Annotated in this window: 39 protein-coding genes and 1 pseudogene (1 of these 40 running past the window's edge); 27 read left to right on the plus strand and 13 right to left on the minus strand. The window is 66.1% G+C overall.

The window, feature by feature from the left end; genetic code table 11:
• Positions 1-44: 44 nt before the first annotated feature.
• The 5 genes from AB0J36_RS06570 to AB0J36_RS06590 form a co-directional block, all read right to left on the minus strand.
• The gene (locus AB0J36_RS06570; RefSeq protein ID WP_363660158.1) at positions 45-3,221 is read right to left on the minus strand and encodes a type I restriction endonuclease; all 3,177 of its coding nucleotides are present in this window, start codon (positions 3,219-3,221) and stop codon (positions 45-47) included.
• Entirely contained in the window at positions 3,218-5,110 is a 1,893-nt protein-coding gene (locus tag AB0J36_RS06575) for an AIPR family protein (RefSeq protein ID WP_363660159.1), read from the minus strand. The genes AB0J36_RS06570 and AB0J36_RS06575 overlap by 4 nt, the downstream gene beginning before the upstream one ends.
• Before the next feature lie 682 nt (positions 5,111-5,792).
• Positions 5,793-7,106 (minus strand): restriction endonuclease subunit S, encoded by a 1,314-nt coding sequence (locus tag AB0J36_RS06580; protein WP_363660160.1) that lies wholly within the window; start codon positions 7,104-7,106, stop codon positions 5,793-5,795.
• A complete protein-coding gene (locus tag AB0J36_RS06585; protein WP_363660161.1) occupies positions 7,103-9,151 on the minus strand; it encodes a class I SAM-dependent DNA methyltransferase in 2,049 nt (682 codons plus the stop codon). Before AB0J36_RS06585 ends, AB0J36_RS06580 begins: the two co-directional genes overlap by 4 nt.
• Before the next feature lie 70 nt (positions 9,152-9,221).
• Positions 9,222-11,348, minus strand: a complete 2,127-nt coding sequence (locus AB0J36_RS06590; RefSeq protein ID WP_363660162.1) for an N-6 DNA methylase — start codon at positions 11,346-11,348, stop codon at positions 9,222-9,224.
• A gap of 182 nt (positions 11,349-11,530) precedes the next feature.
• On the opposite strand from AB0J36_RS06590, the gene AB0J36_RS06595 reads away from it, so the two are divergent.
• From AB0J36_RS06595 to AB0J36_RS06640, 10 genes and pseudogenes are all read left to right on the plus strand, one after another.
• Entirely contained in the window at positions 11,531-12,757 is a 1,227-nt protein-coding gene (locus AB0J36_RS06595; RefSeq protein ID WP_363660163.1) for a DNA sulfur modification protein DndB, read from the plus strand.
• A 209-nt stretch (positions 12,758-12,966) separates the two neighbouring features.
• Positions 12,967-16,320, plus strand: coding sequence for a hypothetical protein (locus tag AB0J36_RS06600; protein ID WP_363660164.1), 3,354 nt, complete (start codon positions 12,967-12,969; stop codon positions 16,318-16,320).
• Entirely contained in the window at positions 16,317-21,242 is a 4,926-nt protein-coding gene (locus AB0J36_RS06605) for a DEAD/DEAH box helicase (protein ID WP_363660165.1), read from the plus strand. Before AB0J36_RS06600 ends, AB0J36_RS06605 begins: the two co-directional genes overlap by 4 nt.
• Positions 21,243-21,488: 246 nt before the next feature.
• A complete protein-coding gene (locus AB0J36_RS06610) occupies positions 21,489-22,463 on the plus strand; it encodes a hypothetical protein (RefSeq protein ID WP_363660166.1) in 975 nt (324 codons plus the stop codon).
• A gap of 758 nt (positions 22,464-23,221) precedes the next feature.
• Positions 23,222-24,040 (plus strand): 5'/3'-nucleotidase SurE, encoded by an 819-nt coding sequence (locus tag AB0J36_RS06615; RefSeq protein ID WP_363660167.1) that lies wholly within the window; start codon positions 23,222-23,224, stop codon positions 24,038-24,040.
• Complete coding sequence (locus AB0J36_RS06620; protein ID WP_363660168.1) at positions 24,013-27,549, plus strand: PQQ-binding-like beta-propeller repeat protein; 3,537 nt, start codon at positions 24,013-24,015, stop codon at positions 27,547-27,549. The genes AB0J36_RS06615 and AB0J36_RS06620 overlap by 28 nt, the downstream gene beginning before the upstream one ends.
• Before the next feature lie 368 nt (positions 27,550-27,917).
• Complete coding sequence (locus tag AB0J36_RS06625) at positions 27,918-28,145, plus strand: pentapeptide repeat-containing protein (protein WP_363660275.1); 228 nt, start codon at positions 27,918-27,920, stop codon at positions 28,143-28,145.
• Between the two features lie 1,141 nt (positions 28,146-29,286).
• The gene (locus AB0J36_RS06630) at positions 29,287-30,684 is read left to right on the plus strand and encodes an FGGY family carbohydrate kinase (protein ID WP_363660169.1); all 1,398 of its coding nucleotides are present in this window, start codon (positions 29,287-29,289) and stop codon (positions 30,682-30,684) included.
• 284 nt (positions 30,685-30,968) lie between these two features.
• Positions 30,969-32,386: pseudogene (locus AB0J36_RS06635) on the plus strand (IS1380 family transposase).
• A 238-nt stretch (positions 32,387-32,624) separates the two neighbouring features.
• Positions 32,625-33,245: a tetratricopeptide repeat protein gene (locus AB0J36_RS06640; RefSeq protein ID WP_363660170.1), complete on the plus strand. Its 621-nt coding sequence runs from the start codon at positions 32,625-32,627 to the stop codon at positions 33,243-33,245.
• A 35-nt stretch (positions 33,246-33,280) separates the two neighbouring features.
• Here AB0J36_RS06640 and AB0J36_RS06645 read toward each other — a convergent pair whose 3' ends face one another.
• Entirely contained in the window at positions 33,281-33,919 is a 639-nt protein-coding gene (locus AB0J36_RS06645) for a HEPN domain-containing protein (protein ID WP_363660171.1), read from the minus strand.
• A gap of 212 nt (positions 33,920-34,131) precedes the next feature.
• On the opposite strand from AB0J36_RS06645, the gene AB0J36_RS06650 reads away from it, so the two are divergent.
• Positions 34,132-34,269, plus strand: a complete 138-nt coding sequence (locus AB0J36_RS06650) for a PEP-utilizing enzyme (RefSeq protein ID WP_363660172.1) — start codon at positions 34,132-34,134, stop codon at positions 34,267-34,269.
• 16 nt (positions 34,270-34,285) lie between these two features.
• On the opposite strand, the gene AB0J36_RS06655 is transcribed toward AB0J36_RS06650, so the two are convergent.
• Positions 34,286-35,068, minus strand: coding sequence for an EcsC family protein (locus tag AB0J36_RS06655; RefSeq protein ID WP_363660173.1), 783 nt, complete (start codon positions 35,066-35,068; stop codon positions 34,286-34,288).
• A gap of 744 nt (positions 35,069-35,812) precedes the next feature.
• On the opposite strand from AB0J36_RS06655, the gene AB0J36_RS06660 reads away from it, so the two are divergent.
• On the plus strand, positions 35,813-37,378 hold the full coding sequence (locus AB0J36_RS06660; protein WP_363660174.1) for a hypothetical protein: 1,566 nt from the start codon (positions 35,813-35,815) through the stop codon (positions 37,376-37,378).
• A gap of 257 nt (positions 37,379-37,635) precedes the next feature.
• Positions 37,636-37,872 carry a hypothetical protein gene (locus AB0J36_RS06665; RefSeq protein WP_363660175.1) on the plus strand — a complete coding sequence of 79 codons (237 nt, stop codon included), beginning with the start codon at positions 37,636-37,638 and terminating at the stop codon, positions 37,870-37,872.
• Here AB0J36_RS06665 and AB0J36_RS06670 read toward each other — a convergent pair whose 3' ends face one another.
• From AB0J36_RS06670 to AB0J36_RS06690, 5 genes are all read right to left on the minus strand, one after another.
• Positions 37,873-39,003 (minus strand): M23 family metallopeptidase, encoded by a 1,131-nt coding sequence (locus AB0J36_RS06670; protein ID WP_363660176.1) that lies wholly within the window; start codon positions 39,001-39,003, stop codon positions 37,873-37,875.
• A gap of 63 nt (positions 39,004-39,066) precedes the next feature.
• Positions 39,067-39,660 (minus strand): phosphoesterase PA-phosphatase, encoded by a 594-nt coding sequence (locus tag AB0J36_RS06675; RefSeq protein WP_363660177.1) that lies wholly within the window; start codon positions 39,658-39,660, stop codon positions 39,067-39,069.
• Positions 39,657-40,808, minus strand: a complete 1,152-nt coding sequence (locus AB0J36_RS06680; RefSeq protein WP_363660178.1) for an MAB_1171c family putative transporter — start codon at positions 40,806-40,808, stop codon at positions 39,657-39,659. Before AB0J36_RS06680 ends, AB0J36_RS06675 begins: the two co-directional genes overlap by 4 nt.
• The gene (locus AB0J36_RS06685) at positions 40,801-41,337 is read right to left on the minus strand and encodes a hypothetical protein (protein ID WP_363660179.1); all 537 of its coding nucleotides are present in this window, start codon (positions 41,335-41,337) and stop codon (positions 40,801-40,803) included. Before AB0J36_RS06685 ends, AB0J36_RS06680 begins: the two co-directional genes overlap by 8 nt.
• A gap of 116 nt (positions 41,338-41,453) precedes the next feature.
• Complete coding sequence (locus AB0J36_RS06690; protein ID WP_363660180.1) at positions 41,454-41,912, minus strand: helix-turn-helix domain-containing protein; 459 nt, start codon at positions 41,910-41,912, stop codon at positions 41,454-41,456.
• Between the two features lie 218 nt (positions 41,913-42,130).
• Here AB0J36_RS06690 and AB0J36_RS06695 point away from each other — a divergent pair, with 218 nt between their 5' ends.
• The 10 genes from AB0J36_RS06695 to AB0J36_RS06740 all read left to right on the plus strand — a co-directional run bounded on the left by AB0J36_RS06695 (position 42,131) and on the right by AB0J36_RS06740 (position 52,777).
• The gene (locus AB0J36_RS06695; protein WP_363660181.1) at positions 42,131-42,430 is read left to right on the plus strand and encodes a hypothetical protein; all 300 of its coding nucleotides are present in this window, start codon (positions 42,131-42,133) and stop codon (positions 42,428-42,430) included.
• A gap of 8 nt (positions 42,431-42,438) precedes the next feature.
• Positions 42,439-43,164 carry a hypothetical protein gene (locus AB0J36_RS06700; RefSeq protein WP_363660182.1) on the plus strand — a complete coding sequence of 242 codons (726 nt, stop codon included), beginning with the start codon at positions 42,439-42,441 and terminating at the stop codon, positions 43,162-43,164.
• Positions 43,161-44,729, plus strand: coding sequence for a hypothetical protein (locus AB0J36_RS06705; RefSeq protein ID WP_363660183.1), 1,569 nt, complete (start codon positions 43,161-43,163; stop codon positions 44,727-44,729). Before AB0J36_RS06700 ends, AB0J36_RS06705 begins: the two co-directional genes overlap by 4 nt.
• Positions 44,726-46,261 carry an SCO6880 family protein gene (locus tag AB0J36_RS06710; protein ID WP_363660184.1) on the plus strand — a complete coding sequence of 512 codons (1,536 nt, stop codon included), beginning with the start codon at positions 44,726-44,728 and terminating at the stop codon, positions 46,259-46,261. Before AB0J36_RS06705 ends, AB0J36_RS06710 begins: the two co-directional genes overlap by 4 nt.
• A 5-nt stretch (positions 46,262-46,266) precedes the next feature.
• Positions 46,267-47,766, plus strand: coding sequence for a type VI secretion protein (locus tag AB0J36_RS06715; RefSeq protein WP_363660185.1), 1,500 nt, complete (start codon positions 46,267-46,269; stop codon positions 47,764-47,766).
• On the plus strand, positions 47,767-49,548 hold the full coding sequence (locus AB0J36_RS06720) for a type IV secretory system conjugative DNA transfer family protein (RefSeq protein ID WP_363660186.1): 1,782 nt from the start codon (positions 47,767-47,769) through the stop codon (positions 49,546-49,548).
• The gene (locus AB0J36_RS06725) at positions 49,545-50,240 is read left to right on the plus strand and encodes a hypothetical protein (RefSeq protein ID WP_363660187.1); all 696 of its coding nucleotides are present in this window, start codon (positions 49,545-49,547) and stop codon (positions 50,238-50,240) included. Before AB0J36_RS06720 ends, AB0J36_RS06725 begins: the two co-directional genes overlap by 4 nt.
• 9 nt (positions 50,241-50,249) lie before the next feature.
• Entirely contained in the window at positions 50,250-51,227 is a 978-nt protein-coding gene (locus AB0J36_RS06730) for a DnaB-like helicase N-terminal domain-containing protein (protein ID WP_363660188.1), read from the plus strand.
• Positions 51,228-51,241: 14 nt separating this feature from the next.
• Positions 51,242-51,514: a hypothetical protein gene (locus AB0J36_RS06735; protein WP_363660189.1), complete on the plus strand. Its 273-nt coding sequence runs from the start codon at positions 51,242-51,244 to the stop codon at positions 51,512-51,514.
• Between the two features lie 348 nt (positions 51,515-51,862).
• Entirely contained in the window at positions 51,863-52,777 is a 915-nt protein-coding gene (locus AB0J36_RS06740; protein ID WP_363660190.1) for a cyclase family protein, read from the plus strand.
• 215 nt (positions 52,778-52,992) lie between these two features.
• Here the strand turns inward: AB0J36_RS06740 and AB0J36_RS06745 are convergent, their stop codons facing one another.
• A complete protein-coding gene (locus tag AB0J36_RS06745; RefSeq protein WP_363660191.1) occupies positions 52,993-53,514 on the minus strand; it encodes a hypothetical protein in 522 nt (173 codons plus the stop codon).
• A gap of 373 nt (positions 53,515-53,887) precedes the next feature.
• On the opposite strand from AB0J36_RS06745, the gene AB0J36_RS06750 reads away from it, so the two are divergent.
• The 4 genes from AB0J36_RS06750 to AB0J36_RS06765 form a co-directional block, all read left to right on the plus strand.
• The gene (locus AB0J36_RS06750) at positions 53,888-55,144 is read left to right on the plus strand and encodes a hypothetical protein (RefSeq protein ID WP_363660192.1); all 1,257 of its coding nucleotides are present in this window, start codon (positions 53,888-53,890) and stop codon (positions 55,142-55,144) included.
• Between the two features lie 63 nt (positions 55,145-55,207).
• Positions 55,208-56,101, plus strand: coding sequence for an LLM class flavin-dependent oxidoreductase (locus AB0J36_RS06755; RefSeq protein ID WP_363660193.1), 894 nt, complete (start codon positions 55,208-55,210; stop codon positions 56,099-56,101).
• Positions 56,102-56,114: 13 nt separating this feature from the next.
• A complete protein-coding gene (locus AB0J36_RS06760) occupies positions 56,115-56,807 on the plus strand; it encodes an SDR family oxidoreductase (RefSeq protein ID WP_363660194.1) in 693 nt (230 codons plus the stop codon).
• A 45-nt stretch (positions 56,808-56,852) separates the two neighbouring features.
• Positions 56,853-57,671: the 5' portion of a 2OG-Fe(II) oxygenase family protein gene (locus AB0J36_RS06765; protein ID WP_363660195.1), read on the plus strand. 111 nt of this gene lie beyond the right edge of the window; only the first 819 of its 930 coding nucleotides appear in the window; its start codon is at positions 56,853-56,855; the stop codon falls past the right edge of the window.

Below are 57,671 nucleotides of genomic sequence, written 5' to 3' on the forward strand. Positions count from 1 at the left end.
GCGTCACCGAAGGTGACGCGGCGCCCCTGGACGATGGCGACTCGTCAAGCCGCGTCGTCCACCACGCCCTCCTGCCGGCGGATCATCTGCCAGGCGGCGCTGCGCGCGCTGCGGTTGAGCGAGCTGCGGAAATTCTGCTGCGGATCGAAGTACTTGCGCCCCAGGTCGGCAGTTGTGTCGAAATGGTCCATCATCTTGTCCTCGAAGACCGGGTCGAAGACGTGGCCGAAATTTTCCTCGTCGTTGGCGACGGCGGCCAGCCGCACCTTCGGGTCTGCGAGCGCCTCGTGGAAGGGCTTGATGACATCCTGCTCGGTGAATTCCGTGGCGTGCTTCGCATTGAACCGGTCGATGAGTTCTGACAGCAGTGACTTCTCCGACTCCTTGGCGCCGCCCGATCCGTCGCCGAAGCCCTTCATGTCGGTCGGCCCTTCCGGCACCAGGCTGACGTCGTGCTCGCCAGTCTTCTCCACCCGCAGGTGACTGAGGTCGATCTCACCGACGTCCACCCCGCCGTCCTCACCGCGGGGCAGCCGGTTGAGCAGGTGTCGTCCATAGAGGTACAGGCGCTCCAGTTCGGCGTCGATGTAGGTGACGATGCCGGAGAGGAAGCTGTATTTGCGGACATAGTCGTTCAGGTCGGCCCGGAAGGTCTCGGCCGTCTCCTGCTCGTCCTCGTCGTCGCCGTTGAGCAGGTCCGCGAAGCGGGTCACCCCAGGATCGAGGTGCCGGTACAACTCGGCGTGGAGCTTCTCCCACTTCGTCGTGTTGCCGGCGGTCTGTCGCTGGGCGGTCAGGTAAGCCGTCGCGAACGCCTGCATTTCCTCATCGACGAGGACCGGCGCGGACATCACCTTGCTCTGGGCCGTGTAGAGCAGGTTGGGGTCCGAGGGCAGAGTGGCGGCTTCCTCAAAGTACGGGCGGAAGGCGTCCTTGATCTTCTCCGCGTCGTTGACGAAGTCCAGCACCGCCAGGTCGGACTGGCTCTTGCGCTCCGCGGTGCGGTTCAGGCGGGAGAGGGTCTGCACGGCGGCGATGCCGTCCAGCGTCTTGTTGACGTACATCGTGGTGAGCAGCGGCTGGTCGAACCCGGTCTGGTACTTCTCCGCGACCACCAGGATCCGATACTCGGGCTGTCCGGCTCGGCCGGCTTGGGCAGCCTTGTCGTCGGCGCGCGTGTAGGCGAACGCCTTCGGCAGGGCGCTCTCGGGCAGCCCGCCGTTCTCCTTCGCCTCGGTGATTTCCTCACCGTCGTAGGTGAGGGTGCCCGAGAAGGCCACCAGGACGCCCGGGTCGGGGTAGCCGAGGTCGCCGAGGTACCTCTTGATCGACCGGGCCATCTGTACGGCCTGCGGCCGGCCTGAGGTGACCACCATCGCCTTCGCCCGTCCGCCAAGTCTTCCGGCGGTGTGCGTACGGAAGTGCTCGACGATTACCTGCGCGTGCTGGGCGACGGTCGAGTCGTGGGTGAGCGCGTAGCGGGCCAGCAGCGGGTTCGCCTTGGTCGGATCGACCTTTCGTTCGTCGGGGTTGCCGTTGACGAGCTTCCAGTAGGTGTTGTAGGTGACGTAGTTGCGCAGCGGATCGAGAATGAATTTCTCCTCGATGGCCTGCCGCATCGAGTAGGTGTGGAACGGGTGGTACTTCCCGTCTTCGCCGAGCGTGCCGAAACCTTCGAGGGTCTTGTGCTTCGGTGTGGCGGTGAACGCGAAGTAGGAAAGGTTTGCGGCCCGCTGCCGCTTGCGCGCGTTGGCCTTGAGTTGCGCCTCGACGTCCGGTGCGGCCGGCGCGCTGGTCGCGCCCGGGTCGTCGGAGTCGGCATCCAGGCCCAGGTCGCGCAGCACCGCGCGGACCGAGGCAGCGGCATCGCCGGACTGGGACGAGTGCGCCTCGTCGATGACGATCGCGAATCGTCGGCCCTGGATCTCGGTCGGATTCTGCTTGAGGTACTCCTCAAGCGCCGGGAACGTGTGGAGCGTGACGGTGACGATCTTCCCCGTTTCGCGCCCAAGGGCCTTTGCGAGCTGCTCGGACTTCGATCCGTGGTTTTCGTCGATCTTCACCACCAGGCCGGCAGTCTGCTCGAAGCTGCCGACCGTCGCGCGGAGCTGGGCGTCGAGGTTACGCCGGTCGGTGATGATGATGACCTTGTCGAAGACGGGCGAGCCCGGCTTGAGGCCGGCCTCGACCGCGCCCGGGTCCAGCTCGGCCACATCACCGTTCGCGTGCAGGGACGACAGGCGGTGGCTGAGCCAGGCAATGGTGTTCGACTTACCCGATCCCGCCGAGGCCATGATCAGATAGTTGTGCCCGGCCCCGTGCCGCGCCGCGTGCGCCGTCAGCTTCTTCACGGCATGCCACTGGTGGTAGCGGGGGAAGATCAAGGACTTTCGGGTACGCCCGTCCGCACTCTTCTCCTTGTGCAGGTGGACGAAGCGCTCCAGCAGGTCGAGCCAGTTGTCCCGTTGCCAGATCTCCTCCCACAGGTAGGAGGTGGGGTACTTCCCGTACTCCGTGGCCGGGGGGTTGCCCTCGCCGCCCGGTCGTCCCGGGCCCTCCGAGCCGGTGTTGAACGGCAGGAACCGCGTCGGCTTGCCGCGTAGCTGGGTCGAGACGAAGACCAGGTCCGGGTCCACGGCGAAGTTGGCGATTACCCGACGGGAGAAGATCAGCTCGGTCGGATCGCGCTCGGTCCGGTATTGCTCCATGGCGTGCTCGACACCCGAGCCGGTCAGCGGGTTCTTCAGCTCCGCCGTGGCCAGCGGGATGCCGTTGAGGAACAGGGCCAGGTCCAGCCGGTTGCCCCGGTCGGCCTGCTTGGTGGCATACGCCAACTCCCGAACGACGGTGAGCCGGTTACGTCGGTAGTCGGCGAGGATCTCGTCCGACTCCACGAACGACGGCTTGAAGTAGGCGACCCGGATGCGCACGCCGCGGTCCTTCACCCCCTTCCGGAGCACGTCGAGCAGCCCGTCGGTGGCGATCGCCTGGTCGAGGCGCTTGACGAACCCGCGCTGCGTGGCGTCCCGGTCGCCGCCGTAGGAGGTGACCAGGTCCTCCCACTCTGCGGCCTGAGTGGCGCCGATGAAGGTGAAGAGCTGGTGGGTGTCGAGGCCGAGGTCAGCCCGGTAATCGGAGGCGCTGCCGTCCTCCCACCCACAGACGAGCAGAGAAGCGACGATCGCATCACCGAAGGCGACCTCATGATGGATGGCGCTCATGCGTCCTCGCCGAGGTCGTCGTCGTTTCGGGTGTCCTGTGCCAGCCTCCAAAGGGACGTCCCCTCCGCGTCGCACCACCGGGCAGGTCCCTGGGCGGCGACGGGTGCCTTGCTCCACTCTGCCAATTGCCACATCTTTTGCACCAGCCCGGAGGGGGAGTAGCGCTTCCCGTCGGCCGCCCAGAGCAGTGGTCGCACCCGTTGGTTGACCCAAGTCGCGGTAGACCGAGCCGGATCTGCGGCGAGCCAGGCGGCCATCGCCTCCCGCTCGGGCTGGCCGATAGCCCGGAAGGTCAGTGGCGTGCCCTCCGCGAGCCGGTTGGCGTCGACCAGGGTGGGGACGGCATTGCGTCGGCGCTGCCTCGGGACGTTCCGCACCGGTCGGTACTCCTGTGGCAGGTCGGGGACCGGGGCACCGCTTCGCAGATCTTGCAGCACCAGCCCGGCGAGGATGCGACAGGGCTCGGGCTCGGAAAGCGTGCTGGACACCAACTGCTTTTTGAACTCGGCGTCGACGTGGTGAACGAGCCAGTCCGTAGCACGTTCGACGATATTGGGCACCTGGGTGAGGGTCGCATCCCAGTCGGTGTCGGGCTCGTCGATGTCGTCGAGGTCCAGGTGTTGGAAGACGATGTGCGCGATCAGCCGGTTGCCGCGTTCCACGATCGCCTCGGCCCGGGCCTGACGGTCCTTCGCGGTGCGTTGGAGTGTGGCGTCGACCTCCCGCAGGATGAGGACGCTGCGCCAGATCTGGTAGGCGGAGGGTTGGTCCTGCTCGTTGAACAACAGGTGGTAGGCACCCTGGGTGCCTTCCTCCCACAGCCGGTCCGCACCGAGTTTGGCGCGGACAGCGAGGTCAGAGTTGCGGTGGGCGCAGGCCAGCGCGACGGCTGCGACCTCCACCGAGCAACCGCTGTCGGCCGAGGGCTCCGGCTCACCGCGCTTTACCATGTAGGTCTTCTGCAGCGAGAGAAGGAAGTCCTGTTTGATGCGCTGCTGCACGGGGTCGAGAGCGACGAAGTCGCGCCGCTCCACCCGGTTCTGGGTATTCGTGGCCGTGGTCACTGCGTCGGCGAAGCCCGGCGGGCAGTTCTTGAGTGAGATGACCCTGACGGTGACGTAGCCGTCGGCGACCGACTCGGGATCCTTGCGGAACGCCCGGTGGATCGCGTGGACGGTCTGGGCGCCGTTCACCACGCTGGCCCCGTCCAGATGAAGCGTGACCGGCGACCGCCGCGCGCCACGCTGGAAGTATTCGGGATCCACCGTGTCGCAGAGCACCGTGATTCCGTTGTTGAAGAACCAGAAGTTGTGCGGGTCGGCGGTCAGCGTGTCTATCAGGCCTTGGTTGACCTGTGTGATGCCCAATGGCTTGCGGATGTTGCGGTCGAAGAGACGGTCCTCGTGGGTGTCGTACCACTCAGCGATGTCGGCGACCGAGACGATCCCCTGGAAAGCCTCGTAGGGCTCGGTGACCCTGATCCAGTCCTGCATCCTGGCGGTCAGCGGGATGGGCGGCTCGGCGAAGTCGTTGCGGACCACCTCCCAGATGTCGCGGGCCAGGTAGGTGCGCTGGCCGAGCATGTTGCCGAACTGGTTGAACTCGTCCTGCGCGTCGGTGAGCCGCTGCACGACGTCGGCCGCAAGTGGCTCGGTCCGCATCACGGTCGGCACCAGGGTGATCTTCGACCCCCGGTTGCTGAGCACTGCGGTCACCTGGTCCGCGAGATTCTGGAACCGGACGTTGAACCGGTCGAACATTCGCGCGTCTATACAGCGGAGACCTTCGATGAACTTGAGCGCGTCAGCAACGACGAACTTCCCCTTGCCGCTGTCACTCCACTTGGACTGGACCAACCAGAGATGCGACGCGTTCTTGTCGATGGCCACCGCATCGATGCCGATGTCGTCCCGGCCATCGATGACCGCCTCGGCGGCGGCTGCCGAGTCGCAGCCGGTCAGGTCACGGACCGTCAGGGCGGCCAGCGCTCTCGACAGGAAGGCCTGCTCGCGATCGACGGCTGACTTGTTGGCGAGATCCTCGACGTCGATCAGCCCGTCGAACTCCCGCAGGAGTGCGTCCCGAACCTGTCGGACCTGCGTCTTCGGGGCCGTCTCATGGGGCAGCGCGTCAGACGCCGCGGGCTTCCCGCTCACTCGATTTCCTCACTGCCGACCGTCACTGTCATTTGCCGCACGTCGCGTTGGACGGACCCGAGCGCGCCGGGACGCGGCAGGGCGGATGCGTCTTGGCCGGGCTGGCATGCGCCGCGCAGCGTCTTGCGCGTCGATCACCGAGTCAACTGATCTTGGTGCGCGTGCGCCACCTATGGTAGCGGCCGTCGTGGATTTCCGAGCCCGCCGAGAAAGCCCTGTCGGGAATTGAACGCTTGGCTTGCGCAGTGATCCACTGACGCTGCGCGGCCATCGTGGCCCGGGGGAGCAGGGTTCCGTGTGCCCCATCGTCGGCGGCGGTGCCCATGAGGGCGAGGCGGCTGCGGCACGCAATACCCGCGCGACGGCGATGGTGGTGGACGGGGCCGCAGCCCCTGTGGGCCGGGTGGCAGGTGGGTCAGTCCTCGATTCCTCGACCGCTGGCGGTGGATACATCGACTTGGCCAGAAACGGCGGCAGTGATCAGAGCGGTTCGACGTTCGCTAAGCAACCGCTCTCTAGCTCGAAGAAGTGTCGATTCATATCGAACTTCATCTTCGAGCTTTCTTAGCGCTGTGACGATCTGATTCTGGGCTGGGCGGTCGGGTGCAGGGATTCGAAGTTGTCTGATGAGCTCTTGGCTAAGGTTTGGTTGTCCGGCTCCAAGTGCGAGTCCTACGATCCCCTGCTTGTGAGCACGGAACCAGTATGCGGCGTAGTCCTCGCTAATGGGCCCAGTCGGAATCAGGGCGCAGCATGCTTGATTCAAGCATGCATCAATCCGGAGAATTCCAACCTTTCCCTTGGTTGCACCTTGTCCGTACAGGGCTACTACAAGGGATCCCGCCGGTTGAATCTTCAATGCCGGGAAGTCTGTTAGCGCTGCGGCGGTCACCGACTTGTCACATTCTTCTATCTGGCCATCGTTGATGTCCGCACTGTTTACCCACGGGTAGGAGCCGCCGTAGTATTCGGGGCGATCCGAGGTAGGAGTGGTGCCGCTCCCTGACCTGAAGGCATGGCTCACCTTATGGAGTTGCCATTGCTGATTCATCTCCGGCATCCACGCGATGCCGGTTTCTCGACGCGGGCCGTTGCCGGTTGTCGTTGCCAGCCGAATCGACTCGTTCAGGCGTTCGCCTAGGAGGATGACCTGGCTTCTTGTCCTCAGCTGCATGCCATCGACGCGATCCGTCTCGGCGTCAAGAAAGTCAGCAATGCGGCGCTGCTCTTCGAGTGGCGGCAAGGGGATTGGTGCTCGCGCGAGCCTTTCGCTGTTCAGCTCGATCTGATTGGTGGCTCCGACGACGAGTGCCGAGTAGATATGCCGTTGGAAAGGCTCTGACCGCAACCAGTAGTATCCGAATCGTGGATAGACGATTTCTGGGGAGAAGCGAGCGATTGTTATATGGCTGTCGGCGACGCATGGGGTGTTGTTCGGCGAGCCGCGGAAGTGTCCGACTCGCCCGAGCGTGCCTGTGCCGGTCGAGTTGATGATAACGTCTTCTGATTTGAGGTAACCCTTCAACTTGCTGGGGTCACCGCAGTAACTATGAAACTTTGTACGCGACCAATCGATCCCGGCATCTTGATTTGCCGCCTGGCTGAGAGCGACAACCGGACCGACCTCAACGTAATCCGGTGCCGATCCGCGGTTCAGCAACGGAGTTGCTCGCTTGAGCGGTGAGACCGTCCAGTGCGCCGGCAGGGGTAGCCCGAAAACTTCAGTCACTCGGTCACCTCACTGAGGAGAGCTTGAATCTCGGCTTCCAGAGCCTTCAATTCGGCGTCGATCTCGGCGAGTGGCCTCGGGGGTTTGTAGACGTAGAAGTGGCGGGTGAAGGGGATCTCGTACCCGATCTTCGTCTTCTCGTGGTCGATCCAGGCGTCCGGGACGTGTGGAAGCACCTCGCGACGCAGGTATTCCTCGACGTCCTCGTCGAGCGGCACGTTCTCGTAGTCGCGTAGCTCCGGGTCGGGCTCGGGGCTGCCCTTGACGAGCTGCACCTCGCCCTCGGGGTCGCGTACCCCGACGATGTCCCGCATCGCCTTCTGGAAGGCGGTGCCGGAAGGCCAGAGCACGCCGGCCTCGGCCATCGCCTTCCGCAGCGCGTCCCACGCCGCCCGCTTCGTCGTCCAGACCTGCCCGATCAGCGGCTTCAGCGCGGCGGCCAGTGCGTCGGCGTCCGACACCTTGTGGATTGGCTTCGAGGCGGCCAGCGCGGTGAGCGTCTCGTCGGTGACCTCGAAGCGGAGCTTCAGCGGGCGTTCGACGGTGATCCGGCGGTAGCCGAAGTCTTCGTTGGCGAAGACCTTCACCTTGCTGTGCTGTGGGTGGTCGGGGTCGTTGGCGGCGTCGAGCGCCTCCGCGTACAGCCGGGTGATCTGCTTGATCTGGTCGGGGGTGACGAGCTTGCGCTTGTCGCCTAGGGACTTGCGCATCTTGGCGAACTGGTCGCGGGCGTCGAGCAGGACGACCTTGCCGCGGTGGCCCTTGGCCTTGCGGTTGGTCAGGATCCAGAAGTACGTGGAGATGCCGGTGTTGTAGTAGAGCTGATCCGGCAGGGCGACGATGCCCTCCAGCCAGTCGTTCTCCAGGATCCACTGCCGAATCCGGGACTCGCCGGACTCGGCTGCCCCGCTGAAGAGTGGGGAGCCGTTGAAGACGATGGCGACGCGGCTGCCGCCCTTGCCGTCGGCGGTGACCGGTTTCATTTTTGAAATCATGTGCTGGAGGAAGAGCAGCGAGCCGTCGTTGATTCGGGGTAGCCCGGCGCCGAACCGGCCGCTCTCCCCGAGAGTCTCGTACTCGGTCTCGATCTCGTCCTTGACCTTCTTCCAATCCACCCCGAAGGGTGGATTGACCAGCAGGTAGTCGAAATGGGCGCCGCGGTGGCCGTCGTCGCTGAACGAGTTGCCGAACTTGATGTTCTCTGGGTCCTGCCCCTTGATCATCATGTCGGATCGGCAGATCGCCCACGACTCCGGGTTGAGCTCCTGGCCGAAGACGGTGACGGTCGCGGACGGGTTGTGCTTGGTGATGTGCTCCTCGGCTGCCGAGAGCATGCCGCCGGTGCCGCAGGCCGGGTCCATCACCGTACGGGAGGTGCCCGGGATGCTCAGTGCGTCGTCGTCGGGAGCGATGAGCAGGTTGACCATCAGCTCGACGACTTCACGCGGAGTGAAGTGGTCACCGGCGGGTCCGTTGGACTGCTCGGCGAAGCGCCGGATCAGCTCCTCGAAGACGTACCCCATCTGATGGTTGGAAACGTTGACCAAGGGCTGGCCGTCGTCGTCGGCGAGGATCTCGCCGGTCTTCTTGTCGCGCTGGTAGGGGTGCAGGTCGAGGTCGGCGAAGCGTCCGACCACTCGGTAGAGCAGGCCTGCGCTGTCCAGTCGCCGGACCTGTTGGGGGAACTCGTAGCGCTCCATCACCTCCTGCGCGTTCTCGGAGAAGGCACCGACGTACGCGATCAGGTGCTTCGCGGCCTGAGCGGAGTCGTTGGCGATCGACTTCAACGTGTAGCCGCTCACGTTGTAGAAGCTGCGCCCCGAGGCTCGGCGCAGGAACCGGCCGACGTCGACATTTTGATCCTTGAGCCGGTCGTACTCGGTCCGGACCTTGTCGCGGTTGGAATCGAGGACGCACTCCAGGCGGCGCAGCACGATGAACGGCAGGATGACCTTGCCGTAGTCGGACGGCCTGTAGTCGCCGCGGAGGAGGTCGGCTACCGACCAGGCGTGGTTCGCCAGTTCGGTGTGCTTGCTGCTGTTCAACGGGTTCCTTCCGCTGTGCCCCGCTCGGAGCGGGTGGGGACTGATGTTCTCGTTTGTGATTCGACCGGTGTCAGGTCGAGGGTGGGGCTGTGTCTGGTGGGAGCAGCGCGCCGCCGGTGAGGCCGGCGGCCAGGGTGCGGGCTGCCTCGTCGGCGAGGCGATTGGCGATGTCCGCCGCGGTTCGGAGCGCCTGGAGTTGGCGGAACGCCCTGCCGTACCGCTGTTGCTCGGCAAGGGGAAGCAGGGGAATCCGCAGCCGTCGCGGGTCGACGCGGACCACGGTGGTACCGGACGATGCGACGCTGAGATTGTCCTCGGCGGCGAGGAACCCGGCGAGAAACCACGGGTCGAGGCGGGCAGGATCGGGACGCAGGAGATGGAGGTGTCGGCCGAGGAAATGTCCGGCGTCGCGGGCGTCGGCCACGCGGGCGGTGCCCACGCCTTCGTGCAGCATCTCGGGGACGATGACATCCCCTGCTTGGATGGTGACGTCCTCGTCCGAGGGCTCCTCCTCGGCGGCACCCGAGGCAGGCCGACGGGACACCACGTCCCGGGCGGTGAGTGTTCGGGGTAGCTCGGATTCAGCCACGGCAGGGGTTGCGCTACGAATCGCCGCGGGCGCGCGAAGCAGCGTGAGGGCGTCACCCCGTAGCAGGTCAGCGACGCTGGCGGATCGCCAGGACCGTGGATCAGCTCCGGCGGGAGGCCAGGTGTGACCGCCGGTGAGAGCTACCAGCCCGGTGGCTGCCCGCCGCAGCCGGCTCCTCAGCTCGTACGCCATCTCGGCGAGTTCGTCGGGCTTGGCGGGCACGGGGGCGGCACGGACGTGGCGGGCGGGGGTGAGGTCGACCGCCTCGTCGAGAAGGTCAACAACCGGGACGGCGCGCGCGACCCCGGGGATGGGGTCGAAGTTGTCCGGATGCCGGTCGAAGTCCTTCCAGACGTCGAGCGCAGAGTTGCGGACCGCGGACCAGTCCGGCATGGAGCGCCTGCCCGGTGCGTCATCGGCGCTGGTGGTCGCGGCGCCGGCGGTGTCCACAAAGAGAACGGTCGACGGCAGGGTCGCCTGCGGTTGAGGTCGTTCCAGCAGCCACAGCTGAAGGCCGATGTGCAACGGTTGAGCAATCCCGACGGGCAGAGCGAGGACCGCTCTTAATGCTCCGTGACGGACCATCTCGGCCCGGATCCGCCGCCCCGCCGGCCGAAAGGCGGAACCAGGCGGCATGAGCAGGACAGCACGGCCGCCAGGGGCCAGGTGCCCGAGGCAATGCTGCAGCCACGCCAGTTCCGGCTCACCCTTCGGTGGCAGGCCGAACACCCACCGCTGGTCGTACGCCAGATCCTCGTGACCCCACTCGCGGTGGCCGTAGGGTGGCGCGCAAAGCACGGCGTCGGCGGTCAACGCCGGGAACGCGTCATCGCGCATGGTGTCCCCGACTTCGACCTGTGCTTTCGTCTCGTCGGCTTGAACGGCGAGGCGAGCGGCGGCCTGCGCGGCCACCGCCGGCACCAGGTCTTGGCCGTACAGCTCGCGTGCCCCGCGCGAGGCGGCCGCCAGAAGCAGGCCACCGACCCCGCACGCGGGGTCGAGGACCCTGTCCGGGTACGGCTCGCTAGGGCCGGCGAGGAGTTCCGCCATGAGATCGGCGATGGGTGCTGGTGTCCGGTAGGCGCCGCTGGCCTTGCTGTCGGTGGCATCGCCCTCGGCCAACACCTCCAGCGTCTGCGTCGTGCCCTCCTCAGCGCAGCAGCGTAGGAGCGCGCGAAGCAGCTCGGCTTCCTCGGGTTGATAGAGGAGGTCGCCGGTGCCGGGGATGTCGTCGGCGTACGACCGGCTTGCCTTCTGGGCCCATGTGGACAGTTGGTCATCGGGAAGCCCGGCGGCTTTCTCCGCCTCGGTGTCGGCAATGCGACTCGCGGCGACAACGAGCGGCAGCAGTCTGCTTCGGTGGGTGAGGTCGGTTGCGCTGGTCCGGAGGGCTGTGCGCAGGTCATCGGCGGGAGAACTGGCAGGTAGTTGGCCGCGCCCGGCGAGCCAGGACCGGACGGCGTCCAGGTCGTACGCCGGGCTTGTCTCAGTCCCGCCGGACGGGGTGGGGAAGTCGGAATGACGTCGACGCCAGTTGCTCACCGTGGCACGCGTGACGCCGGCCAGCCGGGAGATCTCGGCGGCGGTGACCTGGGTGGGCTGCGGCATGTGCGTCCTGTCAGTTGCGCTGCTGTTCGCCGCTCACCCTACACGAGGCCGGCAGCGTTTAAACGGTTTGACAGTGCTTTCGGTGTTGGCTGTGCTAGAGTTGTTTTCACCCAGGCCGGTCGATCTGCTCGACCGGCCAGCGATTCCCCCTTCCCCAGGCACCCCCTTCAGGAGGACTCTCCGTGTCCATCACCATGCCGTCCGCCGCTGTCGAGGGCATCCAGCTGACCGTCACCCCCTTTCGTGCCGACGCGGTGATCGGCACGATCGGGCTGCCCGCGCTCCTGCAGCTCGTCCCCTCCCCGAAGCTGGAGGAGGACAAGCGGGCGATGAAGTTCTCGCCTGGGGCGATGCGCCGCCACGCCGAGATTCGGTCCCTGGTCCAGCGCACTCTCAAGTCGACCCAGAAGGGCCGCAACGTCGCCGGCTACGCCCGCTACATCGCCTCCGGCATCAACGGTGACTTCGGCTCCGGCTGGTCGACCCCGCCGATCACCCTGTGGCTCGCTGGCGAGCCCGGCGCGGTCAGCGAGGAACTCGTCCCCGGCAGCGGCATCCGGAAGATCACCCTTCTCGCCGGTTCCCCGGTCGTCGCGATCGATGGCGAGACCCAGGTGACCGCCTTGCACGAGCTCTACGACGACCCCGAGCAGTACGGCACCACCCACGAGGCCCTCGGGGCGGTCCGACTGCCGTTCGAGCTCTACTGGGGACTCGGCGTCGAGGACGCGCGGCAGATCTTCTACGACCGCAACGTCGAAGGCGTACCGGTGGCCAAGAACCTCGCCATGTCCATGGACCAGCGCGACTTCGGCACTCAGCTCGCGCACCGCATCGCCGAAGCCGTCAAGGTCGAGAACGACGGCAAGATGATCCCCTTCAGCAAGCTCGTCCAGTCCCGCAAGCGGCAGCTCACCAAGGCCGACCCCGAGCTGCTCACCCTCTCCGCGCTGCGGGTCCTCGTCGTCACCACGATCTACGGTCGGGCCGGGCTCGGCCAGTCCTCGTCCACCATCCGCTCGACGGACCTCCCCACCGGAGTGACCGCCGAGCAGATCGAGCGCCGCGTCGTGCCGCTGCTGTCGGCCCTGCTCAGCCACCTCTACCCGCAGCTCGCTGCCCGGTCTGCGGCCTCCGCGCCGGCCGTTCTGGCCGGCATCGGCATCGCCGCCCACCAGGCCACCGACTGGGCCACCGCCGGGATCCCGCTCACCGAAACCGACCTGCTGAACCTGCTCTCCGGCATCCGCTGGGAGCGGGAGGCCCGCTACTGGGACGGCATCGCCGCCAGCGCCAACGCCGCCGGCGTCCTGAACTTCGGCGGCGGCGCCAAGGACTCCGGCGGCCGGGTCGCCGACGCCGTTCTCTACCCCGACACCGAGAGCGGCCGCAAGATCCGCGGCCAGTAACGCTGCCACGCCGGCATCGCCAGCCGGAACTCCGAGACGCAGCGTGTCATCCCGGACCAAAGTCCCTGGGTGCGGCGCTGGCACGGCGACGACAACTTGTCGTTCCCCCAAGCGGGTGACGGCATCAACGATCTTGGCGGCAGTGGTCGGCCTATCGGGCAGGGCAGAGCGTCTGACGTGCTCCTTGTCTTGTGCCGCCCACTGCCCACTTGCATAGTCGCCATACGGCTGAGGCCGCGTTCTCAAGGGGGAAGAACGTGTTACAAGGATCTGAGTTCCTCCGCGACCGGGAATTCGCCTGGGCACCGGTTCTGAACGCTGTGTCGCTCGTCTCCGAACTCGGTGCCTCAGAAACCGAGGTGAAAGAGGTCATTCGGGCGCTCGGCAGGGTTTGCGGAGACGCCGACCTGTACGACCGCCGGCGGCTGCTCGCCCACCGGTACCCCGCATGCCTGGTCACCGGCCTCGCTGGCATCGGCGCTGTCGGCTACGAACACGGCAACTACTGGAGCGCCGTACACCAGCTGGCGCCGGGCAAGATCGACCAGAGCCTGTGGGGCGAGCTGTTTCGCGCCAACCTCGACCGCTTCAAGCTGGCCCGATTCCCGGGGCTTCCGCAGGTCAACGTCGGCGAGATCCTCATGCACGCCGGCGTCCCCGCGTACTGCATCGGCGACCTGCTGAACCTCCTGCTACAAAGGATGGCCCGCGATCCGGGCATGTCCGCGGAGCACTTCCTGGCCTGGGCACTGACCCCGGGCCGCGAATCCCGCCTGTTCGAGCTCGACAAGCCCGTGCAGCGCTTCATGCAGAACGGCGGCGACTACGCCGAGGACCTCATCGATCGCTGCATCGACTTGCTGGAGCGGCTCCGCCAGCCGGTGTTCCACGCCGACGGCCTCGGGCTACCTCCACATCTGATCGCTAAGGCGCAGCACCTTGCCGAGTCGGGCCAGCTCGACTGGACCGGTGCGACCGACCGTGTCCAGTCGGGGACGCGGATCACGCAGGCGCGTCCCCATCTCGAACTTGAGCCCTTCGGACGCGGTCTCCTGCTGTGGCTGCCCTCGGTGCCCGACGCGCCGGACGGCCATGTGGTGTGGCAGGTGCGCATCGACGGTGAGGCACAGACCGTGGTCAGCCGGTCGATGTGGCCGGGCGTGCGGGAGACCGTACCCGCGACGGCACTGACCATTGCACGTCCCGCGCGACAACTCACCGTCGAACTTGCCGCTTACGACCAAGAACACGAGATCGAGGTGGTCGACCCGCGGGACCCGCTGCTGGTGTTCACCGACGACGGCCGACGCGTACCGGCCACTGCCAGCGTGCCGCCGGAACCCGCCTGGCTGCTCTATCCCCACGAGACCGACGGTGGCGCGCCGCTCGAGCTTCGCGTCACCGGCGACCTGCACGACCTCGGCGACGTTCCCGCCCCCTACGGCTGGCTCGGCTGGACCCTTCGCCGTGTCGACCTTCGCCAGGTGGCCGAGCTGCGTCTCGGCGATGGCACGCCCCGACGGGTCAAGGGTGCACGACGCGCTCAGCTGCACCTCGACCCGCCACTGCCCGGCGTGTGCAGCCTCGCCGGCGCGCCGGTCGTCACGGCCGCGCCGAAGCTGACCCTGCCCACCGAGCCAGGTGTCACGACCGAGTGGTCCATCCGCATCCGCAGACCCGGGTCCGATCAACTGATCACGGAGGTTGTCACCGTCATCCGGGACACCACCGTCGACCCATGGCGACAGCTGCCCCGACCCCTCGTCGGCACGTACGAGGTGACCGTCCGCGGACCCCTCGGCCGTGGCCTGTCCCGCACCCTCGAACTGGTCGAGGGCCTAAATGCCCGATCTAACCCCTCCTGGCGGGAGATCCGCGCCGACGGTCTGGAACCGGCGACCGTACGGGCCAGCGCCAGCCTGCACGGCCTAACCGTCACACCGACGGTGGCGCAATTGGGTCCGAAAGACACCGCCGCTGAGGTGCAGATCGACGGCCCTGCCGGAACAGCCGCCGTGCGAGTGACACCAACTCACATGGCAGTGCAGCGGCTCGGCGGCAACGGCCGCGGTGACTGGTCCTTGCAGCCGCTGCGCCTGGATACCGAGACGGTCGGCGAGGGAGAGCTGCTGGTCCGGCTTCCCGAGGTGGCAGACGCCCAACTCGTCGTCAAGGCGGCCGGTCGTGAGTTGCAAACCGTCGTCTCCGGTTTCACGTACGGGCGGCCCTTGGCGCGGTTCTCCCTCGCCACTATCGCCGACACCGTCGGCGTTCACGGCATCGCACAGCTCGATGTCCGCGTCGACGGCCAAGACTTCCCGGTGGCCCGCTGCACCCCGAGGCGCCTCGCTAGCTCCGTCCACCTCGACAGAGACCGGCTAGTCCTCGTCGACGGTGTGCATGCAGAGGGCCTGGTCGCCGGTTTCTACCGCGTATACGCGCCATGGCGGCCTCCGCACGTGGTGACTTTCAACCAGGACTTGGCCAGTGATCCGCTTCCTGAGGAGGTCACCACCGCCGGGCCCCTGGTGGCGCTGCTGCGCATCGAGGACCCGTGGGTGCCGGCAGAGTGGCCCGACTGGCCGGCGGCCGACAACGCCTTCGACCTCGCTGACCGCGAGTGGAAACCCAGCGGAGAGGACACCGCCGACGACGCCGTGTCGGGCTACCTTGCGGGAGCCGACGCGCTGCCCGACCGCTCGGACATCGCGCCACTGCTGATTGATCTGTATCACCGGGCGGATGGCCTTCGTGGCAGGGTGACCTGTGATGTCCGTGGGCTTTCCACCAACCTCCGGCGCTATCCCGCACACGCCCTCGCCGCGTTGGCGAAGACCCGGACCTCGGCCGACCGGCTGGTCGCCCCGCTCGTACATTCCGGCCTGATCGCCGCACCCCCCGACGCGTACGTCGGGGAGCGGGACGAGACCAAGCTGTGGGGGATCAGCCCTCTTGCCGGCATGCTCGCCACGGCCCACCGCCTCGGCGAGCAGGACGGGAATGAAGAGCTACGCGAGCAGGTCTCGGCCGTCTGCGGCGAGGTGGCGTTGCACCTGCTCGATGGTGGCATCGACCCCTACCAGACCGTTGGCCGGTTCGATGAGTCCGCTTTACGTCTGGCCGAGCTTCCGATAGAGGTACGTGACCGGTTGTGGAGGGCGATGCGTGTCGTGCCGGGCGGTCTGCTCGACGCCGACGAGCGGTTGACGGCAGCCCGGCATCTGTTCGAAGTGCGGATACAGCCGGGCCTCGGCAGAGTTTCCAGCGCTGCCAAGGAGCTACTCCTCGTCTCACGCCAACAGATACATGCTGTCAGCGGACAACGCGTCAAGGACGCAGTCCAAGCGCGCAAACCCGCCACGGGCTGGAGGGCGCTCCCCGCGCTGTCGCTCGTCCTGGCTTTCGTCGCACGACTGGCCGCCCGTGGACACCCCGGCTGTGAGTGGCTGCTGCCGCGCATCCTGCCTCATCACGCCACTCTCGCCCGCAGCGCGCCCCGCCTCGTCACCATCGATCTTCTGCTCGCCGAGTTCACCCTGATCGGATCCGGAGCCGCCCGATGATCCTTGACCCCATCGCCACCAGTGACGCCGTTGTCGCGACCTACCGGCGGTACCTACGCACGCTGGTGGAACCGAAGGACCCCCGACTGGCGGCTGCCCTGGAAAGCGCGATCAGCGACGCGATCAACCAGGAAATCACCAAGGGTCCCTTGCTTGAGGCGACACCGCCGTACGTCACCTCAGCCACCCCCCGGCAGCTCGTTGATGCCGGCATTCTCGACCGCGGCATCGCCACCCTCGGCAACGGCTTCAACCTCGACCGGCCGCTGTACCGGCACCAGGAGCGGGCGATCCGCAAAGCCGCTACCGGCCGCAACCTCGTCGTCGCTACCGGTACCGGCTCCGGCAAGACCGAGAGCTTCCTCCTGCCGATCCTCAACCGCATCATGGCGGAGCGCTCGGCAGGAACCCTCGGCCCTGGTGTCAGGGCACTGCTGCTCTACCCGATGAACGCGTTGGCCAACGACCAGATGAAACGGCTACGCGGTCTCCTGGCTGAGGCGCCGGACGTCACCTTCGGCCGGTACACGGGGGAGACCCGGCAGACGCGCCGGGAAGCCGCCGAGATCTTCGAACGACAGAACCCTGGCGAACGCCCGCTACCCAACGAACTGCTCAGCCGCGAAGAGATGCAACAGCGGCCCCCACACCTTCTGCTCACCAACTACGCCATGCTCGAATACCTGCTGCTACGCCCCCTCGACATAGACCTTTTCGAAGGCGAGCACGCCGGCCACTGGCAGTTCATCGTCGTCGACGAGGCGCACGTCTACGACGGTGCCCGCGGCGCGGAACTGGCCATGCTGCTGCGCCGTCTGGTCGACCGGGTCAGCACGGGCCGAGCGTTGCAGTGCATCGCCACCAGCGCGACTGTCGGCGGCGACATGAAAGCCGTCGCCGACTTCGCAGCCTCCCTGTTCCCGGTGCCGTTCGAGAACGACCCGGCCGACGAGGCCAGGCAGGATGTCGTTACCGCCGACCGCGTGGAACTCCCACCCGGACCGGAATGGGGGCCGCTCCCCGCCTCCGCGTACGCCGAACTCCTGGGCGCCGACGGCCAAGCCGAGGCCGTGCTGGCTTACGCCCGGCAACACGGATACGTCACCGATGACCCGGCGGACGCCCTGGCTCGCGAGCAGCGGGTCCGCCGGCTCAAGGCGCTCCTCGCCCACGGGCCGATGCCACTGCCGCAGGCGGCACAGGCCCTGTTCGCCACCGGCGACCAGTCAGCCTCCGCCGCGCTGGTCGCTTTGGCCAACAGCGTCCACGATTCCGACGGCGCCCCCGTGCTGTCCGCCCGCTACCACCTGTTCGCCCGGGCCACCGAAGGTGCCTTCACCTGCCTCGGACCCCACGGCCCACACGTCAGCCTCACCCGACACGAGCGATGCGAACACTGCGGCGACGCGGCATTCGAATTCGGCACCTGCCGCCGCTGCGGCACCGTCTACCTCTCCGGCACCCTGGAACGAATCGGAACCCACGCCGTCTTCCGCTCCCGGCGATCCCGAGACGAACAGCAGGTCTGGATGGCATTGGTCGACACCGTGGCCACCGACGAAGACGAGGAACCAACCGGCGGCAACACGCACTCCGCCGGCGAACTGGGCAGCATGTGCACCCGATGCGGCGTCTTCCAGACCGGCCCAGCAACCGCCTGCCCCCGCTGCCCCGATGCCACCATGCGCCAGGTTCGATTCCTTCGGCAACGCACTGACGAACTCACCGCATGCCTGTCCTGCGGCGGACGCGGCGACGGCCTCATCCGCCTCTTCTCCAGCGGTAACGAGGCCTCTGCCTCGGTCCTCGCCACCGCCCTTTACCAGAAGCTGCCCGTGGCATCCGACCTCGTTCAGCAAGGCCTACGAGGCGGTGGACGCAAGCTCCTGCTGTTCAGCGACAGCCGACAGTCCGCCGCCTACTTCGCGCCCTACCTCGAAGACTCCTACCAACGGATGCAACGCCGACGACTGCTCCACGAAGGGGCCCACGCTGCCGCCGGGAACGGCGACGAGATCCGGCTGGAAGACGTCATCTACCACACCAGCCGCGCCGCCGACCGATTCGGCATCTTTGAACGCCGCCAATCACGACAGGCACGCGAACGACAGGTCTCCCTCTGGGCGCAGGTTGAAGTCGTCGGCGTCGACGAACGCAACTCCCTCGAGGGTCGCGGACTTCTCGTCTGGGACATGTCCCGCGACCCGGCCTGGACCCCGCCCAGGCCATTGACCAACCTTGGCCTCGCCGCCGAAGAAGCCTGGGCGCTGATCGGCGAGCTGGTCAGATCGATCCGCCTACAAGGCGCCGTTGCCGCACTCGACGGCGTTGACCCCCGCGACGAAGCATTCGAACCGCGCCTCGGCCCCATCTACGTCCGCGGAACCGGCGCCGACTCTCGCCGCAAGGTCCTCAGCTGGCTGCCCACCAAGGGCGTCAACCGCAGACTCGACTACCTGCGCCGACTGCTCAACCGACTCGGACACACCGCGGACCCCCTCACCATCCTCGAAGGGGTATGGCACCTGCTGACCAGAGGGCCACAGTCGGAATGGCTGATGGCCAGCACCGAGCGTGGCATCGGTCAGGTCTACCAACTCGACCCCGCACTGATCATCTGCACGCCGGTCAGGAGCGGGGCCGTCTGGCAGTGCTCCACCTGCCGCAAGCTCACCCCATTCAACGCCCGCGGCACCTGCCCGACCATGGCCTGCGACGGCACCCTCGAACACTGGGCGCAACCCGCCGCCGACACGGACACCGACCACTACCGCAACGTCTACCGGGACATGAACCCGGTACCCCTGCGCGTCTTCGAACACACGGCCCAGTGGACCAGCGAACGAGCCGCCGAGATCCAACAACAGTTCGTCCGAGGCGAGATCAACGCCCTGTCCTGCTCCACCACCTTCGAACTCGGCGTCGACGTCGGCGAACTACAGGCCGTCATGCTCCGCAACATGCCACCCACCACCGCCAACTACGTCCAACGCGCCGGCCGCGCCGGACGACGCACCGACGCCGCCGCACTCGTCGTCACCTACGCCCAACGCCGCTCACACGACCTCTCCCGCTTCGCCGAACCCAACCGAATGATCGCCGGCGAGGTTCGCGCCCCCTACGTACCTCTGAACAATGTGCGGATCGACCGCCGGCACGCTCACTCCGTCGCCCTGGCCGCCTTCTTCCGCCACCAGTTCCGCACCTATGGCACCGTATTGCGGACCGCGGCGGACTTCCTCCTGCCAGCCGATGACGGAATCGCCCCGGTCACGCTGGTCAGCGACTTCCTCACCCCCGCGCCCGCGGGCGTCACCGACTCGCTGCGGCAGGTCCTGCCCACCGACGTGCAGGACAGCATCGGCGTTGAAACAGGCGCCTGGGTCGAGCACCTACTCGACCTCCTGGAATCTGTTCGGGCCGAGCTGCAACAGGACGTCGACACCTACGAGCAGAAGCGGCAGGAAGCGTTCACCGCCCGCCAGGACGACAAGGCCGCACGGTACAGCCGGGTGATGAAGACCATCATCAGTCGGGAGCTCCTCGGACTGCTGGCCAACCGCAACGTCCTGCCCAAGTACGGCTTCCCCGTCGACACCGTCGAACTACGGCTGGCATTCGCGGACGCTCAGCAGGCCAAGCAGCTGGAACTGTCCCGAGACCTCTCCTCGGCCATCTACGAGTACGCACCCGGCGCCGAAGTCATCGCCGGGGGACTGACGTGGCAGTCCGCCGGCGTCTACCGGCTGCCAGGAAGGGACCTCGAACGCCGCTACTACGCCGTCTGCGACGGCTGCGGCCACTACCGCGACTCCATCGACCGCCTCGGCCAGGAGTGCCCTGCCTGCGGTGCCGCACCCGTTGGCGCTCCCCGCCAGTACGCCATCCCGGTCTTCGGATTCGTCGCCGCCCGCAACAGCGCCAAGCGGCCCACCAGCGCCCCGCGCCGCGCCTGGCACGGCGCCACCCATGTCGTCTCGCCCGGTGCCGAACTCTACGAGGACAAGCTGAACATGGCCGGCGGCACGGTCACCGTTAGGGCCGGCGCCAGAGGCGAACTCATCGCCCTCAGCGACGGCGCACGTGGCCGCGGCTTCTTCATCTGCGCCACCTGCGGCTTCGGACGCCCCACCATCGATGGACTGGCCAGCCACCAGAGCCCACTGAGTGGCCGAGACTGCCGAGGCCGCATGGAAAACCTGTCCCTCGCCCACAAGTACCAGACGGACGTCCTTGAGCTGAGCGTAGAGGGTGTAGCCACGGACGGCCTCGACGACAGCGCCTGGCGGTCAATTGCCTATGCCATAGTGGAGGGCGCCGTCCTCGCCCTTGAGATCAGCCGCGACGACATCGACGCAACGATGTACCAGACCGAAACCGGACGCAGCGTGATCATGCTGTACGACACCGTGCCCGGCGGCGCAGGGCACGTGCAGCGAATCGCGCAACGGCTACGCGACGTGCTCGATCAGGCGGTGCGACGGGTACGCGGCTGCGAGTGCGGCCCCGAGACCAGCTGCTACCGGTGCCTGCGAGTGTTCCGCAACGAGCGCTACCACGAGCAGCTACGCCGTGGAGTAGCCGCCGACGTACTCGGGCGCCTACTCGGCAAGCCCGACCAGGTGCCGGTCGGCGCTCTGCGGGTCTCGCTATCCGACACCGGACCCGCCCTCGGCGCGACCCGGCGCTTCCTGGTGACGGAGGCACCCGGCGAAGTCTTCGAGCCGGTCGCTTCTGGGCAACTGGACCTCTACGAAGGTCGCGTCGTTCTGGCCACTCGTGACGGCAAGGCGGCGGTTGGACGGCTTTGGCTGCGTCGGGACGCTTACGACGTCGTCGGCGCTGGCCTGCAGCCGATAGCTGGAACGCCGCTGGACGACGGGGCGGATGAGCTCACGCTGATCGGCGTCGCTGTGCTGTGACACGCGGCTGCGCCCTGCACGCCGTCACTTGACTGCCGTCAACGTTCTGTGGAGTGGCGATTTTCGATCTTGGGGTTCGTGGCAGCTTCAACCGGTGGGAGGTCGGAACTGATGGGGCAGTCGCGCATTCCGGAGGTGGCCGGCGCTGCCGCCCCGCCGGGGAAGGTACGTCGGATCGCCTCAGAGACTGAGGCCAGCGAGCTCGCGCACCGGTTGCTGACGCCGGGGCGGCGGTGGCCGGTCGCGGTGCTCACCCTGCCCACCGGGTATGACGAGCCCTTCGGTGATCCCGACGAGCTCAAGGAGGCGGTCGGCGAGCTGGCTGAGGTGGTGCTCATGCCCACGAACGACGTCTCATGGGCATTCTCGCGGGTGATGCCGCCCATGACCCAGGTCTACGGCGGTGCAGGGCGCGTGTACCCGGTCGACCACGGTTGGGTGCTTGACCCTGCACGCAGCAGGTTGCGGTTCGCCTACTCACCCCAGGACCGCCGACGCATCACCGACCAGTTGATCAGCGACGCGTTGCAAGCGGCGCTGACGGCCGGACTGGTCGAACCGCTCACCCGTCCGGGAGTTCAGCAACGCTCGGGACGGGTGCAGGGCGTCATTGGGTCCCGAGCGCTGGTGACGTTGGACGGCATGGCGGTGGCGACCGTATGGGAGGAGTTGACGGTCCCCGGCGTTGCGCTGGATCAGTTGCTCGTCAAGGGGCAGTCGGCTGCGGGCAGCTACGACCAGGTCTCGCGTCGCCTGGACCTGCGAGCCGCACTGCGGTTCGCCGATGCCGCCGGCGCCTTGGCGGCGGTCGACGAGGCGTACCAGATCGATGACGTTGTCCTGGTCGAGGTGGCGGCGGTGGCCGACGAAGCAGTCACCGTGCGGTTGTTGCCTGAGCTTACGGTCGACGTCGGTCGGGATGCGGTCACCTCCAACCCGACCGACATGCTTAGCGGCCTGTTCAGCGTCGGGGAGGTCGTCGCCTGCCGCCTCGTCACGCTCAGTCCGCTGTCGTTGCGGTTCGACGATGTCGACGACGAAGAGATACCGAGGCCCGCGCCGAGTCTGCTCCCCGGCGGGCCGCCCTGGCTACGTCCACCCGACCCGCGGCTCTCAACGGCGCCGGCGTCTCGGCCGCCACCTGCTACGCGTAGCCGTGCTGCGCGACCCTGCGCGGACGACCAACGTCGGCAACTTCTCGGCGGTGCGGCACCTCGGTAGCAACCTGTTCCGCTGTGCTCGCTGCGAGGACCAGCTTGGCACGGAGGCCGACGCCAAGCGGAGCGGACAGCCTGTGATGGGCGTCAACTACACCAACCCTCGCCGGGGAGGCGAGCAGGGGCACCGGATTTACAAGTGCAAGCGTTGCCACGCCAGCAGACGAGCTGACCCGATCGATGAGTTCGTGGGGAAGGTGTTCGCTGCCCGGCTTGATAGGGACGACGTTGCCGACCTAGTTAGTAGTCGTGGTGGGCCCGGTGTCTCCGGGCCCTAACTACCTCATTAACAGATGGCTGCCTTGTCGTCGCTGGCTGCGACGCCAACTTAATTGCCGCAGCGGCATCGAGGATCGGCAGTCAACCGATCGGCCTAGGGAGGTTCTCTGACCTTTCGAGCTGCGCCAAGTGCAAGCGCTCTTCGGCGCGACACTTAAAACCGCCGCTGTGGTTGAAACCCAAACCTTCAATTGTTGGCCTGCTCTTCACCGCTGTACACCTCCGAGAATAGGAGGCAGCGGGATCCCTCGCCCTCGCGAACGCCCCCTTGTCAGCGCTGATTCCCGCCCGAGTCGCGAGCCTGCCCCCTTACCTGAGTGGGGGAGGAGAAGCAAGAGCTCGGCAGGTCGGATACCCGTCATCGTCGGCCGGGGCCTTGCTGCGTTCACTTGCATCATGATGATGAAAGGACGATGAACCTGCGGTGGAACGGCCGGGCGGGTGCATCTTTTGAGGAAACGGCCGGCAGTCAATCCAGGAGGAGTGAGCGCATTGGCGACAGGTCATAGCCCCCGCCCGCTGATACTCGTCACCAATGACGACGGGATCGATTCACCAGGAATTCTGGCGGCAGCGGAAGCGGCGTCGCGGCTTGGTGACGTATTAGTTGTCGCACCAGTGGGCCAACAAACCGCAATGGGTCGATCTTATCCGAAAACGCCAAATATTGGCGTCATTGCGGAGGTATCCCCACCTAAAGACTTACCCAACGTCGTAGGATACTACTCCGTTGAGGGAGCCCCCGCGCAGGTTGTGTCGTACGCAATTCTCGAGCTTGCCGCCACCTTGCCGTCACTCTGCATCAGTGGGGTGAACTACGGAGAAAATCTGGGCACAACCCTTACAGGAAGCGGCACGCTCGGGGCGGCCTTCGAAGCAGATTCTTACGAAATTCCTTCACTCGCCGTATCGCTGCAGGTAGTCGACGGCGACACGCCCGAGGGGGTCAATTGGGGCTCGTGTATCGCCGTTTGTGAGAGATTCGGGTCTGCCCTCCTCAGGAGAGACGTGCCAAGTGACGTGTCAATCCTCAACATAAATATCCCAAGCGATATCTCACCGGACACTCCAGTCCGTAGGACCATCGACAGCCGGCAGCCATTCTGGGTGTTTCGAAAGCCGGTCCGAGAGCATCACTCCGTTCCCACCCGTCTTCCTGTGGAGTCCGAGTTGGTCGAAGACACCTTGGAGGCGGACAGTGATATCCGCGCCCTGATCCTCGACCACTCGATAAGTGTCACGCCAATTAATAGACGGCTGGCATATCAAGGCCCATGGGATTCGGCACTATTTCAGGCATAGCCTCCGTGGCCCAGCCGTCGCGTCATCAAACCTCGATCCGAATCCTCGCCGACAGCGAGGACATTCCGCGTATAAGGCGAGAGATCACCGAACCGATCTCACTACTAACGCCGCCGGTTGTCATCGAGCTGGTGCCCGCTGCAGACGGTACTGAAATCCCGCCGAGTGGTGCGTGGGTTGTGATAACGAGACGTCTGATCGACCATCGGCAGGACAGGTTCAAGCGGCTCTTAGAGATCTGGAAGAGTGACCGTACCAGCTTTCTGATACTAATCGATAACGTGCGTATTCCGATGTCTGTCGCGGAAGAGCGGCGTGTTAGTAAGTCTCGCCAAACGCACGAATTACTTAGAGAAGTGTACGAGAAGGCGCTTCCGAGCGCTTTGCGGCCTGCATTGATCCCGGCTGTGCGGCCGCTTGCGGGGCGATCGGAGGAGCTCCAAGAGATTAAAGATTCTCTGCTCGATTCGGGACTAAAGTTTGTTGCCGTTGTCGGCCTGGGCGGGCAGGGGAAAACAACGCTGGTCCGCCATGCCGTTAGCATCTTTTCCATCCCGGCGTCGTGGGTGGACGTCTCGGATGAACCGGAGCTTCCGGCATTAGTTACACGCATTCAACGCGCCCTCGGTGTCGCCGTGGATGGTGAGCCCCAATCACTCGTCAGTGCCGCGATTGATCATGACGAGGTGCTAGTCGTTGACAACCTAGAGAGCCTAATGCCTGCCGGCACGCTTCCGAGGGCTCATGAGCGACTGTTCCTTCTGCTAGGTGCATCGACGAGCCTGAAGATTGTTTTCACCAGCAGAGTTGAACCGCGTGTTCTCTTGCGAGACTCTGCTAGCAGTGCTCGTGTTATCGGCCTGAACGGCCTAGACCGTGAGGGAGTTTCGGAGCTCCTCAGGTCGCTCGGTCTTCAAATGCCAGCAGAATCGGTCATGGCAATCTGGCGGTGGTCGGGAGGCAACCCCCTCGCAGTAAAGCTGTTGGTAGGTTTCATCCCCGACCCGGATTCCACCGATCCCGCGGACATCCAGAGAGCGCTCGAGGAAGCAGTACCCGATATCTCCGCTCTTGTCGAAAGCCACCTCCGTTTCATCTCGGAGCGTGAACTAATGGTAGTGCGGCAACTTGCCTGGCACGGCGGCACGCAGGGGCTGCGACAAATAGCTCTAGGCATCGCCGAAACCGAATCGGTTGCACCGCTCGTGCTTAAGTTGTCTCGACGTAACCTTGTAGAGTACATCTCCGAGGCGGAGGTGACGCTACACCCGCTCGTGAGGCAAGCAGTCGTAGCGTCGATGATGGAGAAGCTATTCGCGGAGGTGCTAGATCCGGCATCGGGTCTGGAAATTATGTCATCCGTCCTACTTCTAGACCCTCGTGCATCACTAGCTGAGCGTAAACGCCATCTACAGAGGCTCGAGGACATCGTTGCTCGACTTAGAGCGCGAGGACTAAGGGGACAGGGGCGCTGGGCTGGCAGGTTCGAATCGCTGCTCGAGATCGGTAGAACCGCTGACATCGCGCCGATCTTTTTGCCCGCAAACACGCTCTCGTTCGCTCGAGCCAGTGGATTTTCTCTCGCAGGAGCGAATCTCAGCGGGTTGTATCTCGCAAATGCCGACTTGCGTGGTTTAGACCTTCGAGATACTGATTTCACTGACGTCGAATTCCATTCATGTGAGTTTTCCGATGATTTTGGCCCTATCACCGCCGTGCACGGGATTCACGACGGGACGAGGCGATTGTGGATAGGCGGGACCTTCGAGGGACATCTACGCCTTTGGGATAACGATGGCACGCCCCGTGGAAGCATTGCCGTTGGCACTACATGGGTTAGCGCGATTGCCGGTGAAACGCCGGAATCTGTGTTTGTAGGGACTGTCGACGGAAGCTTATATACCACCGACATCCTTAGGGGCAGTGCAACTCTGCTCGCACGCTGGGGATCGGCGCAGATCCGGTCCATTGCCCTCGCCGAGGGGCGAATCTATGTCGCTTGCTCCGACGGGAATCTTTACACGTATGACCTTACGACGCAGGAGCAAACGAAGTTGTGGGCCGCCCCGTACCGGCTTAAGTTCGTTTGCCTATCTTCGACAGGTGACCTTGCTGTCGGGGGCGATGATCCGCGAGTCGTCATTCTGTCCGCCGGCACCCAACAGGTCTGTGCTCCATCAGGTCGTGCCGGTTGGACCAGATGCGGAGCGTTTTCCGCGGATGGAACCTTGGTCGTAGGTGGCGATGACGGGGTACTGCGAAGTTGGGTACGCGCGCGCGACGGATCGTGGGAAGAGGTGCAGTCGGCCGTACATGGCGCGCGCATTTGGTCGCTGGCCATAGACGACGGGGCTGGTCAGGTATTGACCGGCGCGAACGACGGTGCCATCCATGTATGGAGCCTTTCCGACTTTCGTAAGGTCGGCACAATGCACGGCCACTCGTCCTGGGTAAGGTCGATCTTTCTTGACCCATCGTCCGGCAGAGCCTTGTCAGGCGGGGAGGATCAACGAGTAGTGCTATGGGAGGTAAACAGCTTCGAGCCACGGTTCATCAGGCTTGGATACTCGAGGCGACTATTTAGCGTGGACTTCATGACTGGGAATGGCCTCGTGTGTAGCACAGGCGACCATCGTATCGTTACCTTCGCTGGTTCCGACCTCGACCGTATGGACTCGTGGAACGGACACAGCGACCAGGTCTTCACGCTCCACTGCCGCGGAGGGTTTGTTGCATCGGGCAGTGACGACGGTGAGGTGAGGATTTGGAATACGGAGGGGCAAATTCTGACCGTGCTTCCACGCTTGCACGCGGGTTGGGTAGGCAGTGTTCGCCTCACTGACGACGCGGCGCTATTGTTCAGTGGAGGAGACGACCGACGGTTAGCTATCATCGATGTCGTCGCTGGCGCGGTCGCGAACGAACGAGAGACTCACGACGGCCGCATAAGTGGTATAGCTGTACTGAGTCGAGACATAATCGTAGCGGTCAGCGAAGACGGCACTGTTCGTCGACTTGCTGTGCCCAACCTGTTCGAACTCAACTCCTGGCAGGCATCAAAGGGTCCGCTCTATTGTGTTGCTAGCTTCGCCCATCGGATCATCGTCGGCGGCTCCGCTGGTATCTTGCTCGAGCTTCCTCATGATTTGAGCTCCGTCGCAGAGTTGGCGGACTTTGGCGTTCCGATCTGGTCCGCTGACTTCAATCCGGTAACAGGAACGCTGGCCGTCGGGCTCGACGACGGCCGTGTCGTAGTACTTGCACATGATGGATCTGTCCGCACGTTCACCGAACACAAACGCCAAGTGTGGTCCGTCCGCTGGTCTCCAGACGGGCGGCTGCTCGCATCCGCTAGCCAGGACGCAACGGTGAAGCTATACCAATTTGGTGATGACATAGTGAGGTCGGCGAGCCCGCCGACGCTATACGCAGGCATGCTCCTGCGTGGTGCCAGTGGTCTGGTTCCCGGAGAGCGAAAAGTGCTAGATCGGCTGGGTGCAAAGTGGTGAGGCTTTGGCTTGCGGCGTACTGGCCAGCTATCAGAGGTCGCGCGGCTCGACTCGGGCGGGGATTAGCTTGGTGGCTTGCCGTTTTGGCTATTGCACTCGTTGCTGCGACTAGTGCGTCCCGATTGGGTTCACGGCCGCCGTCACCCATTACTGGACCCGCGGTCAAGCTTCTCGACGCGACGACAGGCGGCATGCTTGGTGCAGCTACTACTGTTCTCTTGCTTTCTTATAGCCAAAATCGAAGATCCGAACGGGCTCGACGTCGACGCCTTATCGCCGCCCTGAAGTCAGGCAATAGAGAGCTTGTCCGGGAAGCGGTCGCCGAGTTGAAGTCGACTGGTGAGTGGGGGAACGGTTACATGGATGGGATGGATCTTTCTAACGGGACTTTTGCTTCTCTGGATTTATCCGGCTTCAGGCTAACGCGAGGGGCACTTGTGGGCTGCGACTTCACCGAAGCCTCGCTCCTCGATTCGGACCTGCGTCTGACAGATCTGACTGACGCAGAGTTGGATTCAGCGTCAGTGGCTGGGTGCGACCTGCGGGGGGCGAAACTTGTGCGGGTTCTGGTCCCGCCAGGGGCGCGGATATCATAGATGACGGCGCTCAGGAAGATACTTTGTACCGAGGCTAAGTACATGGCGAATCAACTCGGCATCCTAACCGCCTCCGAGGCGACGATCGATCAGCTCAGCAGGGGAGCATCAGTCGTCAAATTTTCCTATCAGCCAACCTTCATGCCTCATCTGAATATCTTGCTTCAGCTGAAACGCGTTCTTGAATTATCGTCCGCACCGAGCGGGCAACTACCTGGCATTGTCCCAATGATGCTCCTTGTGGACTACGATATTGCGGCGGAACGTCGCTTCCGCCGAGCGGATCTTCCTGCGAGCCGCGGGGTCTACTTCCTCCGTGCTGGAATTGACCGATCGATGGACAGTCGGGTGCGCTATTCGATTCCAAGTCGGGACGCCCACGACTTCCAACAAGTTAGGGATCAGTGGCAGAGTTACCTGTTGAGTGTCGGCCTTCATGGGAGGGAGTTCCAGCGAGCCCTCGAAGCGTTCAGTCCTAGTCTCTGGCCGAACGAGTTCCAAGGACCACTCTCATTAAAATGCCTCTTCGCGCTCCGCGGCGCGATAGGAGAGTTTCTCAGCAAGCCCGTTCTATTCGCCCGACTGAGTATAATTCGACGGCATCAGCGAAGAGTAATGATTGGCCTAGCCCAGCAGCTGGTCAAGTGTCGAGCTGACCCTAACCCGATTTGGGCTATATGCGCAGCCTGTATGACCCGCACACGTCTTGATCCTCTTAGTCTTGCACGCTTGCGGTGCGACCAATGCTCATCATTACTCGAGGTTGATAGCGATGGCCTCCCAGCTGAGATCTTTCCGGCCGTCCTCCTGGATGACTTAATGGACTACGTGGATCCGCTAGTGCTGGCGGGCACAACGTATGGTGCAGGCGTAGCACATATCAAACGAGCCACTGATGTCGCTGGGCAACTGGGAATCCGGTTCGGCCCAGAAGAATGCTGGCGGGCTGAACTGTCAAAGTCGACGCGAGATGAAATCCGACACTTTCGGGATGATCAAAGGTTGATTGAGCAAGCCCGCGCGGCATTTCCCTTCTGGATGTGTCTTCCTGCCATACGGCCTCTTACAAAGAAGATTCTCACGCTCCACTAGTTCGCTGGACGTTTTCTGACGCTCGGCCCTTAGTCGTGCAGGAGTTGACATGGCGTTTGTAGGCGTGGACTTCGGAACGTCTCGTATTAAGGCCGCCCTCGTCAACAGTGATGGTGCCCTTGCAGCGAGCATCTCTGTCCCTTATTCCGAGATTGACTCAGTCCATACCGGACCCGAGCGGTGGCTTGTGGAACTGCGCCTCGTATTAAGTCGACTCCTGGCAGGGAGTCTACATATCGGGGCGGTCAAGGGTCTGGCGATAACAGCCATGTCTCCGAATGTCGTGTATAAGGCCGACAGTCAGCAGCCGGATCATATTTACTTCTACGATGATCGCGCATATTCGATAGAGCTGGAACTAGACGAGCTGCTGCAGTCCCCGAAGTGGGCCAACGAGGTGCTTTCCAAATTGGTGTATCTTTCTGGACGCCAGAAAAGCGGCTCACAGGCGAGGTGGTACACGACCCAGGGCTATCTGGCCCATCTCCTGACCGGAGTCTATGTCATTGATTCTGTTGTTCTCACTGAATGTGGCTCGCTTGTCGGTGACAATGCCACCTGGAACTATTCAGTGATGGATCGATTGGGGCTTGGGCATGTGGAGATGCCTTCTGTAATGGTGCCGGCGTCGGTACTCGGCCCCGTCGTGGACACGTCGATCGTTGAATTGGTCGGAGCGGAATGTCTCTTAGCAGTCGGGTCTTCTGACACTGTCGGTACGCTCGTCGGTAGTGGAACGCGTGGATTGAACGACTTCCTCGTCTACTACGGGACCTTCAACTCGGCGTCTCGGGTCATGGCATCGACGAATACCCTCCTGCGAGAGCCGTTGACCCAACCGCCTTTTGACTGGTTCTGCTCTTTGCCGAGGTCAGGTCACCAACTTGACGGCCTGGTAAGGACGCTGTTCGGGCCCGGCACTGGTGCATTTGCTGATTTCTTCGCTGAGGCGGGACATGCGGTGGCCGGGTCGCTGGGAGTGCGATTCGTGCATACACCCTTGGGGGCGGGATCAACGGTAAGCACCCATCCTAAGGGAGCTGTATTCGGAATCGGCCTGGATGCCGGCAGAGCGGAAATTGCCCGGTCCTTCCTTGAAAGCTTTGGATTTGCGCTACGGGCGTTCGCGGAATCAGCCGGCGTCCCATTGTTGGGGCTTCTTGGTCGTGCAGCTGGCGGTGGTGCCCAAGCTCGGCTCTGGCGTCAAATCGTGTCTGACATAGCTCAAATCCCCCAGACCCGTGTCGCAGCGGCAGACGAAGGTCTCGGTTCCGCACTCATAGCGGTCCACGCCGTCGAGGGTGCGACGGTCGCTGAACGATTCTTCGAGCCGTTCCTAAGCAAGGCAGAGGTGACCGATCCAGATGTTAAGGTGAGAGACCTGTACGAGGAGGCTTACCAGGACTATAGACACTTTTTTGGCTTCGGGGAGCACCTTGTAATCTGATCACGGCCGGCAGTTGTCACCCTACGGTTGCTCAGTGCCGGGTCCCGGGCAATGGGAATGGTCAGGCGCAACGATCGAGGCCATGGGGCGAGCACCTGTGACGGTTCGGCTGGCGGGATCGGCCCACGTTTGGTAAGACATAAGGGCCGGCGTGGTCCCCCCTCCTGTCCTGCCCCGCGCTCTAACCTCGGCCCTTCGTTAAGGGCTGCGCGGCGGCGGTCCTGGGGACGCGAAAGTGCCTTCTGATCTGGAACGATGTGACTTGTCTAGGGTCTCATCCAACCATCACGGAAGGCACTTTCAAGGTGCAGCGTACCGGCACGCGTCCCAAGCTCGTGGTCTCTGGTGGGGGTCGGGGCGTGGTCGGTCACGCCGGTGCCCGCCTGCTGGCCGACATCGCCGAGGTGACGGGGTTGACCAGCGGTTTTGGTGATGCGTTGGCCGGGTTGCGGCAGCGACGCCCGGTCCATGGGCCGGGCCGGGTTGCCGTCGATGTGGCGGTGATGCTCGCCGACGGCGGTGAAGCGATCGCTGATCTGGGCGTGCTACGCCATCAGCCCGCATTGTTTGGGCAGGTCGCGTCGGACGCGACCGGGGTGGCGGGTCCTGGACAGCCTCGACACGGCGGCGTTGGCCCGGTTGCGGCAGGGGCGGGCGGCAGCGCGGGAAGTCGCGTGGGCGCAGACCTGTGAGACCCGCGGCCGGTTGCCCGCCTCGGTCGCGGCGGGCCGCGAGGTCCCCGGTCTGGTCCTGGACATGGATGCCACCCTGGTCATCTGCCATTCCGAGAAGGAATCGGCGACGCGGACGTGGAAGAAGACATTCGGCTACCACCCGCTGCTGTGTTTCCTCGACAACACCGGCGAAGCCCTGGCCGGACTGCTGCGCGAAGGACGGGCCGGGTCGAACACCACCGCCGACCACATCACCGTGCTGGACGAGGCTCTCACGCAGATCCCCGACGCCCACCGGCACGGGACACCGCTGCTGATCCGCACCGACGGCGCCGGCAGCACCCACGGCTTCCTCGCCCACATCCGAGGTCTGCGCGAGCACGGCATCGACGCCCGATTCAGTGTGGGCGCCGCGATCACCGCAGCAGTCAGGGCGGCGATCGAACAGGCCAACGACTGGATTCCCGCGATCAACACCGACGGCGCCCTGCGTGACGGCGCCGAAATCTGCGAACTCACCGGCTTGGCCGACACCAGCGGTTTCCCGGCCGGAACCCGCCTGATCGCCCGCCGGGAACGACCCCACCCCGGCGCCCAGTTGTCACTGTTCGACACCGTCAACGGCATGCGACACCAGGTCATCGCCACCGACACCCCACCCGGTCAAGGTTCCCTGCAGTTCCTGGAGGCCCGTCACCGCGCCCACGCCCGCGTCGAGGACCGCATCCGCACCGGCAAAGCCACGGGCTTCGGCCGGTCCCCGTCACGGATTTTCGCGATCGATCAGGCCTGGCTGCAGCTGGCGTTGACCGGCATTGACCTGCTCGCCTGGACCCGAAACCTGCTACTCGACGGCGACCTCTCCCGCGGAGCCGAAGAAACTGCCCTACCGCCTCCTGCACGTCCCAGCACGCATCGCCCGCACCGCACGCCGGACCTGGCTGCGCATCGCCGACGGCTGGCCCTGGACCGAGGAGATCATCACCGCGTTCACGCGGCTCGCCAGCCTGCCCCGACCGCTTTCCTGAACCACAATCCCCGCCCCAGCAACAGCTTCGAGGAACCCGGCCACGCGTCGGGCCCAAACCATGCCTACCGGCAGAAACACCGCCAGCCGCACCCACAACACCAAGATCAATCACTCATGAAAGACCGAGGCTAGGTCGGTGCGAGGACGCGCAGGCTGCCGGTGCCGAGGCTGTCGAGGTATATCGGCGGCTCGCGGCGTCGAATTCAGCTGAGTTCACCCCTGATCTCGCTGGGGCGGTGGCCAGTCTAAGCGCCACGCTATCAGCCTCAGAACTATACGAGGAGGCGCTGCCTGCTGCCCGGGAAGCCGTGGAGATCTACCGGTACCTGGCTGCATCGAATCCAGCGCGGTTCGAGCCCAAACTCGCTAGCGCGTTGAACAACTTCGGCGCAGCGCTGTCCGATCTGCTCCGAACGGATGAGGCTCTCGCGGCCACCGCGGAGGCTGTAGAGCTCCGCCGCCGGCTCGCCGCGTCGAATCCCGCTGCGTTCGATCCCGAGCTTGCCCTAGCCCTAAATAATTTGTCGGTTGACTTCTCGAATTTGGGTAGGCGAGAGGAAGCGCTGGCCGCGACGGCAGAGGCTGTGGCGATTTACAGGCGGATAGCCAATGCTAACCCAAGCGCATTTGGCGCCGACCTCGCCAGGGCGCTCGCCAACATGTCCGCCGACCTCTTGCATGCTCGGCGAACCACTGCGGCGCTCGATGCTGCAGCGGAGGCTGTGGAGATCTACCGACGGCTCTCCGGGTCGGCGCGCTGTGTGAGGTTGCGGCGCTGGACAGCTGGTGCTCACCCCTGGGGTCATCGTCGATGTCTTGGTACAACACCTCCCATAACTCCGGCCGCCGCTCGTTAGTCACCAGACCTGTTTCGGATGGCCGGTCGGCGGTTTCACCAGGGGCGGGATCCGAATCGCTTGGCAACCGCTTCCGCCAGCGCGTCGTCGAAGCAACACACCAGGTTGTTCATGAAGCTCCGCCACGATTCGACCCCGGCCAGGTGCAGACTGCCGGGCGTTGTGCCTCGATGCACGATCTCGCCTCTGATGTCGTTGACGAGCGAGGTCAGCTCGACTTGGGCTTTCGCAGCGTCGTACTGCTGCCAGTTGACTGCGTCAAGGATGTTCTCGATACCCAGCACCTTCTTGACCAGATCGTTCACCTGGCGGCTGGCCGCGTTGTTGAGGGTGTAAATCTCGTGACTCACACGTTTTCTAGCGACGTCGAGCCAGCCGTCGCCGATGACGGCCCAGACGGACTTCGCGGCCTTGTTGGCTACGGCCTCTTCCAGGAGGGGTGACAGCAGCGTTGGATCAGCGGCGATCGTTGGAATGACGTGGTCGATCGCCTCGCTGAGGACTTGCTCTACGTAGTTCTCCCAGGCCGTCACGAGCACAACAAGCGCGGACCGCAGCAGAGGGCCGTTATTTCCCTTCGGCCGGCCGGGGGATCCGGCACCGCTGTGTAGCGTCAGCAGGGCGTTGACATCCTGCTCTAGCTTCTCGAAGACCAAGGTTGCGTTCGATGGCATCGCCCAAAACCTAGACGAGAAGCCGACGATTCGTGGCCCCACGCACATCCCCTCGACCGGTCCTCGGCGGCCCGTCGCAGCTACGACCGGATCTGCCGCTGCGCGGATGCGACCGGTCGCGGCCATGAGGAGCGGACCAGCGCCCGGATCGTGTAGATCTCCCGGGTCACGTCGCCGGACGAGCGCGGGCTTGGTCACCGAGGTTGGGGCTGGTGACCCACGGCGCTGTCATTGGCCGGGAGCACGACCTGCCTGCCGTCATCGGCGTCGACCGGGCCACCCGCCCGATCCGTGACGGCCAGCGCATTCGCCTGCATGGCACCGACGGCTTCGTCGAGCTCCTGCCGTAGGCAGCCCGCTCCGGATTCAGCGCAGGTCGGGTCCGCCCTCCACGGCGAGCTCGTCGAGCATGCTGAACCCGTCGTCGACTATGTCGTTCGGGTCGTCCGTGTCCTCAACAACGAAGGCTTCGATTGGTCCCTCGTCCAAAAGTTGAGGGTACTTCTCCAGCAGGAACCGGCGCCGGTAGGCCATTTCGGCGGTGTCGACGATTCCCTCCAGAGTGGTCCAGTTGAGGGTGCCGCCGACCAGGATTCCGGCTACCGGCACGACCTTGCCGAGGCCCTTCTTGGTGAGGGTGTGGCCGACCGCTTCCGCGAACCGTCCGGCGATCCGGGCGACGACCGAATCGTTCAGAACCTTCCACGCCTTACCGCGTACGAGCGCCTGGGTGAGGCGCGAGATGTCGGCGAAGGCAGCGTTCTGCGCGCCAACGGACGCGGCCGTCCCGGCGTTGACGACGGACAGCACGAAGAGCTTCTCAACTGGTTCTTCGGGGTCGTAGCCGTACAGCAGCGAGACATGTCCGACCGCGCGGGATGCGAGCCCGATGACGATGGCGGCGTCGCCAGCGAGAGCGCCGACGATGGCGCCTCCAGACGGTGCCGCCGCCGCGCCACCGGAGACCGCGGTAGCCAGTTCGCCTCCCGAGATGACCAGCCCCGCGCCCATCCCCGAGACTGCGGCAGTCGCCGGGTAGTACCAGCTCAGAGACCGTCCGCGGACCACGTGGATCTGCTCGAGGTCGAGGCGCCGCAGGTCGGAGAGCTTGGTGACCTCGTGCCCGCGCTTCTGGTGGAGCTCCACCACCCGCTTTGGCGAGAGCCCCGCCCGCGAATCCTCGCCACCGTCCGCTGCATCGAGCCCAGAGCACTGCCGCTCCAGTCCGCCGCACTGGTGGGGAGGACGCCGGCGGCTTTGCGAGCTCCGGTGCCGATGGCGCTCGCACCCTTAGCGACGATGCCGCGCCCCCGCAACGCAACTGACTGGGCCCCCGGGTGGTTTTCCAGATACGTCGCCGCACGCCGACCGAGTGCCGCAGCGCCGTTGGACACGCCCTCGCCGGCGCTGCGCAACGCGGCCGACAGCGGCCTGCCCTTGAACCGCTGAATGTCACGCCACGCCGCAAGCTCGTACTCCGAGGGTTCTGCCACGTAGCCCAGGTTAGTGACCCGGGCCGCCGTTCATGAACAGGTAGGTGGCGGAGGAGCGTTGGCCCGATCGGCTCCAACCAAGTGGTGCAGGGCTATGAGAGGCCCAGCCTTGCCCCACCCACCGAGCCGCGCTCATGAGATGATCGCTTGCTTGGATTTGCCGCCGACCCTGCGTTACTGAATGTGGACGGCTCGCAAGCCCCAGTCGCAACTCGGTGCTGTCCCAGCCGGCGCAAATTGATCATCGAGCATGCCGGCTGGGTGGGAAAGGTTCCGGTCCCACAGGCCATGGGCCCACCACCGGGGTGGGAGTGTTGGGGTTACGGCACCCCTCGCCCGTCATGTGCCTGCCCAGGTAGCCGGGTGCCCCGCATCGACCTCAGCATGCGAGGATCAGGCCATGGCACTGATCTCCGCCGATGCCCTCGCCGGGTATCTGCTCGAGGAGGCAATCGCCTTCCTGCTTAGCTCGAACGGATACCGGCTCCTGCAGGACTCGGACGCTGATGAGCAAGCCCTGCGTCAAGCGGGACACGGTCTGCTCGTTCGCGGCCGGGGCGCCGACCATCAGGCTGACGTGTTGGGTGATCTGCTGATGCCGACACCGTTCTCCCTGCCTGTTCGGCTGTTCGTTGAGGCGAAGAACCGCGGATCGAAAGTCGGCCTGGCGGAGGTGCGCAACGCTCATGGCGTCATCGACGACGTAAACCAGCAGTACTCGACCGAGCTATCGACGTCTTATCGGCATCCATTGCGCCGGTATCAGTACCGCTACGCGTTGTTCTCGGCGGCCGGTTTCAAACGGGAAGCGCAAAGCTGCGCGCTCGCGCAACAGATCTCGCTTATCGACCTATCCGGACCTGCGTTCGAACCCCTCATTGCCACGGTAGAAAATGCAGCGAAGCAAGTCCTCGACGAAGCAGTGGATGCGAATCTCGCGACTTTTCCTGTCCGGCAAGTACGACTGGCACTCCGAACTGCATTCGGCAGCGTAAGAGCTGAGATGGCGACGACTAGAGTGCCCCATGAAGGTAAGGATGAGGGCCTACCTGCGGATGTCCTGGCGTCCTGGGCGCGCCAAGTGGCCGCCGCATTGCAGGCTCCGGAAACCGGTGAAGAGCTTATCCTGGGGTTCCCCGCAGCACCGTTCATCCTGGCCATGCACCCCGACAGCATGGAGGACTTCGAGGCCTTCATCGCAGAGTACGGCAGTTACATCCCGGTGGACATAGGTTTCGGGCGAGAAGGCGCTCGGGGGGACTGGACCATTACTCCGATGGCGGATCCTGATGCTTTCCGGCTGTCGTTCGGTCTCCCCGGGGCGCTCGAGACGTGGCTGCTGTCCGTGCCCGAGCAGGAACGCCGACGTGCGGCCGATGCAAGACAGCTCTTGTTGCCTACGATCAGCCTTTTCTTGGAAGACCGGCTGGTCCAGCTGCGCTATCAGCCGGTGGAAGCGCCTCCCCGGCCGCCCTCCGAGGAGGAGGTTGAGGACGGGGCAGGGACTGACGCAGCCGACACCTCGTTCCTGCGACGCAACCTCCCCGCACGGCCTCGGCAGTGGGAACGTCCCGAGGTGCCGATCGTGATCGAAGATCAGGCTGAGCGGATGCCAAGCGAGATTCGAGGCTGGTCGGTGCGAACAGCTGAGGAACTGATGACCGTGCTAGACGACTCCTACCCGATGCTCGCTGCTCTGATCCGTACCGCCGCGCGCCAGCGCGGTCGGCTGGAGCGGGAACAGGTGTATGTGATTGCCGACTTCCCACCGGATCGCACGCTGCGCGGACTGCCACGTCCCACTAACCGCATCACGGCCTCGCTCATCGAGCAAGGCCGCCTTCCCGAGGAAGTGGAGTATCCGTTCCAGACTGGCTACGACTACGGGGTCCGGGCGACTCACTTCACCGTGCCGCCCGACCTCGTGGCAGCGCTCCAGGCGCTTGGACAGCCACGAGGCATCTGACGAGAGCCCCGCCAACCCTGGGTGGCGCGAACCTACCTCATCGATCGAGTCCGCACCGGCGAACGTTCGATGGGTACGACTCGTCGCATCGACGCAGCGGACTTCTGGGATCAATCGTTGACGGCGGTGGTTGCTTCCACGGAAGTGGTGTAGGAGGCGCAACTCCGCCCCCGAGAACGAGAACGGTTTGCTCAGGCCTGCTGCTCGTTAACGTACTTGACCGTGCGCCCAACCCGGACCGCCTTCTCGACGTCGCCATGGCGGCGGTCCGGCCAGGCGGCAGCATTGTCGTGGCCGTCTCCGGCAGTTGGCTCACCGCCGACCTGTGGCGCCGCTACCCCGACGCACTGCGATTCTGCCTCGACACGCTCACCGCGACCGGCTTCGAGCCGACGCTCATGCTGGAGAACCTCATCCTGCGCGAGGTGGTGAACAGGCGCGGCGCCACCGACGACTTCCCCGTCTCGATAGTCGCCGCCCGCCGGAGCTTATGATCAACTCAAGCGGACGCCGCGAGCGGCCATGAACGCGAACGGTTCGGTGGCGTTGGCGCTGCTGGGCGGGTTGCTGGTGTGGGTTTCGAAGTGCAGGTGTGGCCCGCTGGAGTGGCCGCTGGTGCCGACGACGCCGAGCTGCTGGCCAGTGCTGACGGTCTGCCCAACGGCGACGTACGGGCGGTGGAGCATGTGGCAATAGCGGGTCGCGGTGCCGTCGGCGTGGCGGATCTGGACGTACCACCCGCAGCCCGGTGTGCTGAGTGAGCCGTCGATGTCGCAGTTGGCGCTGCCGCACCTGGCGGTGATGACGATTCCGGCGCTGGCGGCGTAGATCGGGGTTCCCTTGGGTGCGGCGACGTCGACGCCGTCGTGGGTGGGGCGTTCGGGTGTGCGGAAGCCGCTGGTGAAGGTGCCGTTGACGGGCTTGACCCAGGCGCCGGCCCCTGGTGAGCAGGTGAGGCTGCCGTCCGTGAGGGCGTTGACGATGGCGGTGGCGAGGGGTTCGTGCTTGGCGTAGGCGTCGGGGAAGGCGCTGACCTGGACGCGCTGGGCCACGACGGTGAGGGGAAGGGTTTCCCAGCCGGGTATGCCGCGCATCTTGGTGAAGAACTTGGTGGCGGAGATGGCTGGAGTCATGAGTTCTTGGACGGTGCCCCATCCGCCTGCTCCGTCGGGCGGGAGTGGTCGTTGTTGGAAGAGCCCGACGCTGTCATGGTCGGTGCCGACTCCGTCGTGGGGGAGAGTTAGGGACCGGGGGACGTTCGTGTTGGCGAGGTTCCTCAGGTAGGACTCCTGCAGGGCGGTGGCGATGCCGATCACGGCGGCCCTGGCTGGCAGCTTCATCTGAGCGGACGCGGTGTAGATGCTCTGGGCGTGCGCGAGTGCAGTCGGCGCGAGGTCCTTCAGTTCGGTTTGTGCGGCGCTTCCGGGTGCCAGGGCGGGTAGGCAGCCGGTGGTGGAGGCGGCGGGTTCGAGGCTGCCGCTGCCGGTGGCCGCGACGGCGACGCTGAGGGCGAGCGCAAGGGGTACGAGGGGTGCGAGCGTGAGCGGTCTCATCGCCGCCTCGGCGGGGGTGTAGGCATGGGGCACCTCGGACGGACGCAGGTCAGCCTGTATGCGATTGCACACGGCACGAAGTGTCGCCGAGGATAGCCGGGCGAGGTGCTCGGCTGTCAACTATCGCTAACGGGATCAGGTGAGGTTGGCGAAGATCAGGCCCGCGACGACGGTGCCGAGGAGCCCGCCGGCGACAACCTGCGCGGTGGTGTGGTCGCGCAGCGCGACGCGGGACCATCCCACTGCCGCCACGACGACGGCCAGGGCGGCGATCGCGATGGCGGGTAGCTGGCTGGCGAGCATGGTCGTGGCGCCGGCGGCCACGGCGGTGTGCACGCTGATCTTCCAGCGCAGAGTGATGGCGGCGAGTGCGGCGAGGGTGGCGAACATGGCCAGGGCGAGGGCGATGACCGGACGAGGTGCGTCGCCGACGGCCATGGCGCCGATACCGATCCCGACCGAGGTGAGGATGAGGGTCATGACGGTGAGGCGGTGGCTGCGTACGCCGAGGTGCCGGTCCGCCCACCGCCCGGCGGTCACGCCGCGCTTGATGAGCAGGACCGGGATGACCGCGGCGAACACGGCGCTGACGATGCCCCATCCGAGGCCCGCCCACTGGCTGGCGGTCCAGCCGGTGATGGGGCTGACGGTGATGATCCAGGTTTTCGGGTCGAGCCAGTCGGTGACCCGGCGGGCGGTGCGGGATTCGGTGGTGAGGGCGGCGGTCATCGGTGCGGCTCCGGTGCGGTGCTTACGTGGGTCAGGGTGTCCCGGACCGCCGTGGTGTCCCAGGCCTGTGCGAGGTCGAGCAACCGGGAGAGCCGCTCGGCAGGGTCCGACGAGGCCGGCGGCGGGGCGTAGGGGGTGGCGGGTGTAACCGTGGGCGGCAGAGCCTGGGCGATGCGGAGCAGGCCTGCTTCGGTCACTGCCGCGAGGTCCTGGCTGGTGAGCCCCTGGGTGGCAAGGCGAGCGTGGACGCGATGGACGAGGTGTTCGTCGGTACGGCGGTACAGGTCGTGGATCGTGTCGTGGAGTTCGACGACATGGCGGGAGAGCCGCTCGCGGGGGGTGAGTCCGGGTGGGTCGAGGCGGTGGTCGGCAGGCACGAGGTCGTGCCAGAGCGGGTTGAGTGTTCGCAGGTGCCGGCGGGCTCTCAGGTTGGCTCGCGTTCCGGGCGCACCGGCGATGGTTAGTCCTGCCGTGATGAGCAGCATGGCGAAGTACTTGATGCCGTCGGAGAGGTCCACGTAGAAGATGTCGCCGCGGTCTGGTGGGCCGACGGCGAGACGTGCGCCGAAGTAGGCAGCCCGGTAGAGGGCGTACCCGGTGCCGATGGTGCAGCCGATGACGAGCACCCGTTGACCGGCGCGTACGACACGGTGTCGGCTGGCCCGGTGGGCGCGGCGGAACAGCCGGGCGGACAGGGCCATTGCGACGCCGAGATAGAGCGTCCAGCTCAGGATGTAGGCCGTGGCGATGGGTTTGCCGGCGGCCTGGTCAGCGAAGTCTTCGGAGTCGATGCGAGGCATCGCCCAGAACAGGCCGGTCATGATGACCGTGGTGACCCCGAGGCCGGCGAGAGGAATGCGGCGCCGGACGTGGGTGGCGGTGCCGAGGACGGCAAGGTCGAACAGGGCCGCCACCGCTACGAGCCCGGCGAGGTGTTTGACCAGGACGCCGGCACCGTGCACGTCGGTGAGCTGGTCGATTGCGTGCGCGATCGGCTCGACACGAACCGTCATCGACGCGGCCAGCCCGGTGATGGCTGCCCATACCGCCCGGTGAGCGGGTCCGCTGCGCAGGGTGTGTGCCCGTGCGGCCGACACGATCCACAGCGCGGCAACCACGACGAGTTCGGCGGTGGAGGGTTCAGACATCGTCGAGCGCGAGGGCGGATGCTACCCGGGACAGCCCGGTGGGTGCGCCAGGTGCGGCGCGGCTGGCGCGGTCGATGATGACGGTGGCCATCATCTCGGCTTCGCGTTCCTGGTCGCTGGTGAAGTCGTGTCGGCCGAGCATGGCGCGCACGACGGTCATGTCGAGGTCCGGCAGCAGGATCTCGCCGAGGTCGACGTCGGATGCCTCGTGACCCCACAGCATGTGGCCGACCTCGTGCGCCGTGATGTGGTCCTGCTCCCACGAGCTGCGGGTGGGATCGACGAAAATCAGGTCCTGAGTGGCGGTGTGCACCCACAGTCCGGAGTGCTGGCCTGATCGTGAGGGCGTGGGTAGGTCGCGCAGGGTGACGGGCCGTCGTCGGTGCAGGGCGACGGCAGCGGCGAGAGCGTGCCGATCGAAGGGTGACGGGACCACGATGCTGTTGTCATCCAGTAGCTGCTCGCATCGCCGCCGCAGATCGCGTAGGTGTGCCTGACTCTCGGGTCCGGCGGCCCGTGGTCGGCGCATTGCCTCTCCCATCGACTGGCGAGCCGGGCGCAGGGCGACCTGGCTGTGGTGCGATGAGTCAGGCTAGTGGCCTGCCGTGGTGCGACGTCAAGCTGAAGTCGCAGGTCAGAGGCATCTCACACTTGGTTGGGCGTGGGCGTCCCATCGCTGTCCACCTCCGGCAAGCCCTCACTGCGGCGGGCATACCGTAGCTGCGCCTTGATCGGTTCGAGAGCTTCCGCAGACAACCCGGCGGCGAGCCGGGCGAGTTCCCGCACCCCGTCGTCGCGCAGCTCGGTGACGATCTCCAGCTGCGCGTCAACACGTTCCGCGACGATGTCATCGCTGAAGTAGGTCACCGGGACGCCGAACAGCTGAGCAACCCAGGCGAGCTTATCCAGGCTCGGAGTCTTTCGCTGGCCGGTCCGGATCTGCTGGAGGTAGACCGGAGAGATCACCGCCGCGCCAGCCAGCTCGGCGATCTTCGCTGCCGCCTCCCGGTAGCTGTACGGGCGGCCCAGCGTCGCGGGATAGACCGTGCGGAACAGGTGATCCAGGCGTGCGGCGACGCGGTGGGTCCTGTCGTCGGTCGTCATTCCGGCAGCGGCCTTCCTGTGTACGCGTTGGTCAAGCGTGCAATGACAGCAATAGCGGACGCAAGTCGCCACATGACCTATGTCACCCAGTGCGGCCTACCGCTGCGGGCGGAGGGCTGCTTAGAGTCTGACCTTGCTGTACGCGATTGCTAACACCGCTGGCTAGGTCGTCGGTGGGGTCGCGGCGGCGTGTCCCTCCGCCCTGCAAGGAGTTCGTCATGCACACCCTTCCCTCCGTCCTGTCTGTGCTCGCCGACGTGCCCAACCCGGCCCCGGCTGACCCGACGGGAGGCAGCAACGGCATCTCGCTGCTGCTGTCCTACGTCAAGTGGGGTGCACTGATCGGGTGCGCCATCGCCGCCCTCGCCTCGGGCGGCCTGATGGCCGTCGGGAAGCTCTCCAACCGGCCCGGCACCGCTGAGATGGGCAAGAGCGCCTTCATCTGGTCGCTCGGAGGGGTGATCGTCACCGCCATGGCGATCCCCCTGGTCAACACTGTCTTCGGCGCAGCGAACTGAGTCGAGCCGTGAACGACTTCATCAACCCGGGACCGCGCCGCGCCCGGTGGGTCGTCATCGCCTGCGGAGCACTCGCGACCCTGGTCGCGGCCTTCGGGCTGATCGTCTGGATGCTGAAACCCCACTCCGGCGACAACAAAACGGCGACGCCGGGCGCGTTGCCGCCCACGGCCACCGGCTCCTCAACGTCAGTTCCGAGCGGGCCGGTGCGGCTGGGCGCCGGTAGCCAGACAGTGCAGGGCATCGCGGTGGGCCACCCGCACTCACCAGCGGGTGCGGTGGCGGCTGGCACGGAATACCTCACGCAGGTGCTGTCGAACCTCGACCCGGCTCGCGCCCGGACGATCGCCACCGTGATCGCCGACCCCTCGTTCTCCGCCGCCAGCGACTACCTCGCCGAGGGGGCGGTGAATCTGCGGCGCACCCTCGGCGTGGCCACGACCGGGCCAGTGCCGCTGGGCGCGTCGCTCACCTTCGGACCGGCCGCATACCAGCTTCGCGACACCACACCGGACACGATGACCGTGCTGGTCCTCGGCTACCTGTCCACCACCGCGCCCAGCCGGCAGGTTGCCTCCACCATCGGCGTGTACCCGATCCGGCTGCACTGGGCCGCAACCGACTGGAAGGTCCTCCCGCCGGACCCGTCGGACACCACCGACTACACCAGCCTTGCGACCCAGCCCGGCAGCGCCGAGGCCGCCGCCCAAGGCTGGCAGGAAATCACCCCATGAACGCCGCAGCCTGCGACCCGCTCAGCGGCCAGATCAGCGGCTGCACCCCCGGCGGCATCATCGACGGCGCCGCCGCCAACGCCTGGGAATCAGTCTGCCGCTCGTTCGCCGACGCCGCGACATCGCTGCTCAAGACCTTCGCCGACGCGTTCGTCGCGTTTCCCAACCTCGACCTGATGAGCATCAACCAGCCACTGGCGATCTCGCGGTGGCTGGCGATGGGCATCGCCGCCCTACTGCTGCTCCTCCAGGTCGTACGAACCGTCGCCACCCGCGACGGCTCCCCGCTGGCACAGGGCCTCGTCGGCGCAGGTAAGGCGGTGCTGGCGTTCCTCGTCACGATGGTCGTCGCCAACGCCGCTCTGATCGCCGCCGACGAAATCACTCGCGGCATCATCAACCGATCCCTGGGCGGCAACGACGGCCTCAAGGCCAAACTCACCGTCCTGTTCCAGATGGGCTCGGTCACCGGCTCCTCGGGGTCGCTGATGCTCATCCTCGCGCTGGTCGGCATCGCGCTCACGCTGGTGCTGTGGTTCGAGCTGCTACTGCGCAACGCCGCGATCGCGGTATTGCTGGCCACCTCGCCCATCGCCGCCGTCGGCAACATGTCGGAGACGACGCAGAGCTGGTGGTCGAAGCTCTGCGCGGCCACCATCCAACTGATCATCCTCAAGCCGATGATCGCGCTGGTCTTCGCGATCGGCTTCGGCGTTCTCGGAGACCCGACCGACCCCACCCGGGCCAAGGACGTGACCACCCTGCTGGCCGGCATGTTGGTGCTGCTCATGGCCGCCGTCGCGTGGCCGGTCATCGCCCGCTTCTTCACCTTCGCCACCGTGCAGGCCGCCGCCGGTGGAGGGCTCGCCGGGATGCTGGGCTTCGCCGCTGGTAGGGCGAACGCCGGCGGCCCGCCGAGCGGGGTGAACCCGGCTCAGTTCAGCCAGGCCAGTGAGGCTCGCACCCTCGCCTCGGCTGCCGGCAAGAGCGGCGCCGCTGGCGGCGCGGCCGGTGGTAGCGCCGGCGCGGCGGGCGGCGCGACCGCGGCACTCGGGGCGGTCGCCGCGCCGATCGCGGTCGCCGCCGCCGGCGTCGACCTGGCCCAGCGGGCGGTCAACTCTTTGGCCGGGCGGATGGAACAAACCGCCGGGCACGCTGGCGTACACGGTGCGAACCCTCATGCCCGCCCGGCCGGCTACTCCCGGTACTCCGGCAGCTGGACTGGCGCCCTCACCGGCACCGCTGGCCGCCCCGCCGCACCAACCGGCCCCACCGGAAGCTCTACCGCAACGGCTGAAGCGAAACCTCGGATCCCTGCCTCCTCCGGTGACGTGACCGGACCCGCTCCGGCATCTGCGCCGAGTCGAGCGGCCGAAGCTGTGCCGCCGCCGCTCCACACGCCTCCACCGGCCCCCGAGACCAACCCGACGCCAAGACCCTCGGCCAGCGCCGCGAGTTCGGCCGTGCCTCCGACCCAACCAAGGGGGACGGGCGTACCCGATCCAGCGCCGCCAGCCCCGCACGACTCTCCATCCGCTAACCCGACCGAGGAGGTCGACCGGTGAGCACGCCCACCGCCGAGCACCGCACCCGCAGCTACTTCGGATGGCAGCACGAGAAGGTCGCATTCCTGTTCGGGATGACCCTGCAGCGAGTCACGATGCTCGCCGGCGCCGTCCTGGCGGGGATCTGGCCGCTCGCCGCCGCCCGCCCCACCGCCGGGGCACTACTCTGGCCGCTCGCCGTCGTGTTGGCGACGTTGGCGTTCCTGCGCGTCGGAGGCCGCACCACCGACGAGTGGGTGCTGGCGTTCACCTCCTACCACTGGGGCCGCTCCCGCACCCGGCACCGCTTCCTCTCCGCCGCGTTCGCTCCTGCCCCGGCCGACGCGACGGCCGCGAAACCGATGGACCTGCCCGGAGTCCTGGCGCCGCTGACGATTCTGGAGGCGCAGGGACCCTCGGGGCAGCCGCTCGCGGTGGCGTACCACCGTCTGGACCGCACCTACACCGCGGTCGCGCGAGTCCGGTACTCCGGAATCAGCCTGGTCGACTCCGCCCGCCGGGACCAACGCGTCGCCGGCTGGGGCGCGCTGCTGGCCGGGCTGTGCACAGAGGGGAACCCGATCGTGCGGGTGCAGGCGCTGCAGCGCATCGTCCCGGAGTCCGGAGCGGCGCTGCGCCGCTGGCACGTCGACCACGTCGCCGCCACCGCCCCTGCCGAGGCCGTCGCGGTCACCAGCGGTCTGCTCACCGCCGCTGCCCTGTCCAGCAGCGGCCGTGAGGCGTACCTGGCGTTCACGATGGACCACCGCCGGGCTGCCGGGGCGATCAAGAGCGCAGGTGGGGGCAGCGCCGCCGCCGCGGACATCCTCACCCGGCACCTGCGAGCCCTGTCCGCGTCGATCGCCGGCGCGGACCTGCAGGTCGAGTCCTGGCTAGGCCCCCGCGACCTTGCCGAGGTCATCCGCACCGCCTACGACCCGCACGCCGGCCGGCACCTCGCCGAACGCCGCGCCAACGCCACCACCCCGGGTGCCGACGGACTGCCCGCCGGCGTCGACCCGGCCGTCGCAGGCCCCGCCGCAGCGCTCAGCTCCCCGGGCAGCTACGCCCACGACGGCGCCCACTCCGTCACGTACTGGATCCACGACTGGCCCCGCAACCAGGTCTACTCCACGGTCCTCGCCCCGCTCCTCGGCGACGGCGTGCACCGACGGGCGTACTCCATGCACATCGAACCCCTCGGGCCGCGCGAGGCGTCTCGCAAGGTGATGGGGGAGCGGACCCGCCGCTCCGTCGCCGTGGGGATGCGCCACCGCACCCAGCAGATCGTGCCCGAGCACGAGCGGCAGGCCCTGGCCCGCGCCGAGGCGCAGGACGCCGAACTCGCCGCCGGCCACGGCCTGGTCCGCTTCACCGGCTACGTCACCGTGACCGTCACCGACCCGGCCCAGACCGAGGACGCCTGCGCGGCACTGGAGGCCGACGCCGCCGCAGCCCGCATCGAGCTACGCCGCATGTGGTACGCCCACGACACCGGCTTCGTGATGGGCGCCCTCCCGCTCGGCTTCGGCCTGCCCCGGAAGCGGTGGTGATCCCAATGCTGCGGCGTACTCGACGCAACAACCTACCGGTGGCCGACCTGAGCGACCTCCTCGGCGACCTACCGACCCCGACCACGCCCGCCGCTGCCGCCTCGACGAAGCCGAGGCGGGCCCGACCGGAGCCGACGCCGCCGCGGCGCGGATGGCCGCGGGCGTTCGCCGGGCAGGCAGCCCGCGCCCCGCAGATCCCCGTCTTCCGGGCCTCCACCGGCCAGATGCAGGGCCTCTACCCGTGGCTGTACGGGCAGACGATGCCCCCAGCTGGCACCTACATCGGTATCGACACCCAGTCCGGAGGCAGCTTCTCCTGCCATCCCATCGAGTGGCTGCGCCTGCAACTGATCACCAATCCGAATTTCCTCATCACCGGCGTACCCGGCTCCGGGAAGTCCGCCACCATCAAGCTGCTTTGCTACCGGCTGATGGCCTACGGCGTGCGCGCCTTCGTCCTCGGTGACATCAAGAACGAGTACGCCACCCTCGCCCGTCACCTCGGCGTCGAGCCCCTCGAGCTCGGGCCAGGCCTCGGCAACCGGCTCAACCCCCTCGACAGCGGACCCCTCGGCCGCAACCTCCCCGGCGACACGGAGAAGCTCCGCGAGCGGCTGGACGAGATCCACCGCAGACGCATCACCCTGCTCTCTTCGCTGCTGGTGATGCGCCTGGGTCGGGCACTGTCCCCGACCGAGGAGGCGGCCCTGTCCCTGGCCATCAAGCACGCCTCCGGCGAGGCCACCGGCGACAGCGACCTCACCGATCCGACCATCCCGGCCGTCTGGGCGCTGCTGCGCGACCCGCTGCCGGACATGGCCTCGGAACTGCGGGTCCGTGGCGATGACACCGGGGAACTGCGGGAGATGATCCGCCCGACGGCCGACGCTCTCGGCAACATGGTCCAGGGGTCGTTGAGCGGCCTGTTCGACGGGCCGACGACCATCCGCCTGGACTTCGACGCCCCGATCCAGACTGTCGACCTGTCCCGCATCGACGGCCGCGGCGACGAGACCGTCGCCATGACCCTGGCCTGCGTCTCCTCCTGGGGACAGGCCGCCGTCGACGAACCCGGCGGGCCCGTCCGCATGGTCATCCGGGACGAACTCTGGCGGGCCCTGCGCGTCCCCGCCATGATCCGCAAGGTCGACTCCGACCTGCGGCTGTCGCGCGCTCAAGGAACGATCCAGGTGCTCAGCACCCACCGGCTTGCCGACTTTGAAGCCGTCGGCCCGGCCGGCAGCGAAGAGGTCACCATCGCCAGCAACCTCATCGCCTCCTGCGACGTGCGGGTATGCCTGCGCCAGGACACCGCGCCGCTGGCCATGACCAAGGACCAGATCGGGCTCACCGACACCGAGTGCGCTCACATCGCCTCCTGGTCTGGGGAGCACGTCGGCCGGGCGCTGTGGAAGATCGGTCGGCAGCCCAGTCAGATCGTGCAGACCATCCTCACCCCGCAGGAACGGCAGCTGTTCTACACCAACGAACGAATGGCGGTGTAGATGAGCGGCAACACCACGCGGCTCGGCGGGAGTCTCAGCAGCGGCTCTGACTGGGTGGTGGGTGCCATTGTCGCGGTGGCCGCCGGGGCCATGCTCGGCATCTGGCTGACCGGGCAGGTCGCCGGGCTGCTGGCGCTGCGCTGGCCGGCGACCTCCCCAGCCGACGCGTACGGCATCGCTCTTGCCCTGCCCCGGCACCTCAGCGACCCTCGACTGGCCTGGCCACCACCTGTCCAGGGCCAGCTGCCGGGCCCGATCCGCTTCTACACCGCCGCCGTGCTCGTCAGCGGTGTCCTCTCAACAGCAGGAGCGGTGCTGTGGCAGCGGTGGGGCAACGGACGCCAGGCCCGGGGGATGGCATCGCGGCAGCAGCGGCGGCGCACCCTCTCCGCCGAGGCCGTCCTGCGGTCGGCCCCGCGCCTGCGGCCTGGTCTGGCTCAGAAGCCGAAGCTGACGGATGTCGCGGTGCCGTTGGGCGACGCCGGATCGATGCGCCTGCACGCAGGGCTCGAATCCTCCGTGCTCCTGGTCGCCCCGCCCCGGCAGGGCAAGACCAGCCAGGTCATCATCCCGTGGCTGCGCGGTTTCCCCGGCGCCGCAGTCGTCACCTCCGTACGTCCCGACGTCTTGGAGAACACCGCCACGCTTCGGGCGGGAACGGCGTGGGTGATGGAGCTGACCGGTGACCTCACCTGGCCGCACCGCATCGCCTGGAGCCCCATCGCCGGGTGCGACCGGTACGACGTCGCCCGCAAGCGCGCCGGCGTGATGATCCAGGTCGGCAAGCAGGAGGGCACTGACGCCACCAACGCCGGGTTCTTCGGCATGACCGCCACCAACCTGATGGCCGCCTGGCTGCACACCGCCGCCCTCACCGGCCGGACCATGAGAGACGTCCTGGCCTGGTCGACCGACGACACCAACGACCAGCCTGTGAAGCTCCTGCGTGACGCCTACGGTGCCCGTGACGGGGTCCTGAAGATGCTCGACGGGTTCTATCGCCAACCGCACACGACCCGGTCCAACCTGTGGGCCACCGTCCAGACCGGCACCAGTTGTCTCTTCGGCGAGGCCGCCCACCACGTCTTCGCCGGGACGGTCGACGAATCCTTCGACATCGAGGCGTTCCTGCGCTCCGGCACCGACACCGTGTATCTGCTCGTTGACGAACAACAGGCCGAAGCCCTCGCTCCACTCGTCACGGCCTTCGTCGACGAGATCACCACCACCGCGAAACGCCTCGCGCTGCGCGCCCCCACCGGCCGGCTGGACCCGCCCCTGGGCCTGATCCTCGACGAGGTCACCAACGTCGTCCCGCTGCCGGACCTACCGCAGCTGATGTCCTACGCCGCCGGTAGCGGCATCTTCGTCACCGCCGTCCTGCAGAACCTCGCCGCCGCCGAACAACGCTGGCGGGCCGTGGGCCGCCGAATGCTCTGGGCCAACTCCACCATCAAGATCGCCCTCGGTGGGCTCGCTGGCGACGACCTCGACGACTTCTCTCAACTCGCCGGCACCTACCGCGAAACCCTCCTTGTCCCGCAACGCAACGACCGCGGCGTCACCGTCCAGACCACCGTCACCGACCGCAAGACCATGTCTCCCGAAGCGATTCGCACCCTCAACGAGCAGCGCCGGGAGGCGCTGGTCATCCATGCCACCACCCCGGCCGTCCTCACCCGTATGGCGCGGCATTACGAGAGCCGACACGCCAAGGAGTACGCGAACGCGGTCCGCCACGCCCGCACCCTGATGGGCCACAGCCCGGAGACCCCGCGATGACCATCGACTCACCGGCCGCTGCGGCATCGGACGCTCCCGTCCGGCCGATCCGCGAGTGGCACGCCCTGACCCTCGAAGAGCAGACCGCCGAGTGGACGGCGCTGGTCAGTTGGGTCACCTGGATCCACGACCTCTACGAACTCTCCCGAGAAGAGCGACTGCCGCTGTGCTGGCCACAGCACCCCGGCCTCGTTGAGGAACTGCGCAGCCTCAAGTTCTGGCGCGACGTCCTCTACACCAGCCGCGACAGCGGCGGCGCCCATTCCCCCCGCTCCTGGCACGGAGAACTGCGCCAAACCCTTGCTGCCGCAGGGAACTTCTGGGCACCGACCTGCCGGGCGGGTCACACCAGCGCCGCTCTACTGAGCGAGGCGCACCCCGACCTCGCCCAACGCTGGCACGCCCACGGGCCGCCACTGATGGCCTCCAGTCCCGCCCTCGGACCGGCCAGCAGCCTGCCCGACATGCTCGCCGACGCGGAGATGGCCACGGCCCTTGACCAGGGCGAGGCCCGTCCGCACAGCCGCAGCATGCCCTACTACGTCCACCTCGCCGGCACATGGTGGACCCGCAGCAACGACGGCGCGACGTGGCTTCGGTGTACCGACCCCGACCACCACGCCCACCTCGACGACACCAGCGCCCGGATGCGCGCCGCCGACACCGTCCGCGACCAGCTCACGAAGCAGTAAGGACCCGCCATGAGTGACCTGATCATGCGCGCGGAGCAGGGCGTTCTCGGTGCCCTCCTCGCCGATCCGAACCAGCCCCTCATCACCGACAACCTCATCAGCGAAGACTTCAGCCACCCCGCCCACCGGGCCATCTACAGCGCCATCCTGGACACCCCCGCCACCGGCGAGGACCCCGGACGAATCGTTGCCGCTGTCGTCACGATCGTCGACCGGCCCGACGTCGACACCAACCTGCTCAACGCTCTCGCCGCCGCCGCCCCGGATGACCAGCGTGTTCGGGCCTACAGCCAGATCGTCATCCAAGCGGCCTTCGACCGCGACACCATCGACTTCGCCGAGCCCTACCTCACCGCCGCAACGCAGACCACCGATCCGGTCGCCCGGGACGCCCTCGCCCGCCTCGGCCAAGCCCTCACCGCCCAAGCGGAGATCTTCGCCCCCGCCAGCACGATCGATCCGGACCAGGCCCTGTCCCTGCCCACCGTCGTGGCCTTGGCCGCCGCCGACCTGCACCCCGAAGACGCAATCATCGCCGACCTTCTACAGCACCCCGAGCAAGCCCGCGACGTGGCGGCCTGGCTGACCTCCGACGTCTTCACGACCGACGAACGGCGCCTCACCTACGAACTCGCCGTCTCGATCGCCTTTGACCACGATCCCATCGACGCGGTCATCCTCGCCTGGAACGTCGAACGCGCACGGGAGATCCAATCACTCTGGGGCCCACACCAGCAGCTTCCAGAGACCCTGGACCACTACACCCACCTCGCCCGCCTAGAGGTCACCGCCGTCGCAGTCGGGACCGCCGTCACCATCGGCCACGACCTGGTCTCCGAACACGTCACGGTCACGCTCACCCGCAGCGCCAACGCAGCCGAGGCCGCCGCTACCGCCCGCTCCGCGGAAGTCGAAGGCCCAGTTGCCGGGCTGGAACCGCCACGCGAATCCAGCCCAACCCTCGACGCCCCTCGTATCGAGCTGTGAAGGGAGTGCCAGCCATGAACACGAACCCCGAACCCGCGACCACCACCAGCGCCGGCGCCCCGCCCCGCGCACCGCGGACCATGAGCCACGACGAGATGCGCCACCACGAAGAGCAACAGCGGGCCAGCCGCCTCTCCCCGCGAGACCGACACCACATGTTCGTCCACCACGACGGTGTCTGGTGGATCGGCGACCACGACGGTTACATCGAGATCACCAGCGAGGAGCAGAACCTCAGGCTCGGCCGGTGGCACGAGCGGCTCAACAACGGCGCGCTCTGGGCCTGAGAGAACTGCTCAGGACCCGACGAGGCTTGGCCACAACAACGGTCTTTACCCGATAACCGGGGTCTGTGGATCTAACGGCACCTCTCTTTGTCAGGGCGTTGGCAACAAGAAGGTCTCCGTTAGCGAGACAGCCCCGAAACGGGTCAGTTCCAAGATCGTGCGCGATCCAGGATAAGTGGTCTCGAATCCCCCACTCTTTCCTGGATCGCGCACGATCTTGGAGACACGGTCTAAGGCAAAGGTGGCGGGCCCGAACCCAGCAGCCCAGCAGCCCGAACCCAGCAGCCGGAAACGGCCGGAACGAGAGTAGATCTTGACGGTGGTCGGCTGTCGTGGTCGGGTTTCGGGATGGGTGAGCAGTGGCGGGCACAGTTCGACGCGGAGGTGAGCTTCGCCAACGGCGGCGGACTGCGCACCGAGGGATTCCGGCTGGACATTCCGGGGCAGGGGATCACCGACGACGACCTGGCGGCGTTGTTCGTACGGCATCTCGGGCTGCTGATGGTCGCCGAGGTACGGATCAGCGCCAAGACGATCATCGAGGAGCCGCACAAGGGCGGCCGAGCCGTAGCCGTCGAAGAACCCGACAAGGGCCGTCGGCTGGTCGAGCTCAGCCACGTGATCACCGATGGGATGACCACCCTGCCCGGCTGGCCGGGGCCGCGGATCGACGACTGGCTGACCTTCGCGGCGTCACGGGCCACCTACGCGCCGGGCACCGAGTTCCACGTGGCCCGGATCGAGATGATCGCCAACACCGGCACGTACGTGGACACGCCCGCTCACCGCTGGGTCGGCGGTGACGACCTGACCGGCGTGTCACTGGACCGCCTCGCCGACCTACCCGGCGTGGTGGTCCGGATGCCGGCCGACGCCCGAGCCGTGGACCGGCTGATGCTGGCCCCGTACGACGTAGCGGGGCGCGCGGTGCTGCTGCACACGGGGTGGGATGCACACTTCGGCACCGAGCGGTACGGCGCGCCGGACGCGCCGTACCTCACCGGGGACGCGGCCCGGGCCCTGGTCGACGCCGGGGCGGCCCTGGTCGGCATCGACTCGATCAACATCGACGACATGGGCCCGGCGGCGGGTGGTGAGCGCCCCGTGCACAGTGCCCTGCTGGCCGCCGGCATCCCGATCGTCGAGCACCTGACCGGCCTGGCCGCGCTGCCGCCGAGTGGGTTCCGGTTCACCGCCGCCCCACCGATGGTGGCCGGGATGGGCACCTTCCCGGTGCGCGCATTCGCCGTCGTCAACCCTTGACGCCACCCGCCGCGGCGGCAACCCGCGACCCGTCAGCCCCTGACGCCACCCCTTGCGGACCTGTCAGGTGCCGCAACCACCTGGCACTCGGCGACAGCAGGATCCGCTCAACCTCAGCAAGGTGGTGGCGCAGTGGGTCGTACCAGCCACTCAGTAGCGGACCGCGATCCGGCGGGTTTCCGCGTCCACCCGTATCTCGCCGCCGTACGGGATGATCAACTGCGGGTCGGTGTGACCGAGGTCGACGTCGAAGACCACCACCGCGTCCGGGTTGTATGGTGCAAGTGCGCGGGTGACCGCCTCCCGCTGCGCGTCGCCCACGCCAGCCGTTCCGGCACCGACAGCGGCCTGCCGAAGTCCCACGCCATGGCGCGACCGACGACGATAGCCGGGAAGGCGGCGAGCAGGCCCCGCTCTCCCATGTTCCGCACGATCCGGGACACCTCCTGCGCGTCGGGCATCTCCTGCGAGGTCTCGAGAATCAGCACGCACCCGGCCAGCTCGGCGACGCTGGGCACCCGGCCGATGGCCAGCAACCAGTGCAGGATCTCCAGGTTGCCGCCCCAGGCGCGCCCCCGCATCGCCCGCTGCGGGCCGTGCCAGCGCCAACCCGCACTTGGCAGCATCTCCGGTTCGTCGGCGAGCGTCTCCGGCTCAATCCACGGGTCCGGCCGGTCACCCCATTCCCGGGCGGGCGTCAGCTCGTACCAGTCGGAGTCGAACAGGGTCCAAGCCAACGGCGGAAGTAGAGAGACAGAGGTTAAGACGTTGCTGTGAAGTATGCCGGAGGCTCTCCCGGCACAGTTATCACGGTGACCGAGGCTGAGTGGCATCGCAGGTCGCGAAACGTCGGGGTCTCCACTGTCGAGATTGCTCCGGGGTGGCAGGGGTGGTATATCGGCGTGTCATGGCACCCGCCTCCCCGCGTTCCATCCGAACAGTCCTCCGTAGTGGCCGGGGCTCGCCGCTGATCATAGGTGTTGACTCCCGTCGGTGTCTGCCCAAGGATGGCGGTTGTCGTGGGCCTCGGCGCAGTAGCTTCCCGCACGTGTTGCCGGTGGGCGGGGCGCGGAGGGTCGTTGGCATGCCGATTCACACACGGGGGATGTAGTGACATCTGCGGAGCATCTGACTCGCATTGACCAGCCGCCAGACCACGTGTTCCAACAGGGTGCGGATGCTGAGACGCAGCTAGATCGCCTGTTGGCGTCTGCACGTGACCTTCGCCCTAACCTGCTCGCGGAGCAGGAGACGACCGAACGGCGCAGCCGGTACAGCGCCGAGATGCACGAAAAATTCCTCGCAGCAGGGTTTTACCGCATGCTGCAACCACTTCGCTTCGGCGGCTTGGAACTCGGGGTGGCAGCCTTCTACAAGGTCATTGCAATGGTCGCACGCGGGTGTCCGTCGACGGCGTGGTGCCTAGCGCTGGGGGCGGGGCACTCGCTGCAAATCGGCTCGTACTTTTCGGAACGCGCGCAGCACGAAATTTTCACCAGCCACGGCTACTGCATCAGCCCCGTCAGCGGCAACGCGAGCAAGGCCAGGGTGAGTAGAGCATCGGGCGGCTACCGGATCAGTGGCAAATGGAGTTACTGCTCAGGCGCTCCATACTCGACGCATTTCATGGGAATCGTCACCCTGCCACATGACGGCCTGCCGCCCGAGGTCCGCCCCGGGTCTTACTGGTTCGTCGTACCCCGAGGTGGTTACACAGTCCTCGAGGACTGGACCGGAGTCATTGGCTTGCGCGGCAGCGGGTCCAACAGCATTGTGCTCAAGGATGCATTCGTGCCGGATCATTTACTAATCAGCATCGACGACATGCAAGCCTGTGACGGCCATACGGCAGGCACGCTTTTGCACGATAATCCGCTGTACGGAGGAACCTATACGGGATACAGCGAAGGAGATATCACGGCAGTTGCCTGCGGAACCGCCCTGGCTGCCATCGACGAGTATGTGCGTTTGGTGATGAAGCCGAATTCGTCGGGTCAACGACGCGCTGCCAAGCAAGATTATCAGCGGTGGTTGGGAAATGCGCTGTCAATGGCGGATTCAGCGATGGCGATTTGTGTGCGAGGTGGGCAGTTGTATGAAGAGCAGGCAAGTCGCTCGGTCAAGGGCGTCGCGCCTTTCGATCAGAAGGCATCGCTTCGGCTGAGGAGCATGTACTTTACCGCGCAGCAACTCGCCGCGGAGACGGTCGAGACCTTACTGCGGATGGCTGGCTCGGGGGCGACGATGGACGGTCAACGCATGCAGCGCTACTCGCGAGACATGCTGGCAATTCGAACGCGATTTGACCAACTCGAGAGGATTGCGCCTGAAGTGGGGCGTCTGTATCTTGCATTGGAACCAGCTTGAGCGTCCGTTTCCACCTCGGCGTTGGGGCAGTACGACTAGGTAAGCAGGCAACAATAAAACAGCGTGTTGCGCGATGATCGGTGGCGCGGTAAATCCATTAAGGAGATGTTCCTAGTGAGTGAGAAATCCCTTCGTTACGGCCTTTACCTGCCGCCGTTCGGGCCCCTGGGCGACCCGGAGGTTCTGGTCAATCTGGCCGTGCGTGCGGAGGCGGCGGGATGGGACGGGGTGTTCCTGTGGGATCACGTCGTGAGTGATGCGATGCCGATCGCAGACCCGTGGACAACGCTTGGTGCGATCGCCCAGGCGACCGAGCGTATCTTGCTCGGTCCCATGGTGACTCCGTTGGCTAGGCGCCGCCCTTGGATCGTTGCCCGGCACGCATCTACAGTGAGCCGTCTTTCGCAAGGGCGACTCATCGTTGGTACGGGCCTAGGCACAGACGAGTCTGGCGACTTCGGGCGGTTCGGGGAGGTGACCGACTTGGCGACCCGGTCGGCGATGCTGGAAGAGGGGCTCGGTGTTATGCGGACCATGTGGTCCGGTGAAGCGTGCGACCACCAAGGCGCGCATTACCGTGTAACGCTCGAGGGGAGTGATCCGGAACCGCATCCGATTCCGGTCTGGATGGCAAGTTCAACCGGACACGCACGGGTTCTGCGCCGAGCTGCCGGCTGTGACGGAATTTTCCCCAATCCGGATGATCATTTGCCCACACCGAAAGAGGTTCGGGAAACCGCAGAGGCGGTGCGCCGCGCAGGTCTGCCGCCCGGTCGTCCGTTCGACGTTGCGGTCCGGGGTAACGCCAGCGAGGCTTGGGGTGACCCTGAGCCTAAGAATGTCGATTTGAAGGGGCTTGCGGAGGCCGGCGTGACCTGGTGGATGGAGTCGCTGATCCATTTCGATCCGCTCGACCTAACTCTGCAGGTCGTTGACGCGGGGCCACCTCAGATCTGAACGGAGGGCTGCAGTGCGGATCACTGGATCGGTGGCCCTCGTTACGGGGGCTAACCGGGGTCTGGGGAGAGCCCTCGCCCGAGCGCTGATTGACCATGGAGCGGCCAAGGTGTATGCGGGCGTCCGAGACCCGTCGGCCTTGCCTGACGACGACGTGACACCGGTCCGGCTCGATGTCACTGACGCCGCCGCCGTCGCCGCTGCCGCCGAGGCGCTGACTGACGTCAACGTCGTTATTAACAATGCGGCCGCCTCTACGGAAGGATCTCCGCTCACCGTGCCGCTGGCGGGCGTCCGTCGAGACCTTGAGGTCAATTACCTGGGCCTCCTTTCGGTGGCGCAAGCCTTCGCCCCGGTCCTCGCGACAAACGGCGGGGGTGCACTGGTCAACGTGCTGTCCGCCCTCGCGTGGACCACGGCCCCGCCGATCAGCTCACTCGCCGCGTCGAAGGCTGCCGCCTGGTCGATGACCAACGCGCTCCGCCTGTCGTTGCGCAAGCGCGGAACACTGGTCATGGCTGTTCATTGCGACACGATTGATACCGATATGTCTCGAGGTGTCGTCCGGCACAAGCATGATCCCCGCTACGTCGCGGAGGCGGTGGTCCAGGGGTTAGCGAACGACGACGAAGAGGTCCTGGTGGACGATCACGCTCGTGCCGTTAAAGCGGCACTGAGTGAGGACATTCGCGTCCTCTATCCCTAGGAGGGAGTCGAAAATGTTATCTACGATCTCGATGACGGCATTGACATGATTAACACCAAGAGGGTCTTGTCGACGGTGGATATTTCGGCTTGGCGCCTAGGCGCCGACAAAGACGTCGCCTTTCAACTCGTCCGAGCCTTCCAGCGAGACGGCTTCGCCTACATCACCGGACATGGCGTGTCACCGGCCGTTGTCGCCGACGTTTTCTCCGCCGCGCACAGCTTGTTCCGCCTGAGCCCAGAGCAGCTCGACGCCGTGCACCTACGACACCGCAACCACTACCACGGCTATTCGCCCGCCCGTACGCTTCCGGACATCGGCGTCTCGGTACACGATGACATCTTTGGGTGCAGCATGGATGTTCCGACTAGCTACCGTGGGCCGGGGGAGATCCTGCGTCACACCCCCAACATCTGGCCGGCCGACCTGCCGAAGTTCCGCCCTGCGCTGGAGCGATATCAGGTGGCGATGCGCACGCTGGCCGACGACGTGCTCAGCGCCGTCGCCCTGGGCCTGTCCTTGCCCGCGGGCTTCTTCAGGGAGCGGTGCACGGAGCCGCACGCGCATCTTCGCCTGCTGCGCTATCAGCAGCGTCCATCCCTGCCGGCGAACACCGTCAGTGTGGGGCAGCACAGCGACTACGAGGCGGTCACCATCCTCGCTCAGGACGACGTCGGTGGGTTGCAGGTCCGTGGCAGCGACGGCTGGTTCGACGTTCCGCCGGTCGACAACGCGTTCGTGCTCAACGCCGGCGACATGCTGACGCGCTGGACCAACGGTGCCATCCCGGCGACTCCGCACAGGGTGCTCACTCCGCGGACGAGTGAACGATACTCGTGCGCCTTCTTCTACGGCACCAACTAT

It is taken from the genome of Micromonospora sp. NPDC049662, assembly GCF_040675055.1.
GTDB lineage: Bacteria > Actinomycetota > Actinomycetes > Mycobacteriales > Micromonosporaceae > Micromonospora.

What these genes read in the sequence shown, in the direction of transcription:
- AB0J36_RS06570 (WP_363660158.1), bottom strand. Translation starts at nt 3,221, where the DNA reads ATGAGCGCCATCCATCATGAGGTCGCCTTCGGTGATGCGATCGTCGCT.
- AB0J36_RS06590 (WP_363660162.1), bottom strand. Translation starts at nt 11,348, where the DNA reads ATGCCGCAGCCCACCCAGGTCACCGCCGCCGAGATCTCCCGGCTGGCC.
- AB0J36_RS06605 (WP_363660165.1), top strand. Translation starts at nt 16,317, where the DNA reads ATGATCCTTGACCCCATCGCCACCAGTGACGCCGTTGTCGCGACCTAC.
- AB0J36_RS06620 (WP_363660168.1), top strand. Translation starts at nt 24,013, where the DNA reads ATGGGATTCGGCACTATTTCAGGCATAGCCTCCGTGGCCCAGCCGTCG.
- AB0J36_RS06625 (WP_363660275.1), top strand. Translation starts at nt 27,918, where the DNA reads ATGGATCTTTCTAACGGGACTTTTGCTTCTCTGGATTTATCCGGCTTC.
- AB0J36_RS06630 (WP_363660169.1), top strand. Translation starts at nt 29,287, where the DNA reads ATGGCGTTTGTAGGCGTGGACTTCGGAACGTCTCGTATTAAGGCCGCC.
- AB0J36_RS06645 (WP_363660171.1), bottom strand. Translation starts at nt 33,919, where the DNA reads ATGCCATCGAACGCAACCTTGGTCTTCGAGAAGCTAGAGCAGGATGTC.
- AB0J36_RS06660 (WP_363660174.1), top strand. Translation starts at nt 35,813, where the DNA reads ATGGCACTGATCTCCGCCGATGCCCTCGCCGGGTATCTGCTCGAGGAG.
- AB0J36_RS06665 (WP_363660175.1), top strand. Translation starts at nt 37,636, where the DNA reads ATGGCGGCGGTCCGGCCAGGCGGCAGCATTGTCGTGGCCGTCTCCGGC.
- AB0J36_RS06675 (WP_363660177.1), bottom strand. Translation starts at nt 39,660, where the DNA reads ATGACCGCCGCCCTCACCACCGAATCCCGCACCGCCCGCCGGGTCACC.
- AB0J36_RS06680 (WP_363660178.1), bottom strand. Translation starts at nt 40,808, where the DNA reads ATGTCTGAACCCTCCACCGCCGAACTCGTCGTGGTTGCCGCGCTGTGG.
- AB0J36_RS06685 (WP_363660179.1), bottom strand. Translation starts at nt 41,337, where the DNA reads ATGCGCCGACCACGGGCCGCCGGACCCGAGAGTCAGGCACACCTACGC.
- AB0J36_RS06690 (WP_363660180.1), bottom strand. Translation starts at nt 41,912, where the DNA reads ATGACGACCGACGACAGGACCCACCGCGTCGCCGCACGCCTGGATCAC.
- AB0J36_RS06695 (WP_363660181.1), top strand. Translation starts at nt 42,131, where the DNA reads ATGCACACCCTTCCCTCCGTCCTGTCTGTGCTCGCCGACGTGCCCAAC.
- AB0J36_RS06705 (WP_363660183.1), top strand. Translation starts at nt 43,161, where the DNA reads ATGAACGCCGCAGCCTGCGACCCGCTCAGCGGCCAGATCAGCGGCTGC.
- AB0J36_RS06715 (WP_363660185.1), top strand. Translation starts at nt 46,267, where the DNA reads ATGCTGCGGCGTACTCGACGCAACAACCTACCGGTGGCCGACCTGAGC.
- AB0J36_RS06720 (WP_363660186.1), top strand. Translation starts at nt 47,767, where the DNA reads ATGAGCGGCAACACCACGCGGCTCGGCGGGAGTCTCAGCAGCGGCTCT.
- AB0J36_RS06725 (WP_363660187.1), top strand. Translation starts at nt 49,545, where the DNA reads ATGACCATCGACTCACCGGCCGCTGCGGCATCGGACGCTCCCGTCCGG.
- AB0J36_RS06730 (WP_363660188.1), top strand. Translation starts at nt 50,250, where the DNA reads ATGAGTGACCTGATCATGCGCGCGGAGCAGGGCGTTCTCGGTGCCCTC.
- AB0J36_RS06735 (WP_363660189.1), top strand. Translation starts at nt 51,242, where the DNA reads ATGAACACGAACCCCGAACCCGCGACCACCACCAGCGCCGGCGCCCCG.
- AB0J36_RS06740 (WP_363660190.1), top strand. Translation starts at nt 51,863, where the DNA reads ATGGGTGAGCAGTGGCGGGCACAGTTCGACGCGGAGGTGAGCTTCGCC.